This window comes from Actinomadura violacea, from assembly GCF_017573465.1.
Taxonomy (GTDB): Bacteria; Actinomycetota; Actinomycetes; order Streptosporangiales; family Streptosporangiaceae; genus Spirillospora; species Spirillospora violacea.
The window spans coordinates 171435-226939 of the sequence record NZ_JAGEPF010000008.1 but is presented as its reverse complement, the minus strand read 5'-3'; the positions used below and the strand labels follow the sequence as shown (position 1 = coordinate 226939).

The window sequence follows — 55505 nt, the reverse complement described above, 5'->3', positions numbered from 1 at the left end:
CAGCCCCTCCCACGCGACGAGCGTGAGGAGTTCGCGGTCGCGGGCCGGGAGGCCGTGGAACACCTCGGCGACGGGGGAGTCGTCGTGGACGGGCGCGGACAGTTCGGCGCGCAGCGCCGCCGTCTTGTGCTCGTGGCGCCGGACGCCGCGCCGGTGGTTGGCGAGGACGCGGCGCGCCACCCCGAACAGCCACAGCCGGGCCTCGTCGCCGGACGGGACGTCGGCGGCGCGCCGCCAGGCGATCGTGAAGGTCTCGGCGACGACGTCGGCGGCGTCCTCGGGGGTGTCGCAGCGGCGCAGCGCGTAGCCGAGCAGTGCTCTGTGGGTCGCGGCGTACACGTCCGCGAACTCCTTCTCATCCATGTGCGGGGGTCCTCCGCATGCGGCCTCCTCTGGGGCGGTCACCTGCACATGTCATGGGACCCCCGCGATCTTTCACCCGGCGAAGGATTCGATGTGCGACCACACCTGCGCCGGCTGCTCCTCCTGGGCGAAGTGGCCGGTGTCCTTGATGGTCGCGGTGGTGAGGTCGCGGACGCCGGCGTCGCGGAAGCCTTGCGCGTAGGCGTCGATGTCGCCGCCCTCGCCGTCGCCGCGCAGGTAGAGGAGCGGGGTCGGGGTGGGGTCGGTGTGGGCGGCGTTGTCCTTCGCGTCCTGGGTGAACGCGCGGTAGAGGTCGAAGCCGGCGGTGAGCGCGGCGCCGCCGTAGGCGGCGGCGTGGGCGGCGCGTGATTCGGGGGTGATGCGTGACGGGTCGGCGGACAGCACGTCGTAGAAGTAGTCGAAGTACTCGCGCTCGCGGCCCCGGACGAGCGTTTCAGGCAGTGCCGGGACGGCGTGCAGGCCGAAGTGCCAGATGTAGGGGTTGCGCAGGACGTCGTTCCACGGGGCCACGCCGGGGATCACCGTGTTCATGATGACGGCGCGGGCGACGGCGTACCGGCGGAGGTACGCGTAGGCGATCATGCCTCCGGCGTCGTGGCCGACGAGGGTGAGGTCGGCCAGGCCGAGCTCGTCCACAAGGCTGTGGACGAGCTCGGCGAGGGCGGTTTTGGAGCCGCCGGTGGCGGGCCCGGTGGACTCGCCGATGCCGGGGAGGTCGATCGCGATGAAGCGGGCGCCGGCGGGCGCGGCGGCCATGACGCCCGTCCACGTCCGCCATGACTCGGGCCAGCCGTGCAGGAACAGGAACGGCCGCCCGTGCGGGTCGCCGGACTCGGCGACGTAAAGCACGTGGCCGTCGATGGGGACGCGGGCCTCACGAATTGACATGTTCCATGTCTATCACAAAGCACATGAAGCATGTCTAGAATGCGGTTGTGAACGCCTACGAGCGGGGGACGGGATTCCTGCTGGCCCGGCTGGGGTCGCTGACGGCGCGGTCGTGGACGGCGTTCCTCGCCGCGCACGACCTGACGCAGGGGCAGTACGCGGTCCTGGTGACGCTCGACGAGCACGGCCCGCAGGGGCAGCGGCGGCTCGCGGGGCTCGTCGCCGTGGACGCCCGCAACATCGTCGCCGTGCTCGACTCCCTGGCGAAGCGGGGCCTCGTCGAGCGGCGTCCGGACGAGACGGACCGGCGCCGCCGCACCGTCGCACTCACCGGACGGGGGAGCGCGCTCGTCAAGGCGGTCGCGGACGCGGCGGCCGAGGAGCAGGACGGGTTCCTGAGCGCCCTCGACCCGGCGGAACGCGCCCGGCTGAACGCTCTGCTGAAGCGGCTCTACGAGTCGCACGTCGGCGGCACGGCATGACGACGGCCGCCCCGGACGAGCCGGGGCGGCCGGAGAGAGCAGAGGTCAGGACGGCTTCGGGAGCATCCGCTTCATGGCCTCGTGGGCGCCCGAGACGAGTTCGTCGCGGGGGAAGCCGGCGCGCTTCTGCGCGGCCCGGTAGTTGCCGCCCGCGACCCAGATCGGGCCGTCGGCGAGGTGCTCCAGGCCCTCGCGGGCGATGTCGTCGGGCTCGGCGACGTTCAGGCCCGGGATGTCCATGTTGAGGCCGGCACGTTCCATCGCCGGGGTGCGGGTGACGCCGAGGACGAGTTCCAGCACGTCCACGCCGTGCTCGCGCAGCTCCAGCCACAGCCCCTCGGCGAACACGCGGCCGAACGCCTTCACCGCCGAGTAGATGCTGATCTGCGGCTGGCCCATGTAGCCGGCGAGCGAGCCGACCAGCAGGATCCCGCCGCGCCCGCGCTCCTTCATCAGCGCGCCGAAGTGCTGCGTCAGGGACAGCTGCGCGGTGATGTTCAGGTCGATGACGCCCTGGAAGCGGTCCAGGTCGCCGGACACGAACTCGTGGCCGTAGCTGTTGGCGCCCGCGTTGAAGATCAGCAGCCCGACGTCCAGGCCGTCGGTCACCTCCCGGATCCGCTTCAGCGGGTCCGGGGCGACGAGGTCCAGCTCGATGGTGCGGACCTGCACGCCCTTGGCGCGGACCTCCTCGGCGGTGCGCTCCAGCGGCTCGGGCTTGCGGGCGATCAGCACGAGGTTCAGCCCCGCGTCGGCCAGCCGGTGGGCGAAGGCGGAGCCGACGCCCTCGGAGCCGCCGGCGATGACGGCCCACGGGCCATAGCGGTCGATCATTGTTCTCCGTCCAGGTCCGGGGTCCAGGCGACGCCGTTGATGTGCGAGCCGCCGTCCACGAACAGGGTGTTTCCGGTCAGGTAGCGGGCGCCTTCGGAGGCCAGGAACACCGCGACCGGCGCGATGTCGGTCTCGGGGTCGCCGAGGCGGCCCATCGGGTTGGCGGCGTCGGCGGCGGCCTCGATCTCGGGGTGCTCGGCCGCCATCCGGTGGAACGCGGCGCTCTTCGCGCCCGGGCAGACGGCGTTGACCACGACGCCGGTCGGCGCCCACTCGCGGGCCGCCGTGCGGGTCAGCGTGCGCAGCGCCTCCTTCGCCGAGTTGTACTCCAGGCTGCCCATGTGCGCGTTGACACCGTTCAGCGAGCACATGTTGATCACGCGCCCCCAGCCCTGCTTCTTCATGTGCGGGAACGCGGCGCGCATCGCCCAGAACGGGCCGTAGTAGCCCATCGCGAAACCGCGGGCGAGCTGCTCGTCGGTCTTGGTCTCGACACGGCTGACGGTCCCGGCGCCCCAGGCGTTGTTGACCAGGACGTCCACGCTTCCCCACAGGTCCGCGCAGAACGCGACCATGGCCTCGACCTGGTCGCGGTCGGTCACGTCGGTCGGGACGAACCGGGCGTCCGCCCCGAACTCCTCGGCCAGCTCGCGGGCGACCCGCTCGCCCGTCTCCGGGTTCAGCTCCGCGACCAGGACGCGGGCGCCCTCGGCGGCGAACCGGCGGGCGACGCCGCGCCCGATGCCGTCGCCGGCGCCCGTCACGATCGCGGACCGGCCGGCCAGCGCCTCACTCATCGATCACCTGATCGTCCACCACCGTGATCGCCCCGGTCAGCGCGGCCTCCTGGATCGCCGAGCGCAGCGCCGGGCACGTCTCGTGCGGGTCCGCGGCGAGCTCGGGGCAGGCGGCGCGGGCCTGCGCCGTCCACTGGATGCTCGTCTGCTCCCAGCTCGACTTGCGCACCAGCACCTCGGCGGCGCAGCGGCGGCAGCGGACGGGCAGCAGCGGCCCGTCCGCCAGCCGCTCGTCCTGGCGGACCGTCACGCCGAGGCCCCTTCGGAGGCCCGGCGCGCGAGGTTCTCCTCGACCTCCTTCTCCCACGACTCGACCGGCCGCGTCGTGTCGATCTCGAACTCGAACCGGTCGGTCATCTCCGGCTGCACGTCGGCGGCGTCCACGTAGAACTGCTGGTACCAGCGGCGCAGCTGGTAGACCGGGCCGTCCTCCTCGCACAGCAGCGGGTTGTCGATGCGGGCCTTGCGCTTCCAGATCGCGACGTCCTGCTCGAACCCGGTGAGGATGAAGGTGGACAGCTTCTCCGCGGTCGCCTCGGCGACCTCCGGCGGCAGCTTGTCGCTGTGCTGGACGATGATCCCCGAGTGCAGCGAGAACGAGTGCTCGTCGATCGGGTAGTGGCAGTTGATCAGCACCGACTGCAGGTCGTAGCCCTCGTAGTGGTACGTCAGCTCGTCGATCATGAACGACGGGCCGTGGTAGGACGCGACGGAGGTGTTGCCGAGCATCCGCGGCCCGCCCCTGCCGCTCGCCTCGCGGCGCGCGTCCGGCCGGCTCTTGCCCTTCATGATCTGCGTCGCGACCTGTCCCTCGAAGATGTTCTTGAAGAACGTCGGGAACGAGTTGTGGATGTAGAAGAAGTGCGCCATGTCGACGACGTTGTCGATGATCTCGCGGCAGTTGGTGTGGACGACCTGCTCCGTCCAGCGCCAGTCCGTCCAGTCGGCGCGGGCGGCGCCCTCGATCACCGGGATCGTCACGTCATCCGGCGGCTGCTTGCCCTCCGGGTCGTTCCAGACGAACAGCAGCTGGTTCTTCTCCATCGTCGGCCACGCGGCCGTGCGCGCGCGCAGCGGGACGCGGCGCGCGTACGGGATCTTTTTGCAGCGGCCGTCGCCGCCCCAGCGCCAGTCGTGGAACGGGCAGGCGATCTCGTTGCCCTTGACGGTGCCGTCGGACAGGTCGCCGCCCATGTGCCGGCAGTAGCCGTCCAGGACGTTGGTCTTGCCGTCCTCACCGGTGAACACCACGAGCTTCTGCCCGAACGCGTTGACCGTGTGGGGCTTGCCGTCCTTGAACGTCTCGGCCAGCCCGAGGCAGTGCCATCCCCGGGCGAAACGGGAGGAGATGGCCTCCGCCTCGATCTTGCGGACGGCGTCCGACTCGGTTGCGGTCACGTGGATCATCCCTTCAGCGATGGACGGGTGATTCGAACGGTAGGTCGAGCGCCGCGGTCCGGTCCCGGAAGTCCCGGTGGCCGGGACGTACGTCCCCGCGGCGGCACGGTGACATGGTGTCCTGCGAGGGCCGGAACGGAAAAGGCGGGAGCGAGGAGCGGGCATGAGCAACGAGGTCCTGGAAGCCGTGCGGGAGCTGCTGCCGGGGATCGCCGAGCGGGCCCGGTCCGTGGACGAGAAGGGCCGCATCCCGGCCGAGACGATGAAGGAGCTCACCGCCGCCGGCGTGTTCCGGATGCTGCAGCCGTCCCGGTACGGCGGCGCGGAGGACGACCCGGTCGCCTTCTACGAGGTGGTCCGGGCGGTCTCCGGGGCGTGCGGCTCGACCGGCTGGGTGACCGCGGTCCTCGGCGTCCACTCCTGGCATCTCGGGCTGTTCCCGGACGAGGCGCAGCGCGAGGTGTGGGGGCCGGGCCCGGACGTCCTCGCCGCCTCGTCGTACGCGCCGATCGGCCGGCTGACCCCGGTGGACGGCGGGTTCGAGGTGTCGGGGCGGTGGGCGTTCTCGTCCGGCTGCGAGTTCGCGGACTGGGCGCTGCTCGGCGGGCTGGTCGTCGGCGCGGAGGGCCGTCCGGTCGACTTCATGACCGTGCTGGTCCCGAAGGCGGACTACGAGGTCCGCCGGGTGTGGGACTCGATGGGGCTGCGCGGCACGGCCAGCGACGACATCGTCGTGGACCGGGCGTTCGTGCCCGCGCACCGCGCGATGCGCAACTTCGACCAGGCGCAGCTGCGCACGGCGGGCCGCAAGGTCAACACCGGGCCGCTGTACCGGCTGCCGTTCGGCACGATCTTCACCACGACCGTCGCGGCGAGCGTGATCGGGATGGCGGCGGGCTGCCACGACCTGTACGTCGCGCGGATGCGCGACCGGATCCGGCTGAGCCTCGGCGGCGGCCGGTTCGTTGAGGACCAGTTCGCGCAGGTCGCGGTCGCGCGGGCGGCGTCGGAGATCGACGCGGCGATCCTGCAGACCGACCGGAACGTCCGGGAGATCTACGACTACGCGGTCCGCAACGAGAAGATCCCGATGGAGCTGCGGCTGCGCGCGCGCCGCGACCAGGTGCGCGGCACCGAGCGGGCGATCGACGCGATCGACATCCTGTTCAAGACGGCGGGCGGCAACTCGCTGCACCGCGGGAACGTGATCGAGCGGGCGTGGCGGGACGCGCACGCGGGCAGCGTGCACGTGGCGAACGACGTGGAGCACGCGCTGTCGATGTACGGGCGCGGCGAGTTCGGCCTCGCCGTGGAGGACAACCTCGTCTGACGCGCCGGCCCGCCGGGCCGCTCGTCCCGGCCCGGCCCGGCTGAATGTGGATCTTCTTCACGATTCACCCGTCCCGCGGCCGCGGGACGGGTTACCGTGATGATCTCCGTCCTCTCCCGACGCCCGGAGCAGCGCCATGACCGACGAGCAGCCGGCCATCCCGATCCCCACGGACGTCCCGGCCTCGGCGCGCATCTACGGCTGGTCGCTCGGCGGCAAGGACAACTACGAGATCGACCGCCGGTTCGCGCTCGCCCACCTGCCCGCGTTCCCCGAGATCGTCGACATCTCGCGGGAGAACCGGCTGTTCCTCTACCGGGCGGTGCGGTACCTCACGCAGGAGGCGGGCATCCGCCAGTTCATCGACATGGGCTGCGGGCTGCCGACCAACGACAACGTCCACCAGGTCGCGCGGCGGTTCGCGCCGGACGCCCGCGTCGTCTACGTCGACATCGACCCGATCGTGCTCGCGCACGGCCGCGCGCTCCTCGCCGGCGACGGCAGCACCACGGTCATCAACGGCGACATGCGCGACACCGGCGCGGTCCTCGCCCACCCCGACACCCGGCGGCTGATCGACTTCTCCGAGCCGCTCGCCGTCCTCTACCTGTCGATCGGGCACCATCTGCTGGACGGCGACGACCCCCGCGGCGTCGTGCACGCCGTCCTGGACCGCGCCGTGCCCGGCAGCCACCTGGTGTTCACCCAGATCACCTCGTCCGACCCGGAGCGCCGCACCGAGATGGACGCCCGCGCGAACGGCGCGGGCATGCCGTGGCGGACCCGCAGCCGCGAGGAGGTCGACGCGCTCCTCGCCGGCCCGGCGCCCGTCGAGCCGGGCCTGGTCGACATCCGGGACTGGCGGCCCGACCCGGACCAGCCGCCGCTCGCGCCCGTGCCCGCCGAGCTCGTCCGGTTCTCGGGCGCGTCCAAGAGCCACCCCGACCTCTGCGAGTACGGCGGCGTCCTGGTCAAATGACGCGCGGCGCGCCGCCCCCCGGGCTGAGGGGACGGCGCGCCGGAGCCGTCAGCAGGTGCCGGCGGGCTGGCGGCCGGACTGCACGGCCTGGACGAACCTGAAGGCGTCGTCGAAGGACGCGCCGATGCTGGCGCGGTGGTCGGCGCCCTCGTACTCGCGGTAGGAGATGTCCGGGTACCGCTTGCACAGGTCGGCCACGACGCCCTTCGTCGCGGCGGGCGAGACCGACGTGTCGGCGGTTCCCTGCGCGACGAACGTCGGCACGCGCAGGTCGAGGGCGCTCGGCTCCTGCGCGTTGTAGTAGGCGTCGAACGCGGTCAGGTCGGCGTCCGGGCGGAAGACCTCCTTCGGCGGGATCGACGAACCGGCCTCCCTCAGCTGGGCGAGGCACGCGTCGCGCTGCCCGGACTCCAGCACCTTCGCGGCCGCCGAGGTCAGCAGGTCCTCCGGGTGGAACGACGGGTCCGCCGCCTTCACCCCGTTGAGCTGGACGAACAGGAACGGCACCGCCAGCTCCGCGCCCGGGTAGCCCGTCCGGACGTACTGCGCCGTCTCGGCCATGTGCGAGCCGGGCGCGATCGACACGGCGCCCTTCAGCCGGACGTCGCCGGCCTTCTTCGCGGCGGCGGTGAACAGCGTCGCCTGCCCGCCCTGGCTGTGGCCGGCGACGTAGAAGTTCCGGCCGATGTGCGGGTCGACGCGGTGCGCGGCGCGGACGATGTCGAGGACGGTGTTCGCCTCGCTCACGCCGTTCAGGTACGGGTGCCCGCCGGGCGTGCCCATGCCCTCGTAGTCGGTCTGGACGACGGCGAACCCGCGCGCCACCCACTTGTCGAGGTAGCCCTCGGTGATCGACAGGTAGTCGTGCGCGGGGCCGTCGGCGGTGTCGCGGGACGGCGCGCACGCGTCGGCGGTGCCGGTCGTGCCGTGCGCCCAGCTGAGCACGGGCCAGCCGCCGCGCGGCGCCTTGCCCTTCGGCACGGCGACGGTGCCCGTGACCGTGATGCGCTTGCCGCCGACGCCCTCCGAGACGTAGCTGATCGCGCGGGTGGACGAGGCGGACGGCAGCGCCGCCGCGGTGTGCAGCGGCCGGCTGGAGAGCAGCGTCCCCCGGTGACCCGGGTCGGCTTGGGCTGGAAGCGCGGTGGCGAGGCCGGCCGCGGTGACGGCGGCGGCCGCGATCGCGGCCGCGCGCCCCCTGGCTGAAGTCAAGTGCGGTTCCTCCTCATGTCCTGGACGGCGCGGTAGGCGAAGGCCATCGCCGATCCGATCGGGATGCCCGGCCCGGGGTAGACGGGGCCGGTGAACGAAGCGCTGGTGTTGCCCGCGGCGTAGAGGCCGGGGACGGGGCGGTCCGAGCCGTCGAGGACGCGGGCGTCGGGGTCGGTGCGCAGGCCGCCCTTCGTCCCGAGGTCGCTGAGCACGATCTCCGCCGCGTAGTACGGCGGCTCGCCGACCGGGCCGAGGCCCGGCTTACCGCCGGTGAAGAACAGGTCGTAGGGGTCCTCGCCGCGGTGGAAGTCCTCGTCGACGCCCTTCGCGGCGAAGCCGTTGAACCGTTCCACGGTCGCGGCGAGCGCGTCGGCGGGAAGGCCGGTCCTGGCGGCGAGCTCGGCGAGCGAGCCCGCCTCGATCCACCTGCCCGACGCGACCTGCTCCTCCAGCGCCACCGGCGGGACGGAGATCGCCGGCAGCCCCTTCGAGCGGGCGTCGAAGATCAGATGGAACGGTCCCTCGGCCGCCGCGAGCCGCCGCCCCATCTGGTCGTACGGCAGGGACTCGTTGGCGAACCGGCGGCCCGCGCCGTCCACGATGAGGCCGCCGCGGAAGCCGAGCGTGAACGCGGGCAGCCCGTCCGGCGTCAGCACGCCGGGGCAGAACCACGCCTGGTCGAGCAGGCCCGTCGCCGCGCCGATCGCGGTCGCCGCGGTGATCGCGTCGCCGGTGTTGGCGCCGTCCGGGGCCATCGTCCAGCCCGCGCCGCCGGGGACGGCCCGCTCGCCGCGCAACTCGGCCGACGACTCGAACCCCCCGGCCGCGAGCAGCACGCCGCGCCGGGCCCGGAGCCGGACCGGGCCGTCCGCCGTCGCCGCGACCACGCCGGTGACCCGGCCGTCCTCGACGACCAGGTCCGTCAGCGCGGTGCCGGTGCGGACGTCGCCGTTGCCCGTCTCGGTGATCGCCAGCAGCAGCCGGCCGATCAGCGCCCGGCCCTGCACCAGCGGCTTGGACGCCGAATGCCCGCGCCCCGCCCGGTCCCGGTCGACCGGCGGCCGGACGAGCCCGGCCCGCTCACCGAGCCGCTCGGCGGGCAGCGGCAGCGGGACGAACGAGCGGCCCATGTCCATGCGGCCGGGCGCGTCGTAGTAGTCGGGGAACGGCTGGAACTCGAACTCGATCGCGGGGTCCCGCTCCAGGAACTCCACCAGTTCGGGGGCCGTCTCCAGGAACGCCTCCCGGTGCGCGGCGGTGCCGTCGCCGATCAGCGCCCGCAGGTAGGTGCGCGCCGACCCGGCCGAGTCGCCGATCCCGGCCCGCTCCTGCACCCGCGTGCCGGGCAGCCAGATCGCCGAACCCGAGTACGCCGACGTCCCGCCGAGCACCCCGGTCTTCTCCAGCACCGCCGTCCGCAGCCCGCCGGAGGCCGCCGCGAGCGCCCCCGCCATCGCGCCGGCCCCCGAACCGGCCACGACCACGTCGTATTCGTCGTCCCACGATTCCCCGGCGTTTCCCACGTGACGTCCCCTTCGAGCCTCGGGTGCTGGCGCGGCCACAAGGTAAGCGGGGGCGCGGCGCACCGGGACGCCCGGTCCCACTGACCGGTATCGACGATCGCGGGACGTGCCGGGACTCCGGATATTGTTCCTTGTCGGTACGGGAAAGGACCGTGCGGGCACCGGAAGGACCATGGGGGAGACACCGTGGCGAGGATCGCGTCGGCGAGGCTGTCCGCCGAGCCGAGCTCACCCGAGCAGCACGACCGCCGCCAGCGCATCCTGCGCGCGGCGGCGCGCATCGGCGCGGAGAAGTCCCTCGAACGCGTCCAGATGCACGAGGTGGCGAAGGCCGCCGGGGTCGCGATCGGCACCCTGTACCGGTACTTCCCGTCGAAGGTGCACCTGTTCACCGGCGTCATGGCCGCGCAGGTCGACCGGCTCCGCGACCAGGTCACCGAGCCCGCCGCCGGCACCGCCCCCGAGGAGGCCGTCGCCGACCTGCTCGTGCAGGCCAGCCGGTACCTGATGGCGCAGCCGGTGCTGTCGACGTCGATGCTGCACGCGTCCAACACCGCGCACGTCGCGACGGTCGCCGACACCGTCCACATCGACAACACCTTCCGCGAGATCCTGCTGCGCGCCGTCGGCATCGAGGTGCCGACCGCGCAGGACGTCACGCTCGTCCGGCTGCTGATGCAGTGCTGGTACGGCGTGCTGCAGTCGAGCCTGAACGGGCGCGCGTCCATGGCGGACGTCGAGACCGACATCCGGCTGGCCTGCAAGCTGCTGCTCGCACCCCGCTCCAACGCCCCGCGCAAGCCCCCGGGGGACGCGGCGGAGTAGACGCTCCCGTTCATCGGGACCGTCCCGGCGGGCGCGCCGGACCGCGGTTAGCGTTCCGGCATGAATCGCTATGACGGCGTGAAAGTGCTGCTCACCGGCGCCGCGTCCGGCATCGGGCGGGCCACCGCGCACCGGCTCGCCGCCGAGGGCGCCGCGGTCTACGCGGTGGACCTGTCCGCGGACGGGCTCGCCGAGACCGCCGCCGGCGCCGCGGGGCCGGGCACCATCGCCACGCGGGTCGCCGACGTCACCGACGAGCCCGCCGTGATCGCCGCGGTCGCGGGCGCGGCGGACACGCTCGGCGGCATCGACGTCCTCGTCAACGTCGCGGGCGTGCACAAGACCACCCCGATCGAGACGCTGTCGGCCGAGGACCTCACCCGGATCTTCACCGTCAACATGGTCGGCACCGCGCTGTTCTGCCGCGAGGCGCTCAAGCACCTGCCCGACGGCACCGGCGTCATCATCAACACCTCGTCGCTGTCGGCGACGCAGGGCAACCCGTACATGACGGCGTACGCGGCGTCCAAGGGCGCCGTGCTGGCGTTCTCGCTGAGCCTCGCCGCCGAGCTGTCGGCCCGCCGCATCCGCGTCGTGCCGATCTCCCCGGGAACCGTCAACACCCCGCTGACCAGGGCGGACATGTTCCCCAAGGGGATCGACCTCAGCTACTTCGCGCGGATCGTCGCGCCGTTCGGGGTCGCCGACCCGGCGCAGATCGCGTCCGTCATCGCGTTCGCCGCGTCGTCCGACGCCGGCTACCTGACCGGCGCCGAGCTGCGCGTCGACGGCGGCTCGCACATGTAGCCCGCCCGGGCGGCCGGGCCGTCCGGACCGTCTTGGGACACTCGAAAGGAAGTCGTACATGGGACGCACCATCGCCGTGAGCGGGTCGGCCTCGGGCATCGGGAAGACGCTTGCGGAGCTGCTGCGCGAGCAGGGCGACGAGGTCGTCGGGGTCGATCTGCGCGACGCCGAGGTGTGCGCCGACCTCAGCACCGCCGAGGGCCGGATCCAGGCCGTCGCGGAGGTGCTGGAACGCTCCGGCGGCGCGCTCGACGGCGCCGTCGCCTGCGCCGGGGTCACCGGGCCGACGCCGCTGACCGTCCAGGTCAACTACTTCGGCGCGGTCGCGCTGCTGGACGGCCTGCGCCCCGCGCTCGCCGAGGCGCGGGCGCCGCGCGCCGCCGTGGTCGGGTCGATCTCCGGGACGCAGCCGCTGGACGACGCGGTGCTGCGCGCCTGCCTGGAGGGCGACGAGCCCGCCGCGCTCGCGGCGGCGGACCGGGTGCTGGAGAGCGGGAAGGGCAACAAGCTGTACCCGTCGTCGAAGTCGGCGCTGGCGCAGTGGCTGCGGCGCGTGTCGGTGTCGCCGGAGTGGGCGGGCGCGGGCATCCCGCTGAACGCGGTCGCGCCGGGCGTCGTCCGGACGCCGATGAGCGCGCCGCTGTTCGAGGACGAGAAGATGTTCAAGATCATGAACGAGGCGGTGCCGATGCCGCTGAACGGGTACGCCGACCCCATCGTGATCGCCGAGGCGCTGGCCTGGCTGGTGTCGCCGGCGAACTCGCACATGGCGGGCCAGGTCGTCTACGTGGACGGCGGGGCCGAGGCCACCCTGCGGGGCCCATCCGTATTCTGAGCTGCACCGTCTTCTGAGCCGCACCGTCTTCTGAGCGGCACCGTCTTCTGAAAGGCTGCCGAAAGCGCCGAAGGCCGCCCCTCCGCGCCGGGGGCGGCCTTCGGACGTGCCGGTCAGCGGGCGTTGGTGCCGGTGTCGTCCAGCTTGGCGACGCTGTAGGCCGCGTAGGTCCTGTGCGGGTCGCGTCCCTCGAAGTACGGGGTGACCTGCGCGCCGAACTCCTCGACGGAGAACACGCCGTTCCCGGCGGTGAACTTCTGCTCGACGACCGGCGCGGCCATCAGCGCGACCATGTCGCCGTACACGATGAACACCTGGCCGCTGATCTTCTCCGCGGCGGGCGAGGCGAGGTAGCCGACGAACGTGCCGACGCGCTCGGGCGCCATCGCGTCCAGGCCGCCGGGGGAGGTGCCCTCGCCGAAGGTCGCCTCGGTCATCGACGTGCGCGCGCGCGGGCAGATCGCGTTGGCGCGCACCCCGTACCGGCCGAGGCCCGCGGACGTGGACAGGGTCAGCGCGACGATGCCGGCCTTCGCGGCGGAGTAGTTCGGCTGGCCCGCCGACCCGAACAGGAACGCCTCGGACGCGGTGTTGACCACGCGGCCGTAGACCGGGCCGCCGGCGGCCTTGCTCGCCGCCCGCCAGTGCACGGCCGCGGCGCGCGACACCGCCGCGTGCCCCTTCAGGTGGACGTGGATGACGTCGTCCCAGTCGGACTCGGACAGGTTGAACAGCATCTTGTCGCGCAGCACGCCGGCGTTGTTGACCAGCACGTCCAGCGAGCCGTAGGTGTCGACGGCGGCGGAGACGAGGGTGTCGCCCATCGACCAGTCGCCGACGTCCCCGGTGACCGCGATCGCGTTCCCGCCCGCGCCGGTGATCTCGGCGACGACCTTCTCGGCGGCCGGGCCCACGTCGTTGACGACGACGTTGGCGCCCTGCGCGGCGAGCGCGAGGGCCTCGGCGCGGCCCAGCCCGGCGCCCGCGCCGGTGACGACGGCGGTGCGGCCCGCCAGGGAGAGGTCAGCGTTCATCGGTGCTCCCGGTGTGTCCGTACGACTGGTGTCGGTGCGACTGTGGTGTCGGTGTGACTGTGGTGTCGGTGCGATTCGCGTCGGCGGGATGGGCGCCGGTGGAATCGGCCGGACGGAGACTAGTACGTATTCTAGTTCGCTCGCGGCGGGCGTCCCGCTGAGCGGATCCGGGCTGGTCCGGAGGTCGGGGCGGACCGGTGAGTGGGACGGCGTTTGCCAGCGGTGAGAACCAATTCTAGTGTCGCCGCCATGACACTTCAGCTGGCGTCCCTGTTCGAGGCGGTGGCCGCGGCCGTTCCGGACCGCCTCGCAGTGGTCTGCGACGAGCGCAGGCTCACCTTCGCCGAGCTCGACGCGCGCGCGGACGCGGTGGCGCGCGCGCTGCGCGAGGCCGGCATCGGCCCAGGGGAGCACGTCGGCGTGCACATGCCCAACGGCATCGAGTACGTGGAGACCCTGCTCGGCTGCCTGAAGGCGCGGACCGTCCCGGTCAACATCAACTACCGGTACACCGACCGCGAGCTGCACCACCTCTACAGCGACGCCGGCCTCGCCGCCCTGGTCGTCGACGAGGAGTACGCGCCGCCCGCCGCCCGCGTCGCGCACGACTGCCCCGACCTGCGGCACGTCGAGATCGTCCGGTCGGGTGTCACGACCGGCGAGGCGCCGGAATGGCCGTCCCGGATCAACGTCGCCGACTACGCCGCCGAACCGGGCGAGCCCGACCCGTCCCTCCGCGAGGGCCGGAGCCCCGACGACCACTACGTCCTCTACACCGGCGGCACGACCGGCCTGCCGAAGGGCGTCGTCTGGCGGCACGAGGACTTCTACATGGCCGCCGTCAGCGGCGGGAACCCGTACGGCGACCCGCACCTCACCGCCGAGGACCTCGCCACCGCCGCGAAGGCCGGCACCGGGTTCGGCTACCTGCTGACGATGCCGCTGATGCACGGCGCCGCCGCGTACACCCTGCTCATCGCCCTGTACGGCGGCTCGCACGTGATCCTGGCGCGGCGCTTCGACCCGATCGCGACGCTCGGCCAGATCGAGCGCGAGAAGCCGATGATCGTCACGGTCGTCGGCGACGCGATCGCCCGCCCGCTCGCCGACGCGATCCGCGCGCACGGCGCCGGGTACGACCTGTCGTCGGTGAAGGTCGTCGGCTCGGGCGGCGCGATCTTCTCGCGCAGCGTCCAGCAGGAGTTCGCCGAGCTCATCCCCGGCATCTACATCAACAACGGGTTCGGCGCGTCCGAGTCCGGCATCGACGGCAGCATCCAGGTCGGCGCGGACGGGCTGATGCGGATCGCCCCGAACCCGCGCCTCACCGTCGTCGACTCCGGCATGAACCCGATCCCGCCGGGGTCGGACGAACTCGGCGTCGTCGCGCGGTCCGGGCACGTCCCGCTCGGCTACCACAACGACCCGGACAAGACCGCCCGCACGTTCCCGGTGGTCGGCGGGACGCGGTGGGCGATCCTCGGCGACATGGCCCGCGTCGAGGCCGACGGCACCACCGTCGTCCTCGGCCGCGGCTCCGGCTGCATCAACACCGGCGGCGAGAAGGTCTTCCCCGAGGAGGTCGAGCAGGCGCTCAAGGCGCACCCGGCGGTGATGGACGCGCTGGTCGCGGGCGTCCCCGACGACCGGTTCGGCGAGCGCGTCGCCGCCGTCGTCGAGCTGCGGCCCGGCACGTCCGCCACCACCGACGACCTGCGCGCGCACTGCCGCGAGCACCTCGCCGGCTACAAGATCCCGGCGCTCGTCGCCTTCACCGACGAGGTCGTCCGCTCGCCGAGCGGCAAGGCCGACTACCGCTGGGCCAAGCGCGTCCTCACCGACCACACCCGTTGACTTGCGGCGTGTCGGCCTTAAAAGGCCGCTCTTAAGGACGACACGCCGCAAGTCAACGAAGACCGAAGGAGAACCCATGGCTGAGGCCGTGATCGTCGACGCCGTCCGGACGCCGGTCGGCAAGCGCTACGGCGCGCTGTCCGGGCTGCACCCGGCGCAGCTGCTCGGCCTGGCGCAGAAGGGGCTGCTGGAGCGCGCGGGCGTCGACCCGGCGGCGGTCGGGCAGGTCGTCGGCGGCTGCGTGACGCAGGTCGGTGAGCAGTCCAACAACGTCACCCGCAACGCCTGGCTGTACGCGGGCCTGCCCTACACGACGGCCTGCACGACGATCGACTGCGCGTGCGGGTCGTCGCAGCAGGCGGTGCACCTGATCGCGGGACTGATCGCGTCCGGCGCCATCGACGCCGGCATCGGCTGCGGCGTCGAGGCGATGAGCCGGGTGTTCCTCGGCCAGGCCCTCGCGCCCGGCACCGGCAGCCCGGCCCCCGACGGCTGGGAGATCGACTACCCCGACCAGTTCACCGCCGCCGAGCGGATCGCGAAGAAGCGCGGCATCACCCGCGCGGACGCCGACGCGCTCGGCCTCGCGTCGCAGGCCAAGGCGCGGCGCGCGTGGGACGAGGACCGGTTCGCCGGCCAGATCGTGCAGATCGAGGCGCCCGTCATGACCAAGGAGGGGCCGACCGGCGAGACCGCCGTCGTCACCCGCGACCAGGGCCTGCGCGACACCACCGCCGAGGGCCTGGCGAAGCTGAACCCGGTCATCCCGGACGGGATCCACACCGCCGGGAACTCCTCGCAGATCAGCGACGGCGCCGCCGCCGTGCTGCTGATGTCGGCGGAGAAGGCCGCCGCGCTCGGGCTCCGGCCGCGCGCCCGGATCGTCGCGTCCGGCATGGTCGGCTCCGACCCGTACTACCACCTGGACGGCCCCGTCGAGGCGACCGCGCACGTGCTGGACCGCGCCGGGATGAAGCTCTCCGACATCGACCTCGTCGAGATCAACGAGGCGTTCGCGTCGGTCGTGCTGTCGTGGGCGTCGGTGCACGAGCCCGACATGGACAAGGTCAACGTCAACGGCGGCGCCATCGCCCTCGGCCACGCCGTCGGCTCCACCGGCGCCCGGCTGATCACCCAGGCCGTGAACGAGCTGGAGCGGGCGGACAAGTCCACCGCGCTCGTCACCATGTGTGCCGGCGGCGCGCACTCCACCGCCACCATCATCGAACGGATCTGAGGACTCACGCATATGACCATCGGGCTGACCGAGGAGCACCGCGACCTGCGGGACGCGGTGCGGGCCTTCACGTCCCGGCGGGTGACGCCGGCGGTCGTCCGCGCCGCCGTCGACGCCGGGGCCGAGGAGGCGCCCGCGTTCTGGGACGACCTCGCCGGGCAGGGGCTGCTCGGCCTGCACCTGCCGGAGGACGCGGGCGGCGCCGGGTACGGGCTGGTCGAGCTGGCCGTCGTGCTGGAGGAGCTGGGCCGCGCGATCACGCCCGGGCCGTTCCTGCCGACCGTCCTCGCGAGCGCGGTGCTGCACCGCGCCGGGCACACCGAGCACCTCTCAGGACTGGCGTCGGGCGGGGTGCTCGGCGCGGTCGGTCTCGACTCGGGCGGCCTCACGGTGGCACGTTCCAACGGCGGCGGGGTCGTGCTGGACGGCGTCTCCGCCCCGGTACTCGGCGGCCAGCTCGCCGACGTGTTCGTCCTGCCCGCCGCCGACGGCGACGCCGCGGTCTGGGCCGTGCTGCCGCGCGACGCCGTCACGGTCGAGGCCCTGCCGAGCCACGACCTCACCCGCCGCCTGGCCAGGGTCAGGTTGGAGAACGCGACCGTCCCCCCGGAGTCGGTCGTGAATGTCGACTCGCAGGACGTGCGGGACCTCGCCGCCGCCCTGTTCGCCGCCGAGGCGTCCGGCCTCGCCGACTGGGCGACCACCACCGCCGCCGAGTACGCCAAGGTCCGCGAGCAGTTCGGCCGCCCCATCGGCCAGTTCCAGGGCGTCAAGCACCGCTGCGCCCGCATGCTCGCCCACGCCGAGCAGGCCCGCGCCTGCGCCTGGGACGCCGCCCGCGCCCAGGACGACCCCGCCGCCAAGCCCGGCGAGGCGTCCCTCGCCGCCGCCACCAGCGTCCAGGCCGCCTTCCAGACCGCCAAGGACTGCATCCAGACCCTCGGCGGCATCGGCTTCACCTGGGAGCACGACGCGAGCCTCTACCTGCGCCGCACCCAGACCCTGCGCGTCCTGCTCGGCTCCACCCCCTCCTGGCGGCGCCGCGTCGCGACCCTCACCCTCGACGGCGTCCGCCGCGAACTCGGCGTCGACCTGCCGCCGGAGGCCGAGACGATCCGCGCCGAGATCCGCGCCGAACTCGCTCCCGCCAAGGCCCTCACCGGCAAGGAGCGCACCCGCTACCTCGCCGACCGCGGCTACACCGCCCCGCACTTCCCCGCCCCCTGGGGCAAGGGCGCCGACGCCGTCACCCAGCTCGTCATCTCCGAGCAGATGCGCGCCGCGGACCTGCGCGCCCACGACATGATCATCGGCAACTGGGTCGTCCCGACGCTGATCGCGCACGGCTCGCCCGCCCAGCACGAGCGGTTCCTGCCCGCCTCGCTGCGCGGCGACATCCGCTGGTGCCAGCTGTTCTCCGAACCCGGCGCCGGCTCCGACCTCGCCGCCCTGTCCACCCGCGCCGAGAAGACCGACGGCGGCTGGAAGATCACCGGGCAGAAGGTCTGGACGTCGATGGCCCGCGAGGCCGACTGGGGCATCCTGCTCGCCCGCACCGACCCGTCCGTCCCCAAGCACAAGGGCCTGTCGTACTTCCTGCTCGACATGAGATCGCCGGGCATCGACATCCGTCCCCTGCGCGAGCTGACCGGCGACGAGCTGTTCAACGAGGTTTTCCTCGACGGCGTCTTCATCCCCGACGACCTGCTCGTCGCGCGGCCCGGCGACGGCTGGAAGCTCGCCCGCACCACCCTCGCCAACGAGCGTGTCTCGCTGTCCAACGACTCCTCGCTCGGCAGCGGCGGCGAGGCCCTCCTCGAACTCGCCGCGTCCGGCGGCGGCGGTTCCCCTTCGTCGGACGGAGCCAACGGGGAGCGCCTCACCACCCTCGGCGGCATCCTCTGCGACGCCCAGTCCAGCAGCCTGTTCGGCCTGCGCACCACGCTGCGGTCCCTCGCCGGCGGCCAGCCCGGCGCCGAGTCCAGCATCGGCAAGCTCATCGGCGTCGAGCACATCCAGCAGGTCTGGGAGACCGCCGTCGACTGGATCGGCGCGGACGCGCTGACCGGCGAGGGCGCCGGGGGCATGCAGGACCCGACCTGGATGTTCCTGAACTCCCGCAACATGTCGATCGCGGGCGGCACCACCGACGTCCAGCTCAACATCATCGGCGAGCGGATCCTCGGGCTGCCCCGCGACCCGCGGCCGGCCGGGAGGGCCTCATGACGATGGACCTGCAGACCGGGCGCTGCGGCGTGGACGGTGCCGCCGCCGCGGCCCGCCGGGTGATCGACGCGCTCGTCCGCGCCGGCGACATCTCCGGCGCCGACATGGCCGGCATCGCCGACCGCCTCAACGCCGTCGCCGACGACCTCGAAGCCCAGGCCCCGCCGCTGCGCGACCGCCTGGTGAACATGTGGCGCGGCGACGGCAACACCCGCCACGACCCGGCCGCCGGCCCGGAGAACCCGATCGCCCCGCCGCTGGCCTACACCGGCCGCCCGGACGGCTCCATCGAGAGCACCGTCACGCTCGGCCTGCCCTACCAGGGCCCGCCGTCCAGCGTCCACGGCGGCGTCTCCGCCCTCCTGCTCGACCACACCCTCGGCGTCGCGAACGGCCGGGCCGGCACGTCCGGCATGACCGCCGAGCTGACCCTGCGCTACCACCGCCCGACGCCGCTGTTCGAGCCCCTGACCGTCACCGCCCGCCAGGTCTCCGTCGACGGCCGCAAGATCCGCACCACCGGCGCCATCGCCGCCGCCGGCCGCACCTGCGTCACCGCCGAGGGCCTCTTCATAGCCAAGCCGCTACCCCGCCCCCGCTGACCCTTGTGCGGTGGGCCGCCGATTCTCGCCCGAGATCACGTAGATGCGTTCGGCGTAGAACGCATCTACGGCCGATCGCGCATGTCCCGGATCAGTGCCGGTAGAGCCGCTCCCGGGCGTCGTCGCGGAGGCGGCGGGCGATCGTGCCGTAGTCGGCGGCGAGTTCGGCGCGGATGCGCTCCTCCTCACCGGGCTCCATGGCGACCGCCGGTTCGGCGGCCGGACGGCCGCGCAGCACCGCCATGCGCAGATGCGTGGGCGGGTGGCTCTCGTCCACGCGCAGGGCCCGGTGCGCGGCGGTGCGGCGGCGGCGTTCGCGCTCGGACTCGGGGACGGCGGCGAGCGCGTCGCGGTAGGCGTCCCAGTAGTCCGTCTTGCGGTCGTTGAGCATGTGCTGCTGGACGGTCGTGGCGTGCGTGTCCTCCGCGACCAGGAGGGTGCCGAGCATGTCGGCGGTGGCGGCCGGTGACGCGATCCGGGCGGCGAGGTCGTCGGCGAGGTACTCGGCCCGCTGCCCGGCGCGGAGGGTGAGCGCCCGCTGGAGGACGAACACGGCGGCGACCAGGCCGCTTGCCGCCCGCTGGATCGTCCGCACCGCGAGGTCGATGAAGTAGTTCTGCCTGTGGTCCCTAGGGCCCGGCCGGAGGAGGCCGTGCAGGCGGCCCAGCGTGGACAGGGACGTGCCGACGATCACCCCGTGCCTGGCGTCGCCGTTCACGCCGTGCGCCAATTCGTGGCCCAGCAGCGCGACCTTCTGCCCGGGCGGCATCGCCTCCCACAGCGGGAGCCCGAGGACCAGGACACGGCGCCGGCGCAGCCCGAGCGCGGCATAGCCGGCGTTGTACGCCTCGGACGGGACGACGGCGTCGATCGACCGCGCCCCCAGTTCGGACGCCACCCGGTCGAGCAGGCCGAACAAGGCGGGCGCGTCGTCGCGGCGGCGGACGTCCGGTGTCTTGCGCAGGCTGCCGAAGCGCGGCCGGATCGCCCAGGCGATCAGCGCGGCCACGATCGCCAGGACGACCGTCACGATGTTCGGGATCAGGACGATCAGGCAGACGGCGGTGGCGGCGAGGGCGACGGCCAGCGCGTGCACGCAGAGCGCGACCCCGTAGGAGGCGACCCGCGCGGCGTCCCATCCCGGGCGGTGCGCGGGGGAGCCCGCCACCTCCTCGTACAGCGACTCCACCATCCGCGCCGACCTCTGGTCGAGGCGCGCGCGGAGAAGGCCGGGCCGCGGGACCGGGGTGGCGGGCGCCGTGATCACGCCCCACCCGCAGGCCGCGCACCAGGCCGGAAAGCCCGCCACCGGCGTCAGCGGGTCGGCGCAGTCCGGGCACTGGTCGGGCGTGATCACTCCGGTCATGGCCGAGGATCTTAGGGCGATCTTCGGGGTGCCGGCCGGTTCGTCCGGTAACGAATCAGCCGAGGGTCTTCTCGACCTCGCGCCGGATGACCTTGCCGGTGGCGTTGCGGGGGAGGGGCGCGGTGGTGATCTTCCAGCGGGACGGGACCTTGAAGTAGGCGAGGCGGTCGCGGGCGAAGGCGGCCAGCTCGTCCCCGGTGGCGGGGGTGCCGCCGAAGACGACGACGGCGAGCACCTCCTGGCCGAGGTCGGGGTGCGGGACGCCGAGGACGATGCACTCGCGGACGCCCGGGTACTCGGCGAGGGCGTTCTCGATCTCGGCGGGGTAGACGTTCTCGCCGCCGCGGATGATCAGGTCGGAGCGGCGGGCGGTGAGGCGGAGCCGGCCCTGCTCGACGGTGCCGATGTCGCCGGTGCGCAGCCAGCGGTCCGGGCCGATGGCGCGGGCGGTGGCGTCCTCGTCGCGCCAGTAGCCGAGCATGTTGTAGGCGCTGCGGACGCAGACCTCGCCCTCCTCGCCCTCCGGCAGCGGCTTGCCGTCGGGGTCGCGGATCTCCAGCGCGACGCCGGCGACGGGGCGGCCGAGGGTGCCCGGGGACTCGGCGAGGTCCATGGGGGACGCGACGGCGACGCCGGTGCAGGTCTCGGTGAGGCCGTAGCTGTCGACGAGGGCGTTCGCGGCCGGCGGGAACGCGGCGCGCAGCTTCTCCTTGAACGCGGGGGAGGACGGCGCGGACGCCAGCGCGAACCCGGTGAGCGAGGACGTGTCGTAGCGGGACAGGTCGCCGTGCTCGATCATCCGGTTCGCCATCGTGGGGACGGCGCCCCAGTTCGTGACGCGCTCCTTCTCGATCAGCCGCAGCACCTTGTCGACGTCGAACGCGCCCTCGTGCATGACCACGGCGCTGCCGGTGGCGAGCCGGGGGACGGCGAGGTTGTGCAGGCTGGCGATGTGGAACAGCGGGAGCGCGAGCAGGTAGCTGCGGGTCGCCGGGTCGGTGGGGTCGCCGAACGCGCGCAGCAGCGCGTCGTTCAGCCGGTGGTACTCGATCACCGAGGCGAGGTTGCGGTGCGAGTGCACCGCCCCCTTCGGGCGGCCTGACGTGCCGCTGGTGTAGAGGATGACCGCCGGGTCGTCCTCGGCGGCGGCCGGGACGTCGAGGGCGGCGGACGGGTAGCGGGCCGCGAGGGCCGGGACGTCCTCCTCGATCGTCAGGACGCGGGTCCCGGCGGGCATCTGCGCGGCGCGCTTGGCGTCCGCGACGACGATCGCCGGTTCGGTGTGGCCGAGCGCGTACTCGATCTCGCGGGGCGCCCACCAGGCGTTGTAGCCGACGGCGATGGCGCCCGCGGCGATCGCGCCCCAGAACGCGACGATCCACTCCGGGGAGTTCGCGGCGTCGATGGCGATCCGGTCGCCCGGTTGCACGCCGTGGTCGTCGCGCAGCGCCTTCGCCAGCGACGCGGCCTGCGCGGCGTGCTCGGCGAAGCTCAGCCGGCGCGTCGCCGTGACGATGTAGTCGCGGTCGCCGTGCTCGGCGGAGCGGGCGAGCACCTCGCCGAGGCTGCGGGGCCGTCCGGCGAACACCGGCAGCCGGGCGCCGAGGACGTCCTCCTCGCGCAGTTCGAACTCGCCGCCGGGACCGGTGAGCCGCTGCATGATCTCCATCGCCGTCGTGGGCATCGGGGGCCTCCTCCTCGCGTGGCCGCAGGCTCTCACCTCGGCCGCGCTTCCCAGCGGGTCTTTCCGCTGAGCGAGACGAGCCGCAGGTTACCCGGTCGATTTGGAGCGTTCCCGGTGAGCGGGACTGCGGCGAACGGGTGGGCCGCGTCACATCACCATGACCGCACCAGGACGGATGCGGAGGGATGACATGGGAAGCCTCGACGGCAAGGTCGCGATCGTCACCGGCGCGGGCCAGGGCGTCGGCCAGGGGATCGCGCTCGCGCTGGCGTCGGAGGGCGCGGCGATCGCGGTGCTCGGCCGGACGGCGGCCAAGCTGGAGACGACGTGCGGCCTCGTCCGGGAGCGGGGCGCCGAAGCCGGGCCGTTCGCCTGCGACGTGGCCGACACCGAGGCGATCCCCGGCGTGGTGGACGAGGTCGCCGCCCGGTTCGGCGGCGTCGACATCCTCGTCAACAACGCCTACTCGGGCGCCTACGGGCCGCTGCTGACGATGAGCGACGCCAAGTTCCAGAAGGGCTTCATGACCGGGCCGTTCGCGGCGTTCGCGTTCATGAAGGCGTGCCACCCGCACATGAAGGCGCGCGGCGGCGGCAGCATCGTCAACCTCGTCACGTCCGCGATGGTCCGCTGGGACCCGGCGACGTACGGCGCGTACGCGGCGGCCAAGCAGGCGCTGCGCTCGCTCACCCGGACGGCCGCCGCCGAGTGGGGGCCGGACGGCATCCGCGCCAACTCCATCGCCCCGCATGCCCTCTCACCTGGGCTGAAGCAGTGGGCGGAGGCGAACCCGGAGGCGGCGGAGGAGTTCCGCAAGACCATCCCGCTCGGCTACATCGGCGACTGCGAGGCCGACATCGGCAACGCCGTCGTCGCCCTCGTCCAGCCGGCCATGCGCTACCTGACCGGGGCCACCGTGCCGCTGGACGGCGGCCAGGCGTACTTCGGCTGATCACCAGGCCGGCCGGAAAGACCACGCCCCCCGCCGCACCCCACCCACCCCACCGCCGCTTCGGTGCGGCCGGTGAAAGGAGAACGGCCGAATGAAGGTCGACAAGATCGGGCGCCTCGCAGCGGGCGCCCTCGCGGTGACGCTGCTGGCGTCCTGCGCCAGCTCGCGGTCCGGGACGGACGCGACGTCCGGCGGCGGCGGGACGCGCGACGGCGGCGCGGAAGGCGCCGCCGCGTCCGCCACGTCGTTCGGGACGATGCCGTCCCCCTGCGGCAAGGGCGACGCGAAGGGCTCCACGGACCAGGGCGTCACCGACAGCGAGATCCGGATCGGGTTCGGCGACGACCGCGGGTTCACCTCGGCGCCGGGCCTGTCCAAGGAGATGGGCGACGCCGTCAGCGCCATGATCGACTGGTGCAACCAGCAGGGCGGCATCAACGGGCGCAAGATCAAGGGCGACCAGTACGACGCCGCCTACACCCAGTCCGTGAAGGTCGTGCAGCAGGCATGCAAGCAGGACTTCATGCTGGTCGGGCAGGGTTTCGCGATGGACGACGCGGCCGAGCAGTACCGGGTCGGCTGCAAGCTGCCGACGGTCGCCGGCTACACCGTGGGCCCGAACGCGGCGATGGGGCCGATGAAGTACGAGGCCGTCCCGTACCCGGTGGACATGATGAACATCGGCGCGCTGCGGATCGCGGAGAAGCAGTTCCCCGACTTCAAGGGCAAGACGGACCTGCTGCACACGACCTCGCCCGCGGTGGAGACCGGCAACAGCAAGATCGCCGCCGCGATGAAGCAGATCGGCATCACGCCGCTGGACTGCGGTGTCAAGACCAACAACGCCGGTGAGAGCAGCTACACCCCGTTCGCGCTGAAGCTCAAGAAGTGCGGCGCGAAGAACCTGTGGACGTCCGGGTCGCCGACCCCGGCCGCACTCGGCCTGCTGGAGGCCGACGACAGGGCCGGCATCAAGCCGACGTACCTGTTCGAGGCGACCTGGTACAGCACGCTCGTCTCGGAGTGGAACAAGGCGGGCATCGGCAACGACATCAACATCGGCATGATCTTCCAGCCGTTCGAGAACGCCGCCAAGGTGCCCGCGGTGAAGCAGTACATGGACATCGTCAACGCCCACCACGGCAAGGTCGCGCTGCTCGGCATGCAGGCGACGTCGGCGTTCCTGCTGTGGGCGCAGTCGGCGAAGGCGTGCGGGTCGGACCTGACCCGCCAGTGCATGGTGAACGAGCTGTCGAAGGTGCACGAGTGGACGGGCGGCGGGCTGCACGCGCCGACCGACCCGGGCGCCAACAAGCCCGCGTCCTGCGCGCTGATGGTGCGGCTGAACGGGACGAAGTTCGAGCAGGTCTTCCCGAAGAACGTGGGCGAGTTCGAGTGCGGCGGCGACTTCGTCGTCAAGACCGACCCGAAGACCTGGGGCACCTCGCTGAACGGCGACCGGACGTCGACGAAGTTCCTGACCGGCGACGTGATCAAGCCCCAGTCCTCCTGATTCCGCCGGAGGCGCGAACCATGGCGGTGAATCAATGACGACGTTCCTGACCTACACGATCCTCGGCCTGGTGCTCGGCGCGGTGTACTCCATCGCGGCGTCGGGGCTGGTGCTGACCTACAACACCTCGGGCATCTTCAACTTCGCGCACGGCGCGCAGGCGATGTTCGGGACGTTCCTGTACTGGCAGTTCCAGCAGTGGGGCTGGCCGGCGTGGCTGGCGCTGGTCGCGGTGATCGGGGTGGTGGGCCCGGCGATGGGCGCGGCCCTGCACACCGTGATCATGAAGGGGCTGCGCGGCACCGCGGACGTCACGAAGATCATCGTGACGGTGGCGGTCCTGCTCGGCACGGTGTACCTCGCGCAGTGGGTGTGGGACCCCGACGAGGCGCGCACCGTGGACATGTTCTTCGGCACCGGAGCGAAGATCTCGGTCGGCGGGGTGGAGGTCCGCTACCACGAGCTGGTGTGCCTGGCCGCGGCGGTCGCCATCGCCGCCGGCCTGCGGGTGCTGTTCACCCGCACCCGCGCGGGCGTGGTGATGCGCGGCTCGGTCGACGACCCGGACCTGCTGCGGTTGAACGGGCACGACCCGGAGCGCGCCGCGATGCTGTCGTGGGCGCTCGGCTCCACCCTCGCGGTGACGGCCGGGGTGCTGATCGTGCCGATCAGCGGCGGCGCGCTGGACGCCGACCAGCTGACCCTGCTGGTGATCGACGCGTTCGCGGCCGCGATGTTCGGCCGGCTGCGCAGCATCCCCCGCACGTTCGCGGGGGCGATGGTGCTCGGTCTCGCGGCGAACTACGTGCTGGCGTACCTGCCGTCCGCCGGGACGTTCACCGGCAACCTGCGGGTCTCGCTACCGATGATCATCCTGTTCGTGGTGCTGGTGGTGCTGCCGCAGGACCGGCTGCGCGGCGCCGCCGTCCGGACCCGCGAGCGGTACCGGCCGCCGACCGTCCGCTCGGCGGCGGTGTGGGGCGCGGTGCTGATCGCCGGCGTGTACCTGTACAGCCTGCTGCTGTCGGACTCCGGGATCACGACGTTCGCGCTCGGCATGACGTTCGCGATCATCGCGCTGTCGCTGACCGTCCTCACCGGCTACGCGGGCGAGCTGAACCTCGCGCCGCTGTCGTTCGGCGCGGTCGCGACCGTCGTGGCGTTCCACTTCGGCGTGCACGGCACCGGCCTGGACGCGCGGCTGAACGTGCAGGGGATCCTGCTGGCCGTGGTGGCGGCGGCGCTGGTCGGCGGGCTCGTCGCGCTGCCCGCGCTGCGGCTGCGCGGCCTCTACCTGGCGCTCGCGACGCTGGCGTTCGGGGAGTTCCTGTCGAACATGGTGCTGCGCGACACCACCGAGCACAAGCTGTTCGGGATCAAGTTCACCCTGTTCCCGGGCGGGTCGCTGGTCGTCCCGCCGCTGAGGATCGGCCCGCTCGACCTGCGGGACGGGACGTCCTCGCTGATGACGGCGACGGTGCTGTTCGCGCTGATCGGCATCGGGCTCGCGGCCCTGCGGAGCAGCGGGTACGGGCGGCGGCTCGCGGCGATGAAGGACAGCCCGGCCGCGACGGCGATGCTCGGGCAGAACCTCGTCCGGCTGAAGCTGAGCGTCTTCATGATCTCCGCGGCGATCGCGGGCCTCGGCGGCGTGCTGATGGCGTCCGCGACGGGCACCGTCGCGCAGGAGAACTTCACCTTCGTCGGCAGCCTCGGCCTGCTGATGCTCGTCGTCGTCGCCGGGATCGGCTACATCAGCGGCGCGCTCGCCGGCGGGCTGATGGCGGGCGTCGGGTCCGCGGTGCTGGTCGCCACGTTCAACGACCTGGCCCTCGGCCACGAGAGCATGGCGAACGTCTACACCGCGCTCGGCCACCTCGTCCTGGTGATGACCGCGCTGGTCGGGATGGGCGTCGGACGCAACCCGAGCGGCTTCGTCCACGACATCGCCGACTCCTACCGGAGCCTGCGCGGCGCCAGGCCCGTCCTGTACGGGGGCGGCGCGGTGGGCGCGGTGCTGTACGTCCTGGCGGTCACCGGTGTGATCGGCGCCTGGACGTTCGCGATCGCCGCATTGTGCGTGGTCATGCTGCTGCCGGTCGTCGGCCGGATGGTCATGGAGGAGCGCGGCTCCCGCGAGACGCCGCTGGAACTGGCGGGCGTGGACGAGCCGTACACCGACGAGCTGCGCGGCAAGCTCGACCGCGCGCTCGGGCTGCCGGCCGCGCACCGCCCGGCCCGTCCCGCGCCCGCCCTGAGGGGAGAAGCGAATGCCCCTGCTTGAGACACGGGACATCACCGTCAGGTTCGGCGGCAACACCGCGGTGGACGGTGTCGGCCTCACCATGGACGAAGGGCGGATCACCGGCTTGATCGGCCCGAACGGCGCCGGCAAGACCACGATGTTCAACACCATCACCGGGCTCCAGAAGCCCGCGTCCGGGCAGGTGCTGCTGGACGGCGCCGACATCACCGGACTGTCCCCGGCCAAGCGCGCGCGCCGCGGTATGGCGCGCACCTTCCAGCGGCTGGAGCTGTTCCTGTCGCTGTCGGTGCGCGACAACGTCCGCGTCGCGGGCGACGTCCTGCGCAGCGCGGGCCGCAAGCGGTTCGACGTGGACGAGGCCACCGACAAGGTCCTCGAACGGACGGGACTGACCGACATCGCCGGCCGCGACGTGTCGGACATCCCGATCGGCCGGGCCCGCGTCGTCGAGGTGGCGCGGGCGCTGATGACCTCGCCGCGCGTCCTGCTGCTCGACGAGCCCGCGTCCGGGCAGACCGAGCGGGAGACCGAGGCGTTCGCGGAGATGCTCGCCGGCCTGGCCGGTGAGGGCCTCGCGATCTGCCTCGTCGAGCACGACCTGCCGCTGGTCATGCGGCTGTGCTCGACGATCCACGTGCTGGACTACGGCGAGCTGATCGCGTCCGGCACGCCGCAGGAGGTCCGCGAGTCGCCGAAGGTCATCGCCGCCTACATCGGCACCGAGGAGGCGGTCTCATGACCGGAACGGCGGCTGAGGCCGAGGTGGTACCGCTGCTGGAACTGGCCGGCGTCCGCGCCGGGTACGGGGCGATCGAGGTGCTGCACGGCGTCGACCTCGCGCTCAGGCCCGGCTCCCTGCTGGCGTTGCTCGGCCCGAACGGCGGCGGCAAGTCCACCGCCATGCGGGTCTGCGCGGGCCTGCACCCCGCCACGGGCGGGGAACTGCGGTTCGCCGGGCGGAAGGTGAACGGCATCTCCGCGCAGGACGCCGCGAAGCTCGGCGTCTGCTCCATCCCGGAGGGCCGGGGCGTGTTCCCGAACCTGACCGTCCGGGAGAACCTGTGGGCCGCGACCGGCACCGGCGCGCGGCTCGCCGACCTGGAGGAGAAGGCGTACGGCCGGTTCCCGATCCTCGGGAAGCGGCGCGACCAGCTCGCCGGGTCGATGTCCGGCGGCGAGCAGCAGATGCTCGCGCTGTCGCGGGCGCTCGGCACCGACCCCGCGGTGCTGCTGCTCGACGAGCTGTCCATGGGCCTCGCGCCCATGATCGTGACGCGGATGTACGACACGGTCGCCGAACTGGTCGAGGAGGGGCTGTCGGTGCTGGTCGCCGAGCAGTTCGCGCGCGCCGTGCTGCCGATCGCCGACACCGCGGCGCTGATGCTGAACGGGCGGGTCGTGGCGACCGGCGCGCCCGCCGAGATCGAGGGCCGGATGGCCGGCGACTACCTGGGAGGTTGACGATGCTCACCGAGGAACGACGCGAGCGGTTCAAGGACGACGTGGCCAAGCAGAAGCTGAAGGCCGACGGCCCGCGCTTCGACGGGGCGCTCCGCATCGCCGGCGCGCTCGCGATGGTCGTCGGGGTGGTCGGCGCGTTCGTCGCCTACAACATCTCGCTCACGCAGGACGACATGCGCGACGTCGGGTCGCTGCAGACCCTCGCCATCGGGTTCCTGGCGGTCACGGTGCTCGGCGGCGCGCTGTACCTGGCGTCCGCGGTGACCCGCGTCCTGCGCCTGTGGCTGCTCCGCCAGCTGGCGGAGTCCCAGTCCCACACCGACCAGATCACCGCGGCGCTCGAGTCGCGCTGACACGGCTGTCGCTCCCAGTCAGCGGGATGTCCGGAACGTCCGGGCATCCCGCTGATTAACGTCGAGTGGCCACCCACCTCGGGCCCGCGGCGACCCGCCAAGACTCACCCAGGGAACTCGATGACCAACGAACCCCGCGACGTGTTCGCTCCGGCCGGGCCGGGGCCGATCACGCCGCGCGACCGCACCGTCAAGGCGGCCACCTATGAGGGCCTGACCACCGAGCCTGCCTGGGGTGCGAGTGCGTGACGAGACGATCGCGGACCTGCTGCTGGCGCGGGTCGGCGACGAGCGCCCCGGGCTGCGCAGCCGCGAGCGGACGTGGACGTGGGACGAGGTCGTCAGGGAGAGCGCGGCGCGCGCGTCCCTCGCCCGGGAGCTGCGCCGGGACGGACCGTTCCACATCGGCGTGCTGCTCGACAACGTGCCCGAGTACGTCCTGTGGCTGGGCGCGGCGGCGCTGAGCGGCGCGAGCGTCGTCGGGATCAACCCGACCCGGACCGGCGCGTACCTGGAGCAGGAGGTCCGGCACACCGACCTCCAGCTGATCATCACGGACGCGGCCGGCGCGCAGCTGCTGGACGGCCTGGACGTCGGCGTCCCGCGCGACCGCTTCCTGCTGGTCGACGACCCCGGCTACGCCTCGCTGGTCGAGCGGCACGCCTGCGAGCCCGAGCGCGACGCGGCGATCACGCCGAAGACGCAGATGCTGCTGCTGTTCACCTCCGGCACGACGGGGGCGTCGAAGGCGGCGCGCTGCTCGCAGGGGCGGCTCGCCGAGCTGGGCCGCAACAACAGCGCGAAGTACGACGTGAAGCGCGACGACATCAGCTACTGCCCGATGCCGCTGTTCCACGGGAACGCGCTGATGGCGCTGTGGGCGCCGTCGCTGGCCGTGGGCGCGTGCGTCGTGCTGACGCCGAAGTTCTCCGCGTCCGGGTTCCTGCCGGACGTCCGCTTCTACGGCGCGACGTTCTTCACCTACGTCGGCAAGGCGATCGGCTACATCCTCACGACGCCGGAGCAGGCCGACGACGGCGACAACACGCTCACGCACGGGTTCGGCACCGAGGCGTCCCCCGAGGACAAGGCCGAGTTCCTGCGCCGCTTCGGCGCGCAGCTCGTCGAGGGCTACGGGTCCAGCGAGGGCGCCGGGATGATCAAGCGGGTGCCGGACGCCCCGGCCACCGCGTTCGGCGTCCCGATGCACGGCGGCGTCCGCATCGTGAACCCCGAGACCCGCGCGACGTGCGCCCGCGCCGTCCTCGACGGCCTCGGCCGCGTCACGAACCCGGAGGAGGCCGTCGGCGAGATCGTCGACGTCGACGGCGCCGAGAAGTTCGAGGGCTACTACAAGAACCCGGAGGCCGACGCCGAGCGCGTCCGGCACGGCTGGTACTGGACGGGCGACCTCGGCTACATCGACGAGGCCGGCTTCCTGTACTTCGCGGGACGCTCCGGCGACTGGATCCGCGTCGACTCCGAGAACATCTCCGCGCTGCTCACCCAGAGCGTCGTCCGCCGCCACCCGAAGATCGTGGACGCGGTCGCGTTCGGCGTCCCGGACCCGCGCTCGGGCGACCAGGTGATGGCCGCGATCGAGATCCCCGCGGACGTGGAGTTCGCCGACCTGGACCTCGCCGCGTTCCTCGCCGCGCAGGACGACCTCGGCACCAAGGGCGCGCCGCGGTTCGTCCGCGTCTCGCACGCGCTGCCGACGACCGGGTCCGGCAAGCTCAGCAAGAAGCAGCTCCAGCTCGAAGGCTGGCGTACGAGTGACCCCGTGTACCGGTGGGTCGGACGCGGTGCGCCACGGTACGAGCCGATGACCGAGGCGGACAAGGCCGCGCTGCGCGAGGAGTTCGTCGCCAGCGGCCGCGAACGCTTCCTCCCCTGACCCGACCGACCCGACCGACCTGTCCGACCTGATCGACCGACCCGACCGACCGAGAGGGCTCTTATGGATCTGCGTGAGTCCGCAGCGCACCAGGCATTGCGCGCGGAACTGAGGGCGTACTTCGCGGGCCTGCTGCCCGCGGACGTCCGCCGCCGGGCCGGTGAGGAGGGCGTCGGCGGCGGCACCTTCCGCGAGATCGTCAAGATGCTCGGCCAGGACGGCTGGCTCGGCTACGGCTGGCCCACCGAGTACGGCGGGCAGGGCAAGTCGATGGCCGAGCAGTACGTGTTCTTCGACGAGGTGCAGCGCGCGGGCCTGCCCTTCCCGTTCGTCACCGTCAACACGGTCGGCCCGACCCTGATGAGGTTCGGGACCGAGGAGCAGAAGAAGAAGTACCTGCCCGGCATCCTCGCCGGCGACATCGTCTTCGCGATCGGCTACTCCGAGCCCGACGCCGGCACCGACCTGGCCTCGCTGCGCACCAAGGCCGTCCTGGACGGCGACCAGTACGTGGTCGACGGCAACAAGGTGTTCACCAGCGGCGCCAACACCGCCGACTACGTCTGGCTCGCCGCCCGCACGAACCCGGACGTGCCCAAGCACAAGGGCATCTCGATCCTCGTCGTGCCGACCGGCGCGGACGGGTTCTCCTGGAGCCCGATCCAGACCGTCGGCGGCATGGTCGTGACCGCGACGTACTACAACGGCATCCGCGTCCCGGCGACCGAGGTCGTCGGCGAGGTCGACGGCGGCTGGCGGCTCATCACCACGCAGCTCAACCACGAGCGGGTCGGGCTCGCCGCGCTCGGCGGCCGGATGATCCGGCTGTGGGAGGATGTCCGGGACTGGGCCCGCGAGAACGGCGTCATCGACCTGCCGTGGGTGCGCGCCGACCTGGCCCGCGCCTACGCGCGGCTCGAGGCGATGCGGCTGATGAACTGGAAGATGGCGATGGCCGTGGACGAGGGCGAGCTCGCCGGCGACCAGGCCGGCGCCACCAAGGCCTACGGCACCGAGACGCACATCTTCGTGCAGCGGACGCTCACCGGGATCCTCGGCGCGGCGGGCCGGATCCGTCCCGAGTCGCCGGGCGCGGTGCTGTTCGGGCAGATCGAGCAGCTGTCGCGGCAGGGCATCGTCAACACCTTCGGCGGCGGCGTCAACGAGGTGCTGCGCGACATGGTCGCCGTCCAGGGGCTCGGGATGCCGCGGGTGAAGCGCTGATGAGCGACGACTACGAAGCCCGTTTGCAGGCGTGGGTAGGCCGCGAGCTGGTCGCGCGGCGCCCCGGCCAGGACCCGGTGAACGTGCCGATGATCCGGCACTGGGTCGAGGCGATGGAGGACGCGAACCCCGTCTACCTGGACGAGGACGCCGCGAAGGCCACCGGGCGCGACGGCGTCGTGGCGCCCGCGTCGATGATCCAGGCGTGGACGATGCGGGGCTACGCCGCGACCGTCCGCCCGTCCACCGAGCCGAGCGGGTTCGACGAGCTGGTCGCGCTGCTCGGCGAGGGCGGCTACACCTCCGTCGTCGCGACCGACTCCGAGCTGGAGTTCGAGCGGGAGCTCGTCCCCGGCGACCACGTGTCCGTCGAGGAGCACGTCGAGTCGATCTCCCCGGAGAAGAAGACCGGCCTCGGCGCCGGACGGTTCGTCAGCACGGTGAAGACGTACCGGGACGCGTCCGGCGAGGTCGTCGCGACGCAGCGGTGGCGGACGCTCCGCTTCCGTCCCGCCGACAAGCCCGCGCCGGAGAAGCCGAAGGCTCTCCGGCCCCGGCCGGCGGTCAACCCGGACAACGCGTTCTGGTTCGAGGCGGCCCGTGAGCACCGGCTCGTCATCCAGCGGTGCGCCGACTGCAAGTCGCTGCGGCACCCGCCCGGCCCCTGCTGCCCGCAGTGCGGCTCGTTCGCCTGGGACACCGTCGAGTCGTCCGGCGAGGGCCACGTCTACACCTTCACGGTCAACCACCACCCGCGGCACCCCGCGTTCGACTACCCGCTCGTCGTCGCGGTGGTCGAGCTGGCCGAGGGCACCCGGCTGATCGCGAACATGACCGGCGTCGAGCCCGCGGACGTCGAGGTCGGCATGCCCGTCGTCCTCGACTGGATCGACCCCGACCCTGACCTCTCGCTGCCGGTCTTCCGCCCGGCCGCACACAAGGAGCGCTGATGGACTTCACCCTTGGCGAGGAGCTGGAAGCGGTCAGGGACCTGGCCCGGCAGATCTTCACCGACCACGCCACGCAGGACCGGATCCGCGCCGCCGAGCGGTCCGGCACCGGCACCGACCAGGCGCTCTGGACGGAGCTGGCGTCCGCCGGCCTGCTCGGCGTCGCGCTGCCCGAGGACGCGGGCGGCGCCGGCCTCGGCGCCGAGGCGCTGTGCGTGCTGCTGGAGGAGCAGGGCCGCGCCGTCGCGCCCGTCCCGCTGTGGCCCTCGCTCGCCGCCGCGCTCACCCTCGCCGCGCACAACACCTCCGGCCTGCTGGTGACCGGCGTCGTCGACGGGACGGCCCGGCTGACGCTCGCGCTGGAGGAGTTCGCGCCCGCCGACCCGGCGCGGCCGAACTGCGAGGCCGTTCGCGACGGCGACGGATGGCGCCTCACCGGCACCAAGGCCGCCGTCCCCTACGCCAACGGCGCCGACTTCATGCTCGTCGCCGCACGCACCGCGGACGGACCCGGCCTGTTCCTGCTCGGCACCGGCGTCACCGGCACGAGCTGGGAGTACGTCGGCACCACCGCGCACGACGCGGCCGGCACCCTCGTCCTCGACGGCGCGCCCGCGCAGCAGCTCCCCGCCGGGTCGCTGGACACCGCGCTGCGGCTGGCGCGGGTCGCGCTCGCCGCCGTCCAGATCGGCGTCGCCGACGGCGCGCTGCGGCTGGCCGCCGGCTACCTGTCGACGCGCGAGCAGTTCGGCCGCCCGCTCGGCACCTTCCAGGCCGCGCAGCACCAGCTCGCCGACTGCTACATCGAGATCGACGCGCTGCGCGTCTGCGTGTGGCACGCCGCCTCGCTGATCGCCGCGGGCGAGGACGCCGAGAGCGCCGTCCTGGTCGCCAAGTGGTGGTCGGACGAGGGCGGCCTCAACGTCGTCCACCGCGTCCAGCACCTGCACGGCGGCATCGGCGTCGACGTCGACTACCCCGTCCACCGGCACTTCCTGTGGGGCAAGCAGATCTCCGGGATGCTCGGCGGCGCGTCCGCCGACCTCGAAGCCCTGGGCGCCGCCCTGTGAGCCGCGCTTTCGATGAGGTCGCCGTCGGGGAGGAGCTCCCCGAGCTGCCCATCCCGCTGACCCGCACCATGATCGTCGCGACCGCGCTGGCGAGCCGCGACTACCAGGACGTCCACCACGACCCGGCCCTCGCCGAGGACCGCGGCTCCAAGGACGTCTTCATGAACATCCTGACCACCAACGGGCTCGTCGACCGGTACGTCACCTCCTGGGCGGGACCCGCCGCCCGGGTCAAGGCGATCAGGATCCGGCTCGGCGCCCCCAACTACCCGGGCGACACCATGGTCCTCACCGGCACCGTCTCCGCCAAGCACGACGACGGCCACCGCGTCGAGATCGCCGTCCGCGGCGTCAACGCGATCGGCCCGCACGTCACCGGGACCGTCGTCGTCCAGCTTCCGGGAGGTGCCGCGTGAGCGTGCTGCCGGGCGCCGCCGCCATCGCCGGCATCGGCGCCACCGAGTTCTCCAAGGAGTCCGGCCGCAGCGAGCTGCAGCTCGCCTGCGAGGCCGTCCTCGCCGCCGTCACCGACGCCGGGCTCGAACCGTCCGACGTCGACGGCATGGTCACCTTCACCGCCGACACCAGCAGCGAGATCCACATCGCGCGCAACCTCGGCATCGGCGAGCTGACGTTCTTCTCCCGCATCGGGCACGGCGGCGGCGCCGCCTGCGGCACCGTCCAGCAGGCCGCGATGGCCGTCGCGACCGGCGTCGCCGACGTCGTCGTCTGCTACCGCGCCTTCAACGAGCGGTCCGGTGAACGCTACGGCCTCGGCCAGGCGAACCGCCCGATGGACGTCAGCGCCGACCGCGCCGCCTACTCGTGGATGACCCCGTTCGGGCTGTCCACCCCGGCGCAGTGGGTCGCCATGTTCGCCCGCCGCTACATGCACGAGTACGGCGCGACCAGCGAGGACTTCGGCCGCGTCGCCGTCGTCGACCGCGCGCACGCCGCCACCAACCCCAAGGCGTGGTTCCACGGGCGGCCGATCACCCTCGAAGAGCACCAGGCGTCCCGCTGGATCGCCGAACCGCTCCACCTCCTCGACTGCTGCCAGGAGAGCGACGGCGGCCAGGCGCTCGTCATCGTCTCCGCGCAGCGCGCCCGCGACCTCCCGCACCGCCCCGCCCTCATCTGGGGCGCCGCGCAGGGCTCGGGCAACGACCAGCACATGATGACGAGCTACTACCGGTCCGAGATCTCCGGCATCCCGGAGATGGGGCTCGTCGGACGCCAGCTCTACGCCCAGTCGAGCCTGACGCCCGCCGACATCCAGGCCGCGATCCTCTACGACCACTTCACGCCGCTCGTCCTGCCGCAGCTCGAGGAGCTCGGGTTCTGCGCCAAGGGCGAGGCCAAGGACTTCATCGCCGACGGCAACCTCGCGCTGGACGGCCGCCTCCCGTTCAACACGCACGGCGGCCAGCTCGGCGAGGCCTACATCCACGGCATGAACGGCATCGCCGAGGCCGTCCGGCTGCTGCGCGGCACCTCCGCGAACCAGCCCGGCGACGTCCACAACGTCCTGGTCACCGCCGGAACCGGCGTCCCGACCAGCGGCCTGATCCTCGGAGCCGACCAGTGAGCGAATGGAAGGGCCGCCACCTCGGCACCCGCACCGTCTCCTACGACGAGACCCGCCCCATCCTCTACGCGCTCGCCGTCGGCGCGCACGCCACCGACCTCGACCTCGTCTTCGAGGAGAGGCTGCGCGTCCTGCCGACGTTCGCGCTGACGCTCGCCCAGTGGGCCCCGGACGCCCTCGGCTCCGCCGGCGCCTTCGACGTCCGCACCGCCGTGCACGGGACGCAGCGGCTCCGCGTCCTGCGGCCCCTCCCGCGCGCCGGCGAGATCGAGATGTCGGCGCGCGTCTCCGACGTCTGGGACAAGGGCCGCGCCGCCGTCTTCGACGTCACCGTGGCCAGCACGTACTTCGAGGCGACCTGGTCGCTGTTCGCCCCCGGGTGCGGCGGCTTCGGCGGCGAGCGCGGCCCGTCCGCGCGGCCCCGCCCGTCCTCGGTGCCGGACCTGACGCTGCCCCTCCAGACAGGTCCGGACCAGGCGGCGCTCTACCGGCTGCTCGGCGACCGCCACCACATGCACATCGACCCGGCCGCGGCCGAGGCGGCGGGCATGCCGCGGCCGTTCATGCACGGCCTGTGCACCCTGGCCGCGGTGACCCTGCCGCTGGCCGCCGCGGTCGGTGCGCACCCCGCCGACCTGCGGGAACTCGAAGCGCGCTTCGCCTCCCCGGTCTTCCCCGGCGACAAGCTCGCCGTCGAGGCATGGAAGAGCGGCGACGGGACGGCGTTCGAAGCCTCGGTCGACGGCAAGACCGTCCTGTCCGCCGCCCACGCGGCGTTCGCGTAACGCACTCCGGCCCGGCCGCGACGCGGCCGGGCCGGCACCAACCGCTCGCTCGCCGACCTGCTCGTCTACGCCTCGAACGCACGCGCGCCATCGGCCTCCAGCGAGCGCGACCAGGCCCGGGCGGCGCGGGCCGAGGTGAGGTGCACGACCGTCAGGTGCGGGTTGTCGCGCAGCGTGCCCTGGATCCGCTCGCGCCGCGCCGCGTGCTGCGTCCAGGCCCAGCGGGCCGGATGCGTGGCGTCGAACCAGTTGCGGAACGTCTCGCGGTTGCCGTTCCACAGCCTGCGGGCCGTCAGTGTCCGGTACACCGACCTGCGAAGGACCCGGAACATGACGGTGCGGCGGGGAAGGTCGAGCCAGACGTAGGTGTCCGCGCGCGACGTCAGGAGATCGCCGAGCAGGGTGCGGTACTGGTCCTCGGTGACCCAGCGCGGCGCCTCCGCGATGCGCTCGACGTCGGCCCTGAACTCCTGCCGCGGCTGCCAGTTCGGGCCGTGGTGCAGGGCGTCCAGCTCGTGGCGCGGCAGGCCGAGACGCGCGCCGATCCGCGTCGCCATGGTCGTCTTCCCCGACCCGGTGATCCCCCCGACGAGCACTCTCTCCATAGCGGGGACCCTACGGCGCGGCCGTCACCGGTGCGGCGGACGATGCCGGAAGCAGGACGGCGAGGGCGGCGGCGGCTTCCAGGAGGGACCGTGAGCGGGCGTTGATGCTCGCGTCCCGCGCGGCCAGAGCCGTCCGGACCTCGTCCCAGCGGCGGGTGCTGCGGAGGTCGGGCATCAGGGCGCGGAGCGGGGCGATGCGGTGGCCGGCCAGGCGGAGCTGGTGGACGATCCGGGCGTCCCGGACGTCTGCGGGCGCGTACCTGCGGGCGCCGCGCGGGCCCGTCCGCCCGGGCACGACGAGGCCCTCCGCGTCCCAGTGCCGCAGGGTCGAGGGGCGGACGCCGAGGGCGGCGGCGAGCTCGGAGACGGTCATCGCGTCGGACGGCCGGACGTCCTCGATCGGCTCGGCGCCGATCGCCTCGGCGGCCCGCCTGGCCAGGGCGAGGTCGCGGCGCTCGGCGGCGAGGCGGGCGTGCGCGGCGTCCAGCAGCGCGAGCAGGCCGGAACCGGGCGACGCGTGCGCGGCGCGCATGATCCTCTTGGCTTCGACGGGACCGGTGCCGGCGGCGAGGGCGCGGTAGGCCACGGCGGCCTGGACGTGGGTCTCGGTGTAGAGCCTGTAGCCCGACGCGGTGCGCTCCGCCGGGGGCAGCACGCCGTCGCGTTCGAGGTTGCGGACCTGCTGGACGGAGCATCCCGCGCGGCGCGCGACGTCGACCGTGCGCAAGGCCGAGTTGCGACTTCTCACGTCCCGGCCTCGTGGTTTCCAGGCCGAAGTCTCCACAAGCACATGAATGGAACGCTAGAGCACATGAGCATCGAGGAGATCACCGAACTGGCCGGCGGGCTCGAAGGCGTGCTGGTCCTGCGGCCGCAGTCCGGCGACGGGTCGCCGGAGATCGCCTGGGGGGACGTCTTCTTCTACTACGCGCCCGACGGGGCCGTCCCGGAGGCGACCCAGCCGTTCGCGACGATCGTGACGAAGGACTACCCCGGCGACGAGGCGTCGCGGCTGGACCGGCCCGGTGCGTTCCGGTTGAACATCGCCGCGGGGAAGGACGCCTTCGCCCGCTGGGCAGAGGAAGGGGACCCGAGCGCGGCGGACGTCCTGCGGGCGCATCCCGTCTACGGCGACGCGGGCTGGCTCGCCGTGGTGAACCCGGGGCCGCGCACCGAGGAGGCGGTCCGCGAGCTGCTGGGCACGGCGCATGCCGCCGCCCGCCGGCGCCGCGAGCGCCGCTCCGCCCTCCGCCGTCCCTGACCTGTGGCGTCCCCCGATCGTGAACCCAGCGCTCAACGGTGCGTTGCCGGGATCGTCGTTGATCACCGGGCCCGCCGGGCCGGATGCTGGTTCCGGTACGGAGGAGGGGGATGAGGGTGAACGCACTGACCGGGGCGAGCGGCGCGGGCGCGGCACTGGCCTGCTGGCTCAGCCGGCCCGGTCACCGGCTGATCGTGGTGAACCGGCTGCCGGTGCCGGCGCCGCGCCGCTCGCCGGGGCTGATCGTGCTGGACGGCGCGCAGGCGATCGCGCCGCGCCGCCCGTGGGCGTGGGCGCACTCAGCGGCGGCGGGTGAGGAGCAGGTGGAGCAGGCAGACGGCGGCTAGCGCGGTGCAGGTGCCGAGGGCGGCGGTGGCGCCGCGGGGCAGGAGCGCGCCGCCGAGGACGGTGCCGAGACCGATCCCGGCGTAGAGGGCGGAGGCGTTCAGGCCGACGACGACGGCGGTCTCCTGCGGGGCGGCGTTGATGAGCCGGACCTGCTGGGCGGGGGTCTGGAACCAGGTGGTGGCACCCCAGGCGACCATCAGCACCGCGGCGACCGGGAGCCAGGACGTGTGCGCCGCGGACGCCAAAGTGAGCAGAGCAAGGGTGACGGTGAGGGCCGTGTAGCCGACGGCCTGGACGCGCAGGGGGCCGTGGCGGTCGACCCGCGTCCCCGCGACCAGGTTCCCGGCGACCGCGCCGGCGCCGTAGAGGAACAGGAGCCAGGGGACGGCGCGCTCGCCGGCGCCGAGCGCCCGCAGGACGGGGACTGCGTAGGCGTACAGGCCGTACCCGGCGGCCATGCCGAGGACGGTGAGCGGCAGGACGGCGACGACGCCGGGGCTGCGCAGCGCGGCGAGGCGCCGGCGGAGCGGGATCCGGGGAGCGCCGGGCAGGGCGGGCATCGCGGCGAGCACGCCCGCGGCGGCGACCGCGCACAGGGCCGCGACCAGCGCGAGCGCGGCGTGCCAGGTCAGCGCCCGGGCGGCCAGGCTGCCGAGCGGGACGCCGAGCGCGGTGGCGACGGTGAGGCCGCCGACGACGACGGCCAGCGCGCGGGCGCGCTGGGCGGGCGCGACGAGCGAGGCGGCGACCGCGCCGGCGTTGGGGGTGAAGGCCGCCGCGCCGGACGCGGCGACGACGCGCGAGACCATCAGGGTCGCGAAGTCGGGCGCGAGCGCGGAGCCGAGGTTGGCCGCGGCCAGCACCGCGAGCGCGCCGACGAGCAGCGCGCGGCGGGGGACGCGGGCGAGGACGGTCGCGAGGACGGGGGACAGCACGGCGTAGGTGATCGCGAACGCGGTCGCGGACTGCCCGGCGGTGCCCTCGGAGACGTGCAGCGAGGAGGCCATGCCGGGCAGGAAGCCGGCGACGACGTAGGCGTCCGTCCCGACGGCGAACGTGCCGAGCCCGAGGACCAGCGTGGATCCGAGCCCGCGCGGCGCGGGGGCGGCGGCTTCGGCGTTCGCGACGGGGCGATGTATCGGGGTATTCAATATCCCTGTTCTCCCGGAGAGAGGGCCCGGCGGGCCGGGCCGGTCGGCGTCAGTCGGTGAGGCGGCTGTAGTTGCGCCGGGTGCGGGCGGCGCCCTCGGGGGCGTCCCCCATCAGGTCGGCGATGGTGCGGCCGGCCAGCTCGCGGCGCCACGCCAGCTCGGCGCGGCGCATCATGCCGGAGATGCCGCACGGGCCGTCGAACTCGCGGCCGGCGTCACGGCCGCCGATCCCGCGCTGCCGGATCTCGGTGCAGCGGAACGCCTCGAGCGGCCCTTCGAGCGCGGTGACGACCTCCATCACGGAGATCTCGCCGGGCGGGCGGGCGAGCGACCACCCGCCCCGCACCCCCGGGCTGGAGGCCAGGATCCCGGCCCGGGCGAGCGGCTGGAGGCGCTTCTTGAGGTACTCCTGCGGCAGGTCGAACCAGGCGGCCAGCCGCCGGATCGACACCGGCGCGGCGTCGTCCAGCCAGCCGAGCGTCACGCAGCAGTGCAGTCCCCACTCGACGCCCTCACCCATCCGCATAAACCGGGACTATACACGTCCCCTTTTCAGGGCGTGAGACCCAGGGAGGCGACCAGGGCGCGGATCTCGTCCCGGTAGACGGCCGCCGGATCATGGACGAGCGGGCGCAGATGCCCGTAGATCTCCAGCGCGACGAGCCCGTGCATCCGCCCCCACACGCGCAGGGTGACCGCGACCGCTCCGGGCGGCAGCTCGGGGAAGTCCGCCCGGACGCGGCCGGTGAGACCGGGCTCGAAGTCGTCCCAGGAGTAGCGGGGACCGTCCGGCTGGAGCGGGGCGGCGGACGACCAGGCGGCGGCGACGAGGCCGACGAGTCCGGTGCAGGCGCGCATCTCGGCGGCCTTGCCGGGGCCGTCGTCCGGCGGCCGGTAGCCCGGTACCGGATCGCCATAGATCAGCCGGAAGCCCTCGGGGTTTGCCACCGCCCACTCCCGCACGGCCTGCGCCCAGGCCAGGATCCGGCCCCCCGGGTCGGACTCCGGGACGGCGTCGCGGGCGGCCTCCGCCGCGTCCACCACCGCGCCGTACACGTCGCCGATCAGCGTCGTGACCAGGTCGTCGCGGGTGGCGAAGTAGCTGTAGATGGCGCCGGCCGTCATGCCCATCTCGCGGGCGATGGCGCGCAGCGAGATCGCGTCCGGCCCGCCCTCCGCCATCAGCTTGAGCGCGATCGCCTTGATCTCGTCGCTGGTCTGCGCGCGCAGCCGGGCGCGGCGGCTCGGGGTGGCGTCGTTCACGCTTGACACTCTACAGCGTTGGGCTACTGTACGGCGTGCTTGAACTGAACGGCGTGTAGTAAATCAACGGCATGCAGGAGATGGCATGGAAGCGCATCGGCCGCGCCTTGCGCTGCTCGCATTGACGCAGCTCATCGTGGCTCTCGACTACAACATCGTGTACGTGGCGCTGCCCGGCATCGGGACGGCGCTCGGGTTCGGCCCCTCCTCGGTCCAGTGGGTGGTCAGCGCCTACTCGGTCGGGCTGGGCGGGCTCCTGCTGCTCGGCGGGCGGGCCGTGGACCGGCTCGGCGCCCGCCGGGTCTTCATGACCGGCCTGGCGCTGTACGGCGCCGCCTCGCTCGCGGGCGGCCTCGCGTCCGGCGCGGGGACGCTGGTCGCCGCCCGCGCGGTGCAGGGCGCCGGCGGCGCGCTGCTGACCCCGGCCACGCTCGCCCTCATCTACCGGGGGTTCGCCGAGGGGCCCGCGCGCAACCGGGCGCTCGGCGCCTGGGGGATGGCGGGCAGCGCGGGCCTCGCCGCCGGGTCCCTGCTGGGCGGCGTGCTCACGCACTACCTGGGCTGGGAGTGGGTGTTCTTCGTCAACGTGCCGCTGGCGCTCGGCTGCGCGCTCGCGGCGCCGCGGCTGCTGCCCGCCGACCCCGCCCGCGCGCCCGGCTCGTTCGACGTGCCGGGCGCGGTGCTCGCCACCGCGGGGTCGGCGCTGCTGGTGCTCGGGCTGGCGAGCGGGCCGGACGCCGGCTGGGCCTCCCTCCGGTCCGGCGGGGCGCTGGCCGCCGGCGCCGTCCTGTTCGCGGTGCTGCTCGCGGTGGAGGCGCGCACCCGCGACCCGCTCATCCCGCTGCGGCGGGCGCGCGGCCGCGGCCTCGCCGTCACCATGATCGTGATCGCCGTCTTCCAGGGCACGCTCGGCGGCGGCTACTACATCCTGACGTCCTACCTGCAGCCTGTCCTCGGCTACAGCTCGCTGGAGGCGGGGCTGGCGTTCCTGCCGCTGACGCTGGTCTGCATGCTCGCCGCCCTCAAGGCCACCCCGGTGCTGCTCGGCCGCTGGGGGATCCGCACCACGCTCGCCGTCTCGACGATCGGGACGGGTGCGGGCATCGCCGCGATGGTCGCCGGCACCACGGCCGGCGGCGGCTTCTGGACGCTGCTGCCCGGCAGCGTCGTCTGGGGCCTGTTCGGCGGCGTCGCGTTCGTGACGCTGTTCGCCTCCGCCGGCGCGGGCGTCCCACCGGAGGAGCAGGGCGTCGCGTCCGGGCTGGCCGGCAGCGCCAAGGAGATCGGCGGCGCCGTCGGGCTGGCGGTGTTCGTCGCGATCGCCAACGGCCCGGGCGACCTGCTGCACGGCCTGCACACCGCCGGCTGGGCCGCCGCGGCCGCCACCGCGGCGGCCGGCCTGCTCGCCCTCGCCCTCAAGCCCTCCCGTCCCGAGACCGGGGACGAGGAGTCCGCCTCTCTCGAAGGAGCCCTCCGATGACCGAGACCGACCTGATCAACGCCTACCTCGACATCTGGAACGAGCGGGACGCCGACGCCCGGGAGTCGCTCATGGGTTCCGTCCTCACCGATGACGCGCTCTACAGCGACCCCGACTATGCGGGTCTGCGCGGGCACGCGGTGCTGTCGGAGGCGATCGGGCGCGCCCAGGCGGACTTCGGCGGCCTGCGCTTCGCGCTCGGCGACGTCGTCGGCGTCCACCACGGCCGGGCGCTGTTCACCTGGCGGCTGGGCGAGGCCGCGGCCGGCTACGACGTCGTCGAGTTCGACGGCGACCGCATCCGCAGCGTCGTCGGGTTCTTCGGGTGACCGGCGAGCGCGGCCGGACCGGCGCCGTCGGCTTCGGCGTCCGGTGACGTCCGGCCGGGGGCGGTCGCGGGCGGTCCCCGGCCGGGCGCGCGGGTCAGGGGAGGGTGGACAGGTCAATGGTGGAGACGGCGGCGGCGTCGTGGTGGATCGTGTACCGACCCCCGAAGAGCGAGGGCAGGTCGGCGAGCGGGACGAGGTGGGGGAAGTCGGCGGTCGCGACGCGGACGCGGAGGCGGTGGCCTGCGGGAACGGTCGCGAACGCCGGGCGGACCTGGATGTCGTACCGGGTCAGCCTGCCGGGCGCGACCGGACGCTGGGTCGCGCGGGTGAGCGGGTGGTACGGGTACAGCCAGCCGCCGGACGCGCCCTTCCAGCTGCGCGCGCCGTCGACCGCGCGCATCGAGCCCATGAGCGCGCCGCCGCTGATGTCGGTGGACGTGCCGTCGGGCGCGACGTCCTCCAGGGTGAGCGTGAACAGCGTCTCCGGACGGGTGGACGCGGCGCGCAGCGTGACGCCGATAGGCCCGGCGAGCTTCAGCGGCTTGGCGAGCGACGGTGAGGTGTAGGTCGTCTCGCCGGGCCCCTTGGCGGGTTTGTGCTGCGATTCCGTGCAAGGCGACGGAATGCCCGCGCTGGCGAACAGTTGCGACAGCAGCCCGGCCGCGAACTGGTCGGTGGAACGGGTACACGGGTTCGACAAGCCGGTGAACGCGATGGAGTCCGCCGTTTCCTTGCCGGTGGGCTTGGCGGAGGTCAGGCGTCCTTGGGAGCGCAGGTACATCCGCGTCGGGCGCGCCTGGGCGAGGGGGTAGGCGGCGGTGTCGTAGCGCTTTCCGTCGGGCTCGATCACGTGGAGGGGAGTGCGGGTGGAAACGGTGCCGCGTCCCTTGAGCCAGTGGTCGAACCAGTTCAGCTGGATCTCGTCGAGGTTCAGGCCGCCGCCCATGTTCCCGTGCGTCCACGGGCCGTAGAGCAGCTGGTACTTGTCGGAGACGGGCTGGCCGGGCGCCATCGGAGCGGTCACCGGACGGCCCGCCGCCGCGTTCTGCAGGCCGCTGTAAAGGAGCGGCTCGCCGCGCTGGAAAACGTCGTAGAGCCCGCCGACGAGATAGATGGCGACGCCGTTGGCGACGATTTTGCGAAGGACGCTTTCGGGGGCCCGCTTCTTCCACCACGCGTTGTCGTATCTGCGCGGTCCATTGGTGAGCATGTCGCGGGCCATGGTCAGCTCGAACGGCCCGGCCTGCATCAGGTGCTGATAGGACAGGAGGAGCGCGGCGGCCGGGTCCTTGGGCAGTTCTCCGAACGGCGTGGTGACGCGCGTGACGCCGTAGCCGAACACCAGGCCGAGCGGCGATTCGACGTTCAGCGCGCCGCCGCTGACGAACAGGTCGCGGTACGGGTCGGCGGACGCGGCCATCGGGAAGATCGCCTTGAGCGGGGAGTGCGGGCCGACCGCCGCGGCGGTGAAGAGCTGGTCGATCGCCAGGTACGACAGGCCGAGCATGCCGACCTTGCCGCTGGAGTTCGGCAGGTGCGCCGCCCAGTTCACGATCTGCGCGCCGGCCTGCGCCTCGGACGGCTCGAAGAGGTCGAACTTGCCTTCCGAGCCGCCCGTCCCCGGGACGTCCACGACCAGCCCGAGGTAGCCGCGCTCGATGAGGTACGGGTTGAGCCCGCCGGTGCCGGGGGAGCCGGTCTCGGCCGACGGCGTCTTGCCGTACGGGGTGAACCCGATGATCACCGGGAACGGGCCGCGGGCCGGTTTCCCGGTGCCGCGGTCCGTGGGCATGTGCAGGTCGGCGCGCAGGAGCGTCCCGTCCTTGAGCCGCAGTGTGAGGTTGCGCTGCACGGCGCTGCCGTAGGGCGCGGCGGGCGCGGGCGCGGCCGGGGCCGGGGTGGCGAGCGCGGCGAGCGCCAGGATCAGCGAGCACACAACTGCGAGGCGGCGCATGGCGCGGCTCCTGGGGTCGGAGGTGCTTGAGCGGGACGGTAACAACCCGCGCGAGCCGCCGGAACCCCAAACGAACGAAAATGTTTATTTGATTATTAGCACTTCGCTACAGGTGCGCTAGGTCGGTGGCGATGGCGTGCAGCGTCGCGCGGTCGATGACGGCCATCTCCGCGATCTCCAGCAGCGAGAACGGCATCGCCTCGGGCAGCAGCGGGCTGTCCATGAGCGCGCCGAGGTGCCGGCGCAGCACGGCCTCGGCGGCCGGTTCGGCCATGAGCAGCCGGGTCGGCGTCGTCACCGAGAGCCGCGACGTCGGGAACTGCGCGGCGGTGAGCGGCGGCTGCTCCGACGCGAGCACCTGGTCCCACTGCTTGCGGACGAGCAGATGGGACGCGTCGACCGGGCCGGAGGGCGGCAGCCCGAGCCGCTCGTACTGCTCGGGCGGAGCGTCCTCGGCGCGCATCAGTTCGACCATGAGCCCGATCATGCGCAGTTCGAGGTCGTCGTCGATGAGCGGAGAGGTCTGCTGGGGGTCGTTCCCCAGGTCGTAGAGAAGCGTGCCGAAAGAATGCGGGTCGGTATAGGAGAAACCAGGGATGCGCAGAGGTGAGACGCCCTTGGTGAAGGTGAAAGGATCGGCCATCGTCGCCTCGCGCAGCGTTTCCACGGGAATGCGGCCCCGCATGTGCGTCGGCATGAGCGTGTATTCGGCGAGCGGACGGTTTCCTGGCTCCGCGCAGGCGCGCATGTAGACATGGCGGCCGTCGGTGACGCTGACGTGCCCGCCGAAACAGCCGAAAAGGCCGGCCTCGCGGACGGGCGAATCCCGGGCGACGACGTCGCGCAGCGGAACGCCCCGCATGTCGGGCGTGCGGTCGATCCCGAAGAACTCCAGCAGCGTCGGCCCGAAGTCGATCGTCTGGACGAGGCTCGCGCGCCGTTCCCCGGCGACGCCGTCGCGCGGGTCCCAGACGAACAGCGGCGTGTGGATCGTCTCGTCCCAGAAGGGCGGCGCGTTCTTGCCCCACCAGTCGTGCTCGCCGAGCAGCAGCCCGTGGTCGGTGCAGACGATTAGCAGCGTGTCGTCCCAGAGGCCCAGGTCGTCCATGGTGTCGAGGACGCGGCCGAGCGACCGGTCGCACATCGACAGCAGCGCCATGTACCGGTTCTTCAGGTGCTCGACCTGCTCGGGCGTCTCGGTGACGCGCTTGTAGTCGGGCCAGTCGAAATGCGGGCCGTCGTAGTCGTCCGGGTAGAGCTTCTTGTAATCGTCGTAGCTGAAGAAGGGCTCGTGCGGGTCGAACGTCTCGATCTGCAGGAACCAGTCGTCTTCGGCGTGGTTGGTCCTGATGAAGTGCAGCCCGGCGTCGAACGTCTGCGTCTGCGGATGGTCGGCCTCTTCGGTCATGTAGAGGCGGTTCACCCAGTCCTGGCGGCGCAGCGGGTTCGCGGAACGGGGAATGGCATCGGGCATCGGCGGGTCCGCGACGTGGCCCTTCCATTCGTCGCCTTCCTGCCCGCGGAAGAACTCGAACGTGTTGAAGCGCGGATGGTAGGTCGCGCCGCCGTCGCACCAGTAATGCTGGTGGTCGGTGACGAGATGGGTGTACACGCCGTTCTGCTTCAGCATCTCCGGGACGGAGTCGTCGAACGGCTCCAAGGGGCCCCAGCCGCGGTGCAGGAAGTTGTGGCGGCCGGTGTGCATCTCCCGCCGCGCCGGCATGCAGGGCATGCTGCCGCCGTAGCAGTTGTCGAACGTGGCCGCCCGCCCGGCGAGCCGGGTGAAGTTCGGCGCGTGCACGCGCTCCGCCCCGTACGGCGGCAGGAACCGCCGGTTCAGGGTGTCGAACATGACCACGATCGCCTTCATCGCACGCTCCTGATCCGGTAGACGGAGGCGGAGCCCAGCAGCATGATCACGGCGGCGACGGCGTACAGCGTCCGGTAGCCGCCGACGAAGGTGAGCACGAGCCAGGAGACCCCGAACGCCAGCGGGACGTTCTGCGCGGAGTTGATCACGCCGAGGTCGCGGGCGCGGCTGCGCTGGTCGGGCAGCACGTCGGTGACGAGGGCCTGGTCGACCGACAGGAACGCGCCGTAGCCCGCGCCGAGCAGCACCGCGCCCGCCAGCGCGGACGGCCAGGTCGGCGCGGCCGCGAGCAGCGCGGCGGCGGCCGCCTGCAGCCCGCCCGCGAGCGCCAGCAGGTCGCGGCGCCGGCCGAGCAGGTCCGACGCCCTGCCGCCGAGGTAGCCGGTCGCGGCGCAGCACACCAGGTAGACCAGCGTGAGGATGAGCAGCGAGCCGTCGGGGTCGCGGCGGTGCAGCACGTCGTCCAGGAAGTACAGCAGGTACGTCGTGCCCGCCAGGTTCCCCGCGTTGATCAGCACCCGCGACAGCAGCGCCCAGTAGTAGTCGGGGTGCTCGCGCGGTCGGGGGAGCGGCACCCGCTCCCCGTCACCCGGTGCCGCGTCACCCGGTGCCGCGCCGCCGGGCGCGGCGTCCGCGGACCGCGGCAGCGGCGCGCGGCGCCGGACGAGGAAGAACGGCAGCGGCGACGCGGCGGCCAGCACCCCGATCAGCACCCAGCTCGCCGGGATGGAGGTGACCAGCATCGTCACCAGCACCATGCCCGCGACCAGGGCGACCACCTGCGGGACGCCCATCGCGGCGGACGCGGCGCCGCGCCGGCGGGGCGGCACCCGGTCGGCGATCACGGCGCTGAGCGCGGCCAGCACGGCGGACTCCCCGACCGACGCGACGACCATCAGCGCCGCCACCGCGGGCCAGCTCGTCTGGAAGCCGATGAGCGCGAACGGGACGGCGGCGACGGCGAACCCGCCGAGCGCCCAGATCCGGCGGCGGCCGAACCGGGACCGCGTCCGGTCGCACGCCCGCCCGGCGAGCGGCACGCACACCACCACGACCAGCGAGTTCTGGATCATCAGGTAGGACAGCACGTCCACCTTGTGGTGCGGGGCGATGTGCTCGATGAGGTGCGGCGCCATGAACTGCGGCGGCAGCATGATCACCAGCCAGTAGCCGAACCAGGCGAGCGCGTAGCCCAGCAGCCAGGTGCGCCCGACGTCCCGGTCGCCGGCGAGGCCGGAGGCGTCGGGGGCGTCGGCGGCGGTCAGCTCGTTCACGAGGGGAAGAACTATCACCGATCGAACGAAAAGTGAACAACGCTCACGTTATTCGTCCGGATCGGCGCCGCTCCCGCCCGGCTCCCCGTCGCTCCCGCCACCGGGCTCGCCGGTGATGTCCGCGAAGTAGGCGCGCAGCAGCCGGGCGCCGAGCGCGATCGTCGCCGGATCGCCGTCCGCGTCGGTCTGGAACGCCAGCCGGAGCAGGCCGTCCGCCGAGGTGATCGCGACGAGCAGCACGCGCTCGGCGTCCGGCAGCGGCGGCAGCCCGATCTCGGCGGTGCCGAGCTCGTGCAGGCGGCCCGCCATCTCGGTGTCGATCCGGCGGAGCAGGCCCGCGTCGATCGGCCCGGGGTCGCGGAAGTCGGCGACGAAGAAGCCGGGCACGGTGCGGCGCAGCGCGAGGCTCTCCTCGTAGACGAGGACGGCCGCGTCCGCCCAGCTCCGCGCGGGCGCGGCGGTGAGGCGCTCGCGCAGCCGCGCCATCAGCACGGCGAGCTGGCGCATCGCCAGCTCGTGCAGCAGCCCCGACTTGCCCTCGAAGAACTGGTACAGGGTGCCGATCGGGACGCCGGCGCGGCGGGCGACCTCCCGGGTGGTCAGCGCGTGCTGGCCGGATTCGGCCAGCAGTTCCGCGCAGGCGTCGAGCAGCCGCTCGACGCGCTCGGCGCTGCGGCGCTGGGCCGGCCTGCGGCGCACCCCGTCGGCCATGGAACGGACCCCCTCCGGCGAAACATGACGCATGTTCATGTTTAATGTGACTCCCGCTCATGCTAGAGAGGAGACGCGCATGCTTCCCCGATTCCCCGAGGGCTTCGTCTGGGGCACGGCGACGTCGTCGTACCAGATCGAGGGCGCGGTGCACGAGGACGGCCGCGGCCCGAGCATCTGGGACTCCTTCTGCGCCCGCCCGGGCGCGATCAGGAACGGCGAGAACGCCGACGTGGCCTGCGACCACTACCACCGCTGGCCCGAGGACGTCGCGCTGATGGCCGGCCTCGGCGTCAATGCCTACCGGTTCTCGGTGGCGTGGCCGCGGATCCAGCCGGACGGCCGCGGCCCCGCCAACCCCAAGGGCCTGGACTTCTACGACCGCCTGGTCGACGCGCTCGCCGAGCACGGCATCGCGCCCGCGCTCACGCTGTACCACTGGGACCTCCCGCAGGCGCTCCAGGACGCCGGCGGCTGGATGAACCGCGACACCGCGCACCGCTTCGCCGAGTACGCGGGCCTCGTCGCCGACCGGCTCGGCGACCGCGTCCCGACCTGGATCACGCTCAACGAGCCGTTCGTCCACATGACCGAAGGCCACGCCCTCGGCGTCCACGCGCCCGGCGAGGCCCTGCTCCTGGACGCCCTGCCCGTCGCGCACCACCTGCTCCTCGGCCACGGCCTCGCCGTCCCCGAGCTGCGCGGACGCACGTCCGGCCAGGTGCTGATCACCAACAACTACAGCCCCGTCTGGACGGCGACGGACTCCGCGGCCGACCGCGCCGCCGCCACCGCGTTCGACGCGCTGCAGAACCGGCTGTTCACCGACCCGGTCCTGCTCGGTCGCTACCCGGACCTGTCCGCGTACGGCGTCGACGGCGCGTTCCCGTTCGTCGAGGACGGCGACATGGACGTCATCACCGCGCCGCTCGACGGGCTCGGCGTGAACTACTACAGCCCGACCCGCGTCGCCGCCCCGAACTCCGGCGTCCGGACCGGCGGGGCGTCCGTCCTCAGCGAGGTCGAAGGCCACCTCGACGGCACCGGCCTGCCGTTCGAGGACGCCCCGATCGACGGCCACCCGGTGACCGCGTTCGGCTGGCCGGTCGTCCCCGAGGGGCTCCGCGAGATGCTGCTGACGCTGCGCGACCGCTACGGCGCCGGGCTGCCGCCGATCCTCGTCACCGAGAACGGCTGCTCCGTCCGCGACGAGCCGGGGCGCCCCGACCAGGAGCGCATCGACTTCCTCGACGGCCACCTGCGCGCGCTCCACCAGGCCATCGCCGAGGACGGCGTGGACGTCCGCGGCTACTTCGTCTGGTCGCTGCTGGACAACTTCGAATGGGCCGAGGGGTACGAGCAGCGGTTCGGGCTCGTCCACGTCGACTTCGCCACCCAGCGCCGCACGCCCAAGGCGTCCTACCACTGGTTGCGCGAAAGGCTCGCCGAGTACCGGTGAGCGGGACGCCCTAGCCAGCCCGTGGTGACGGGGGCCACCATGGGCTGTCATGGGTGAACTGACGATTCCGGCGGTGTTGGCGCGGGCGGCGGAGGCGTTTCCGGACGCCGAGGCCGTGGTGGACGGGGACGTCCGGGTGACGTTCGCGCAGCTGCGGGACCGGGTGCGGGAGGCGTCCGCCGCCTTCGCCGGCGCCGGGGTCGAGCCGGGCGACCGGATCGCGATCTGGGCGCCGAACTCGCTCGGGTGGATCGTCAGCGTCCTCGGCGCGATGGGCGCGGGCGCGACGCTCGTCCCGCTCAACACCCGCTACAAGGGCGAGGAGGCGCGCTGGCCGCTGACCCGCGCGCGCGTGAAGATGCTGTTCGTCGCCGACGGGTTCCTCGGCATCGACTACCCGGGCATGCTCGGCGTCGACGAGACCGGCGCCTACCCGGGCCTGCCCGACCTGAAGGCCGTCGTCACCTTCAACGGCGACGAGCGGCCCGGCGTGATGTCGTGGGACGGGTTCGTCGGCAAGGCCGTCCCGCTCGCGGAGGCCGACGCGCGGACCGCCGCCGTCCGCCCCGGCGACGTCGCCGACATCCTGTTCACGTCCGGGACCACCGGGCGGCCCAAGGGCGTGATGTGCACGCACGAGCAGAACATCCGGACGTTCGAGGCGTGGGCGGCGCGGACCGGCGTGCACGCCGGCGACCGGTACCTGATCGTGAACCCGATGTTCCACTCGTTCGGCTACAAGGCGGGCGTGATCGCGTGCGTGCTGATGGGCGCCACGATGGTGCTCCAGCCGGTGTTCGAGGTGGCGGAGACGCTGCGGATCATCGAGGCGGAGCGGATCACGGTGCTGCCCGGCCCACCGACGATCTACACCTCGCTGCTGGACGCGCCGGGCCGCGAGGGCCGCGACCTGTCGTCGCTGCGGCTGGCGGTGACCGGCGCGGCCGACGTGCCGGTCGCGCTCGTCCGGCGCATCCGCGAGGAGCTGTTCCCGCAGGTCATCACCGCGTACGGGCTGACGGAGTGCTCCGGCACGGTGTCGGCCTGCTCGCTGGACGACGATGACGAGACGATCGCGACGACGTGCGGCCGGGCCATCGACGACGTCGAAGTGAAGATCGTCGACGACGACGGCGAGCGGGTCCCGGCGGGCACCGACGGGGAGATCCTCGTGCGCGGCTACAACGTGATGAGCGGCTACCTCGACGACCCGGAGGCGACCGCCGAGACGATCCGGGACGGCTGGCTCGACACCGGCGACCGGGGCCGCCTGGACGAGCGCGGCAACCTGTCCATCACCGGCCGGTCCAAGGAGATGTTCGTCGTCGGCGGGTTCAACGTGTACCCGGCGGAGGTCGAGGACGTCCTGGCCCGGCACGACGCGGTCGCCGAGTCCGGCGTCGTCGGCGTCCCTGACGCCCGGATGGGCGAGGTCGGCCGCGCCTACGTCCGGCTGCGCCCCGGCCGCACCGCGACCGAGGAGGAACTGGTCGCGCACTGCCGCGAGCGCCTCGCGAACTTCAAGGTCCCGCGCGAGATCCTCTTCGTCGAGGACCTTCCGAAGACCGCGTCCGGCAAGGTCCGCCGCGTCGAGCTCAAGGAGCAGGCCGACGCCTGACGCCTCGTTGACTTGCGGCGTGTCGGCCTTAAAACGGCTCTCTTAAGGCCGACACGCCGCAAGTCGACGGAGGGTCAGAGGGCGGCGACGACGCGGGCGCGGTGCTCGGCGGGGGTGCCCCAGGCGGAGTGCAGGGCGCGGGCCTTGCGGATCCACAGGGACGGGTCGTACTCGTCGGTGTAGCCGATCGCGGCGTGCACCTGCAGCGCCGTCTTCGCCGCGAGGTAGGCGGCGCCGGACGCGGCGACCTTCGCGGCCGAGGCGTCCCGCGCGAAGTCGCCCGTCCCGTAGGACAGCGCCGCGCCGTAGACGAGCGGCCGCGCGAACTCCAGCTCGACCAGCGCCGTGGCGAGGTGGTGCTTGACGGCCTGGTACTCGCCGATCGGGCGCCCGAACTGCTGCCGCGTCTTGGCGTACTCGACCGACACGTCCAGCAGGGCGCGGCCGAGGCCGATCTGCTGCGCGGCGCACAGCATCACGCCGAGGTCGATCAGGCCGGAGGGCGCGCCCTCGGCTTTGAACAGGCGGCGGGCCGGGTCCAGGGACGCGACGCGCTCGCCCGCCTGAACGGCGGTGCCGTCGGCGCCGATGACCAGGTCGGCGACGTCGGCGTCCAGCGCGTGCGGCACGGCCACCGACACCAGCGCCTCGCCCTCGGCGATCCGCTCCAGCAGACCGGCGTCGGTCAGGACCTCGGCGGCGGCGAGCGTCTCGACGTACGGGCCGGGCGCGGCGGCCCGTCCGAGCTCCTCCATCGCGACGGCCAGCTCGACCGGCAGCCGCCCGGCGCCGCCGTGCTCCTCCGGCACCGCCAGCGCGAACACGCCCGCCTCGGCGGCCTGCGCCCACAGCGCCCGGCCCGGCCCCGCGTCGCCCGCCGCCCACGCCCGGACCGCCTTCGCGGTTTCCGCGCCGGCCAGCAGCCGTCGCAGCGTCTCGCCGAACATCCGCTGCTCGGCGGAGAGAACGAACTTCACCGGGACCCCCTCGGCAGGCCGAGCAGCCGCTCGGCGATCACGTTGCGCTGGATCTCGTTGGTGCCCGCGTAGATCGGGCCGGCCAGGGAGAACACGTAGCCCTCCAGCCAGTCGGAGTCGAGCTCGCCGTCCGCGCCGAGCAGGTCGAGGGCCGTCTCGTGCAGCGCGACGTCCAGCTCCGACCAGAAGATCTTGTTCAGGCTGGACTCCGCACCGATGTCGTCGTCCCGCGAGACCGTCTCGAAGCCCTTCAGCCGGTAGGCGCGGGACCGGATCCACGCGTCCGCGACCCGGTCGCGCAGCGCCGTGTCGGACGGGTCGGCGCGCTCCTTCCACAGCTCGACGAGCCGCTCGGTCGCGGCGGTGAACCGGCCGGGGCTGCGCAGGGTGAGGCCGCGCTCGTTGCCCGCGGTGCTCATCGCGACGCGCCAGCCGTCGCCGGGCGCGCCGATGACGTCCTCGTCCGGGACGAACACCTTGTCCAGGAACAGCTCGGCGAACGCGGGCTTGCCGTCCAGGCGGCCGATCGGGCGGACCGTCACGCCCTCGGCGTCCAGCGGGAACATCAGGTACGTCAGGCCCTTGTGCCGCGACGACTCGGGGTCGGAGCGGAACAGCCCGAAGCCGCGGTCGGCGAACGCGGCGCGCGAGCTCCACGTCTTCTGGCCGTCCAGCAGCCAGCCGCCGTCGGTGCGGGTCGCGGTGGAGCGCAGCGCCGCGAGGTCGCTGCCCGCGCCGGGCTCCGACCACGCCTGCGCCCAGATCACCTCGCCCGCCGCCATCGGCGGCAGGATCCGCGCGAGCTGCTCGGGCGTGCCGTGCTTGAGCAGCGTCGGCGCGAGCAGGTTGATGCCGTTCTGGCTGACCCGGCCCGGCGCGTCCGCCGCGTAGTACTCCTCCTCGAAGACCAGCCACTGGAGGACGGACACGCCGCGCCCGCCGTACTCCTCCGGCCACGACACGACGCCGAGGCGGGCCTCGCCGAGCCGGCGCTCCCAGTCGCGGTGGAGGGCGAAGCCCTCCTCGGTCTCCAGCGACGGCAGCGGCTCGGCCGGCACGTTCGCGCGCAGCCAGTCCCGCACCTCGGCGCGGAACTCCTCGTCCGCCGCCCCGAAATCAAGATCCATCCGGTGCCTCCTCCAGGGCCTTCATCACTGCTCGGCCGCCTTCATGCTGCTGACGTCCTGCCCGCCGAGCGAGTCCTCGCCGGTCTCGGCGTTGTGCGCGTGGGCGAGGTGGTGCAGGCCGAACACCGCGTCCATGCCGGCGTGCATGCCCTGCAGGTCCTCGGCCTGGTTCACGGCCTTCTTGGTGAGCGCGAGGCCCATCCGGGGCATCGCGGCGATCCGCCCGGCCAGCGCGAAGGTCTCCTCCTCCAGCGCGTCGCGCGCGACGACCCGGTTGACCCAGCCCAGCTCGTAGGCGCGGGACGCGGGCATCCGGTCGCCGGTGTAGAGGAACTCCTTGGCGACGCGCGGCGGCATCACCCACGGGTGCGCGAAGTACTCCACGCCGGGGATGCCCATCCGCACGACCGGGTCGGCGAAGAACGCGTCGTCGGACGCGACGATCAGGTCGCAGACCCAGGCCAGCATCAGCCCGCCCGCGACGCACGCGCCCTGCACGGACGCGATCATCGGCTTCGGGAGCTCCCGCCAGCGGCGGCACATCCCGAGGTAGACCTCGGACTCGCGGGCGAACCGGCTCTCCGCGCCCGCCTTGCCGGCGTGGTCCCACCACATCCCCGCCTTGCGCGGGAACGTGCGGTCGGCGTCGCGGCCCGGGGTGCCGATGTCGTGCCCGGCGGAGAAGTGCGGTCCCGCGCCGGCCAGCACGACGACCTTGACCTCGTCGTCCTCGGCGGCGCGGTAGAACGCCTCGTCGAGGGCGTAGGTCATCGCGGAGTTCTGCGCGTTGCGGTACTCCGGCCGGTTCATCGTGACGACGGCGACGGCGCCCCGCCGCTCGTACTCGACGACCACGACGCCTCCCTTCTTTCTAACAACTGTTTGGTAGAGTAGCCGCCGCCGTCCACCGCCCCCGCCATCGCCTCCCGTCCAGCGGGACGCGCCCCCTCCGCCGCCCTTTCGCCGCCGGCCACGGCATCGGTACCGGCTCGGCACGCAATGCCTGGTTCGAGCCGGATGACGGACTTATCGTCGAGTCGCCGTTGAGGCCGGGACGGCGCCGCCGCCAGCGCGGCGGGGCGTCCCGTCGATCCGCTGTCGGCGAAGGACGGGTGCGATGGGAACGGTGCGGACCACCGAGGAGCACGGCAGGAAGATCGGGAGATGGCTGCTGCCGGCGGCCGCGGCGGCGGCCGTGGCGTTCGCCGGTCCGGCGGGCGTCGCGGTGAAGCAGGCGGCCGCCGCCCCTGGCAGAACCCCCGGCAAGGCCCCGGCCTGCGCGGACGGGACGCTGGTGCGGACCGACCGCGGCCCGGTGTGCGGCACCGTCGCGGACGGCACGCGCTCCTGGCTCGGCGTCCCGTACACGGCGCCGCCGCTCGGCGCGCACGCCGGGAACTACGCGATCCAGGACCAGCAGGCCGCGCTGCGCTGGGTCCGCGCCAACATCGCGAAGTTCGGCGGCGACCCGCGCAACGTGACGATCTACGGCGCGTCCGCCGGCGGGTCCAGCGTGTGCGCGAACACCGCGTCGCCGCTGTCGAAGGGCCTGTTCCAGAAGGGCATCTCGCAGAGCGGCGAGTACAACTCGCTGCGCGGCGCCGACACCCAGTGGCAGCCGCAGGACTGCAAGGCCAAGCTGGCGACGGAGGCCGAGGCGCAGGCCGCCGGTGCCCGCTTCGCCGCCGCGCTCGGCTGCAAGGACGCCGCGAGCGCCGCCGC

At 73.1% G+C, this 55505-nt stretch carries 54 protein-coding genes (2 of these 54 cut by a window edge); 31 read left to right on the top strand and 23 right to left on the bottom strand.

What is annotated here, in order from left to right:
• Nucleotides 1-363, bottom strand: partial view of an RNA polymerase sigma factor gene (locus J4709_RS14205; RefSeq protein WP_208240943.1) — the 5' portion only. 159 nt of this gene lie to the left of the window's left edge; 363 of the gene's 522 nt are visible here — the first part of the coding sequence; it begins with the start codon at nt 361-363; its stop codon lies off the left edge, out of view.
• Between the two features lie 72 nt (nt 364-435).
• On the bottom strand, nt 436-1272 hold the full coding sequence (locus tag J4709_RS14200) for an alpha/beta fold hydrolase (RefSeq protein ID WP_208240942.1): 837 nt from the start codon (nt 1270-1272) through the stop codon (nt 436-438).
• A 47-nt stretch (nt 1273-1319) separates the two neighbouring features.
• Here J4709_RS14200 and J4709_RS14195 point away from each other — a divergent pair, with 47 nt between their 5' ends.
• Nucleotides 1320-1754 carry a MarR family winged helix-turn-helix transcriptional regulator gene (locus tag J4709_RS14195; protein ID WP_208240941.1) on the top strand — a complete coding sequence of 145 codons (435 nt, stop codon included), beginning with the start codon at nt 1320-1322 and terminating at the stop codon, nt 1752-1754.
• Nucleotides 1755-1799: 45 nt separating this feature from the next.
• Here the strand turns inward: J4709_RS14195 and J4709_RS14190 are convergent, their stop codons facing one another.
• From J4709_RS14190 to J4709_RS14175, 4 genes are read right to left on the bottom strand one after another with little or no spacing between them, the layout of a single operon-like run.
• Nucleotides 1800-2588: an SDR family NAD(P)-dependent oxidoreductase gene (locus tag J4709_RS14190; RefSeq protein ID WP_208240940.1), complete on the bottom strand. Its 789-nt coding sequence runs from the start codon at nt 2586-2588 to the stop codon at nt 1800-1802.
• Entirely contained in the window at nt 2585-3385 is an 801-nt protein-coding gene (locus tag J4709_RS14185; protein WP_208240939.1) for an SDR family NAD(P)-dependent oxidoreductase, read from the bottom strand. The genes J4709_RS14190 and J4709_RS14185 overlap by 4 nt, the downstream gene beginning before the upstream one ends.
• A complete protein-coding gene (locus tag J4709_RS14180; protein ID WP_208240938.1) occupies nt 3378-3635 on the bottom strand; it encodes a ferredoxin in 258 nt (85 codons plus the stop codon). The genes J4709_RS14185 and J4709_RS14180 overlap by 8 nt, the downstream gene beginning before the upstream one ends.
• Nucleotides 3632-4792 carry a 3-ketosteroid-9-alpha-monooxygenase, oxygenase component gene (locus J4709_RS14175; RefSeq protein ID WP_208240937.1) on the bottom strand — a complete coding sequence of 387 codons (1161 nt, stop codon included), beginning with the start codon at nt 4790-4792 and terminating at the stop codon, nt 3632-3634. The genes J4709_RS14180 and J4709_RS14175 overlap by 4 nt, the downstream gene beginning before the upstream one ends.
• Nucleotides 4793-4946: 154 nt before the next feature.
• Between J4709_RS14175 and hsaA the strand changes: the two genes are divergently transcribed.
• Both hsaA and J4709_RS14165 read left to right on the top strand, forming a co-directional pair.
• On the top strand, nt 4947-6113 hold the full coding sequence (gene hsaA / locus J4709_RS14170; RefSeq protein WP_208240936.1) for a 3-hydroxy-9,10-secoandrosta-1,3,5(10)-triene-9,17-dione monooxygenase oxygenase subunit: 1167 nt from the start codon (nt 4947-4949) through the stop codon (nt 6111-6113).
• A gap of 136 nt (nt 6114-6249) precedes the next feature.
• Nucleotides 6250-7092: an SAM-dependent methyltransferase gene (locus J4709_RS14165; protein WP_208240935.1), complete on the top strand. Its 843-nt coding sequence runs from the start codon at nt 6250-6252 to the stop codon at nt 7090-7092.
• A gap of 48 nt (nt 7093-7140) precedes the next feature.
• Here the strand turns inward: J4709_RS14165 and J4709_RS14160 are convergent, their stop codons facing one another.
• Both J4709_RS14160 and J4709_RS14155 read right to left on the bottom strand, forming a co-directional pair.
• The gene (locus J4709_RS14160; RefSeq protein WP_208240934.1) at nt 7141-8304 is read right to left on the bottom strand and encodes an alpha/beta hydrolase family protein; all 1164 of its coding nucleotides are present in this window, start codon (nt 8302-8304) and stop codon (nt 7141-7143) included.
• Entirely contained in the window at nt 8301-9827 is a 1527-nt protein-coding gene (locus J4709_RS14155; RefSeq protein ID WP_208240933.1) for an FAD-dependent oxidoreductase, read from the bottom strand. Before J4709_RS14155 ends, J4709_RS14160 begins: the two co-directional genes overlap by 4 nt.
• A gap of 186 nt (nt 9828-10013) precedes the next feature.
• Here J4709_RS14155 and J4709_RS14150 point away from each other — a divergent pair, with 186 nt between their 5' ends.
• The 3 genes from J4709_RS14150 to J4709_RS14140 are packed head-to-tail and all read left to right on the top strand — an operon-like array spanning nt 10014 to nt 12294.
• Nucleotides 10014-10652 carry a TetR/AcrR family transcriptional regulator gene (locus J4709_RS14150; RefSeq protein ID WP_208240932.1) on the top strand — a complete coding sequence of 213 codons (639 nt, stop codon included), beginning with the start codon at nt 10014-10016 and terminating at the stop codon, nt 10650-10652.
• Between the two features lie 60 nt (nt 10653-10712).
• Entirely contained in the window at nt 10713-11459 is a 747-nt protein-coding gene (locus J4709_RS14145) for an SDR family NAD(P)-dependent oxidoreductase (RefSeq protein ID WP_208240931.1), read from the top strand.
• Between the two features lie 58 nt (nt 11460-11517).
• Nucleotides 11518-12294, top strand: a complete 777-nt coding sequence (locus tag J4709_RS14140; RefSeq protein ID WP_208240930.1) for an SDR family oxidoreductase — start codon at nt 11518-11520, stop codon at nt 12292-12294.
• A 113-nt stretch (nt 12295-12407) separates the two neighbouring features.
• Here J4709_RS14140 and J4709_RS14135 read toward each other — a convergent pair whose 3' ends face one another.
• Nucleotides 12408-13328 (bottom strand): SDR family NAD(P)-dependent oxidoreductase, encoded by a 921-nt coding sequence (locus J4709_RS14135; protein WP_208240929.1) that lies wholly within the window; start codon nt 13326-13328, stop codon nt 12408-12410.
• Between the two features lie 249 nt (nt 13329-13577).
• On the opposite strand from J4709_RS14135, the gene J4709_RS14130 reads away from it, so the two are divergent.
• From J4709_RS14130 to J4709_RS14115, 4 genes are all read left to right on the top strand, one after another.
• Nucleotides 13578-15182 (top strand): acyl-CoA synthetase, encoded by a 1605-nt coding sequence (locus J4709_RS14130; RefSeq protein WP_208240928.1) that lies wholly within the window; start codon nt 13578-13580, stop codon nt 15180-15182.
• Between the two features lie 76 nt (nt 15183-15258).
• Entirely contained in the window at nt 15259-16419 is a 1161-nt protein-coding gene (locus J4709_RS14125; protein ID WP_208240927.1) for a steroid 3-ketoacyl-CoA thiolase, read from the top strand.
• A 12-nt stretch (nt 16420-16431) separates the two neighbouring features.
• Nucleotides 16432-18645 carry an acyl-CoA dehydrogenase family protein gene (locus J4709_RS14120; RefSeq protein WP_208240926.1) on the top strand — a complete coding sequence of 738 codons (2214 nt, stop codon included), beginning with the start codon at nt 16432-16434 and terminating at the stop codon, nt 18643-18645.
• Nucleotides 18642-19247, top strand: coding sequence for a PaaI family thioesterase (locus tag J4709_RS14115; RefSeq protein WP_208240925.1), 606 nt, complete (start codon nt 18642-18644; stop codon nt 19245-19247). The genes J4709_RS14120 and J4709_RS14115 overlap by 4 nt, the downstream gene beginning before the upstream one ends.
• Before the next feature lie 91 nt (nt 19248-19338).
• Here J4709_RS14115 and J4709_RS14110 read toward each other — a convergent pair whose 3' ends face one another.
• Nucleotides 19339-20613 carry a M48 family metallopeptidase gene (locus J4709_RS14110; RefSeq protein ID WP_208240924.1) on the bottom strand — a complete coding sequence of 425 codons (1275 nt, stop codon included), beginning with the start codon at nt 20611-20613 and terminating at the stop codon, nt 19339-19341.
• Between the two features lie 55 nt (nt 20614-20668).
• Complete coding sequence (gene casG, locus J4709_RS14105; RefSeq protein WP_208240923.1) at nt 20669-22297, bottom strand: steroid-24-oyl-CoA synthetase; 1629 nt, start codon at nt 22295-22297, stop codon at nt 20669-20671.
• A 190-nt stretch (nt 22298-22487) separates the two neighbouring features.
• Here casG and J4709_RS14100 point away from each other — a divergent pair, with 190 nt between their 5' ends.
• From J4709_RS14100 to J4709_RS14040, 14 genes are all read left to right on the top strand, one after another.
• The gene (locus J4709_RS14100) at nt 22488-23249 is read left to right on the top strand and encodes an SDR family NAD(P)-dependent oxidoreductase (protein WP_208240922.1); all 762 of its coding nucleotides are present in this window, start codon (nt 22488-22490) and stop codon (nt 23247-23249) included.
• Nucleotides 23250-23340: 91 nt separating this feature from the next.
• Nucleotides 23341-24762: an ABC transporter substrate-binding protein gene (locus tag J4709_RS14095; RefSeq protein WP_208240921.1), complete on the top strand. Its 1422-nt coding sequence runs from the start codon at nt 23341-23343 to the stop codon at nt 24760-24762.
• 34 nt (nt 24763-24796) lie between these two features.
• On the top strand, nt 24797-27046 hold the full coding sequence (locus tag J4709_RS14090; protein WP_208240920.1) for a branched-chain amino acid ABC transporter permease: 2250 nt from the start codon (nt 24797-24799) through the stop codon (nt 27044-27046).
• Entirely contained in the window at nt 27033-27767 is a 735-nt protein-coding gene (locus J4709_RS14085; RefSeq protein WP_208240919.1) for an ABC transporter ATP-binding protein, read from the top strand. The genes J4709_RS14090 and J4709_RS14085 overlap by 14 nt, the downstream gene beginning before the upstream one ends.
• A complete protein-coding gene (locus J4709_RS14080; protein WP_208240918.1) occupies nt 27764-28489 on the top strand; it encodes an ABC transporter ATP-binding protein in 726 nt (241 codons plus the stop codon). The genes J4709_RS14085 and J4709_RS14080 overlap by 4 nt, the downstream gene beginning before the upstream one ends.
• Nucleotides 28490-28491: 2 nt before the next feature.
• Nucleotides 28492-28842 carry a hypothetical protein gene (locus J4709_RS14075; protein WP_208240917.1) on the top strand — a complete coding sequence of 117 codons (351 nt, stop codon included), beginning with the start codon at nt 28492-28494 and terminating at the stop codon, nt 28840-28842.
• A gap of 120 nt (nt 28843-28962) precedes the next feature.
• The gene (locus tag J4709_RS54705) at nt 28963-29091 is read left to right on the top strand and encodes a hypothetical protein (RefSeq protein ID WP_269757184.1); all 129 of its coding nucleotides are present in this window, start codon (nt 28963-28965) and stop codon (nt 29089-29091) included.
• A complete protein-coding gene (gene casI / locus J4709_RS14070; protein ID WP_307801230.1) occupies nt 29078-30739 on the top strand; it encodes a steroid-22-oyl-CoA synthetase in 1662 nt (553 codons plus the stop codon). Before J4709_RS54705 ends, casI begins: the two co-directional genes overlap by 14 nt.
• A gap of 63 nt (nt 30740-30802) precedes the next feature.
• Complete coding sequence (locus tag J4709_RS14065; RefSeq protein ID WP_208240916.1) at nt 30803-31963, top strand: acyl-CoA dehydrogenase family protein; 1161 nt, start codon at nt 30803-30805, stop codon at nt 31961-31963.
• A complete protein-coding gene (locus J4709_RS14060) occupies nt 31963-32913 on the top strand; it encodes a bifunctional MaoC family dehydratase N-terminal/OB-fold nucleic acid binding domain-containing protein (protein ID WP_232383452.1) in 951 nt (316 codons plus the stop codon). Before J4709_RS14065 ends, J4709_RS14060 begins: the two co-directional genes overlap by 1 nt.
• Nucleotides 32913-33983: an acyl-CoA dehydrogenase family protein gene (locus J4709_RS14055; protein ID WP_208240915.1), complete on the top strand. Its 1071-nt coding sequence runs from the start codon at nt 32913-32915 to the stop codon at nt 33981-33983. Before J4709_RS14060 ends, J4709_RS14055 begins: the two co-directional genes overlap by 1 nt.
• A complete protein-coding gene (locus J4709_RS14050; RefSeq protein ID WP_208240914.1) occupies nt 33980-34399 on the top strand; it encodes a MaoC family dehydratase in 420 nt (139 codons plus the stop codon). The genes J4709_RS14055 and J4709_RS14050 overlap by 4 nt, the downstream gene beginning before the upstream one ends.
• Entirely contained in the window at nt 34396-35571 is a 1176-nt protein-coding gene (locus tag J4709_RS14045) for a lipid-transfer protein (RefSeq protein WP_208240913.1), read from the top strand. Before J4709_RS14050 ends, J4709_RS14045 begins: the two co-directional genes overlap by 4 nt.
• Nucleotides 35568-36356, top strand: coding sequence for a MaoC/PaaZ C-terminal domain-containing protein (locus J4709_RS14040; protein ID WP_208240912.1), 789 nt, complete (start codon nt 35568-35570; stop codon nt 36354-36356). The genes J4709_RS14045 and J4709_RS14040 overlap by 4 nt, the downstream gene beginning before the upstream one ends.
• 65 nt (nt 36357-36421) lie before the next feature.
• On the opposite strand, the gene J4709_RS53290 is transcribed toward J4709_RS14040, so the two are convergent.
• Together J4709_RS53290 and J4709_RS14030 are read right to left on the bottom strand one after the other, a co-directional pair.
• Nucleotides 36422-36961: a P-loop NTPase family protein gene (locus J4709_RS53290; protein ID WP_232383451.1), complete on the bottom strand. Its 540-nt coding sequence runs from the start codon at nt 36959-36961 to the stop codon at nt 36422-36424.
• A gap of 10 nt (nt 36962-36971) precedes the next feature.
• Entirely contained in the window at nt 36972-37688 is a 717-nt protein-coding gene (locus J4709_RS14030) for a MerR family transcriptional regulator (RefSeq protein ID WP_232383450.1), read from the bottom strand.
• Nucleotides 37689-37772: 84 nt separating this feature from the next.
• Between J4709_RS14030 and J4709_RS14025 the strand changes: the two genes are divergently transcribed.
• Both J4709_RS14025 and J4709_RS14020 read left to right on the top strand, forming a co-directional pair.
• Nucleotides 37773-38222 (top strand): DUF6194 family protein, encoded by a 450-nt coding sequence (locus J4709_RS14025; RefSeq protein ID WP_208240910.1) that lies wholly within the window; start codon nt 37773-37775, stop codon nt 38220-38222.
• A 110-nt stretch (nt 38223-38332) separates the two neighbouring features.
• A complete protein-coding gene (locus tag J4709_RS14020) occupies nt 38333-38569 on the top strand; it encodes a hypothetical protein (RefSeq protein WP_208240909.1) in 237 nt (78 codons plus the stop codon).
• Here the strand turns inward: J4709_RS14020 and J4709_RS14015 are convergent.
• Genes J4709_RS14015 through J4709_RS14005 form a run of 3 tightly spaced genes read right to left on the bottom strand, consistent with a single transcriptional unit; the run spans nt 38522 to nt 40984 of the window.
• On the bottom strand, nt 38522-39721 hold the full coding sequence (locus tag J4709_RS14015; RefSeq protein ID WP_208240908.1) for an MFS transporter: 1200 nt from the start codon (nt 39719-39721) through the stop codon (nt 38522-38524). The two genes, J4709_RS14020 and J4709_RS14015, sit on opposite strands and share 48 nt — an antisense overlap.
• Before the next feature lie 49 nt (nt 39722-39770).
• Entirely contained in the window at nt 39771-40247 is a 477-nt protein-coding gene (locus J4709_RS14010) for an RrF2 family transcriptional regulator (RefSeq protein WP_208240907.1), read from the bottom strand.
• 26 nt (nt 40248-40273) lie between these two features.
• Complete coding sequence (locus J4709_RS14005) at nt 40274-40984, bottom strand: TetR/AcrR family transcriptional regulator (RefSeq protein ID WP_307801225.1); 711 nt, start codon at nt 40982-40984, stop codon at nt 40274-40276.
• A gap of 85 nt (nt 40985-41069) precedes the next feature.
• On the opposite strand from J4709_RS14005, the gene J4709_RS14000 reads away from it, so the two are divergent.
• Nucleotides 41070-42464 (top strand): MFS transporter, encoded by a 1395-nt coding sequence (locus tag J4709_RS14000; protein ID WP_208240906.1) that lies wholly within the window; start codon nt 41070-41072, stop codon nt 42462-42464.
• Nucleotides 42461-42793 (top strand): nuclear transport factor 2 family protein, encoded by a 333-nt coding sequence (locus J4709_RS13995; protein WP_208240905.1) that lies wholly within the window; start codon nt 42461-42463, stop codon nt 42791-42793. The genes J4709_RS14000 and J4709_RS13995 overlap by 4 nt, the downstream gene beginning before the upstream one ends.
• Before the next feature lie 94 nt (nt 42794-42887).
• Here the strand turns inward: J4709_RS13995 and J4709_RS13990 are convergent, their stop codons facing one another.
• The 4 genes from J4709_RS13990 to J4709_RS13975 form a co-directional block, all read right to left on the bottom strand.
• Nucleotides 42888-44747 (bottom strand): CocE/NonD family hydrolase, encoded by a 1860-nt coding sequence (locus J4709_RS13990; RefSeq protein WP_208240904.1) that lies wholly within the window; start codon nt 44745-44747, stop codon nt 42888-42890.
• 106 nt (nt 44748-44853) lie between these two features.
• Nucleotides 44854-46617 carry a sulfatase gene (locus J4709_RS13985; protein WP_208240903.1) on the bottom strand — a complete coding sequence of 588 codons (1764 nt, stop codon included), beginning with the start codon at nt 46615-46617 and terminating at the stop codon, nt 44854-44856.
• Nucleotides 46614-47891: an MFS transporter gene (locus J4709_RS13980; RefSeq protein WP_208240902.1), complete on the bottom strand. Its 1278-nt coding sequence runs from the start codon at nt 47889-47891 to the stop codon at nt 46614-46616. The genes J4709_RS13985 and J4709_RS13980 overlap by 4 nt, the downstream gene beginning before the upstream one ends.
• Nucleotides 47892-47939: 48 nt before the next feature.
• A complete protein-coding gene (locus tag J4709_RS13975; RefSeq protein WP_232383449.1) occupies nt 47940-48602 on the bottom strand; it encodes a TetR/AcrR family transcriptional regulator in 663 nt (220 codons plus the stop codon).
• 79 nt (nt 48603-48681) lie between these two features.
• Between J4709_RS13975 and J4709_RS13970 the strand changes: the two genes are divergently transcribed.
• Together J4709_RS13970 and J4709_RS13965 are read left to right on the top strand one after the other, a co-directional pair.
• Nucleotides 48682-50061: a GH1 family beta-glucosidase gene (locus J4709_RS13970; RefSeq protein ID WP_208240901.1), complete on the top strand. Its 1380-nt coding sequence runs from the start codon at nt 48682-48684 to the stop codon at nt 50059-50061.
• Nucleotides 50062-50110: 49 nt separating this feature from the next.
• Entirely contained in the window at nt 50111-51679 is a 1569-nt protein-coding gene (locus tag J4709_RS13965) for a FadD3 family acyl-CoA ligase (protein ID WP_208240900.1), read from the top strand.
• Nucleotides 51680-51753: 74 nt separating this feature from the next.
• Here J4709_RS13965 and J4709_RS13960 read toward each other — a convergent pair whose 3' ends face one another.
• From J4709_RS13960 to J4709_RS13950, 3 genes are read right to left on the bottom strand one after another with little or no spacing between them, the layout of a single operon-like run.
• Entirely contained in the window at nt 51754-52656 is a 903-nt protein-coding gene (locus J4709_RS13960; RefSeq protein WP_208240899.1) for an acyl-CoA dehydrogenase family protein, read from the bottom strand.
• A complete protein-coding gene (locus J4709_RS13955; protein WP_208240898.1) occupies nt 52653-53783 on the bottom strand; it encodes an acyl-CoA dehydrogenase family protein in 1131 nt (376 codons plus the stop codon). The genes J4709_RS13960 and J4709_RS13955 overlap by 4 nt, the downstream gene beginning before the upstream one ends.
• 24 nt (nt 53784-53807) lie before the next feature.
• The gene (locus tag J4709_RS13950) at nt 53808-54638 is read right to left on the bottom strand and encodes an enoyl-CoA hydratase (RefSeq protein WP_307801224.1); all 831 of its coding nucleotides are present in this window, start codon (nt 54636-54638) and stop codon (nt 53808-53810) included.
• Between the two features lie 262 nt (nt 54639-54900).
• On the opposite strand from J4709_RS13950, the gene J4709_RS13945 reads away from it, so the two are divergent.
• Nucleotides 54901-55505, top strand: the 5' end (the start) of a protein-coding gene (locus tag J4709_RS13945; RefSeq protein ID WP_208240897.1) for a carboxylesterase family protein. Its footprint extends 745 nt past the window's final position; only the first 605 of its 1350 coding nucleotides appear in the window; the start codon lies at nt 54901-54903; the stop codon falls past the right edge of the window.

Excerpts from the sequence above, each read along its gene's own strand:
- J4709_RS14140 (WP_208240930.1), top strand. The coding sequence starts at position 11,518 with ATGGGACGCACCATCGCCGTGAGCGGGTCGGCCTCGGGCATCGGGAAG.
- J4709_RS14000 (WP_208240906.1), top strand. The coding sequence starts at position 41,070 with ATGGAAGCGCATCGGCCGCGCCTTGCGCTGCTCGCATTGACGCAGCTC.
- J4709_RS14130 (WP_208240928.1), top strand. The coding sequence starts at position 13,578 with ATGACACTTCAGCTGGCGTCCCTGTTCGAGGCGGTGGCCGCGGCCGTT.
- J4709_RS13965 (WP_208240900.1), top strand. The coding sequence starts at position 50,111 with ATGGGTGAACTGACGATTCCGGCGGTGTTGGCGCGGGCGGCGGAGGCG.
- J4709_RS13985 (WP_208240903.1), bottom strand. The coding sequence starts at position 46,617 with ATGAAGGCGATCGTGGTCATGTTCGACACCCTGAACCGGCGGTTCCTG.
- J4709_RS14190 (WP_208240940.1), bottom strand. The coding sequence starts at position 2,588 with ATGATCGACCGCTATGGCCCGTGGGCCGTCATCGCCGGCGGCTCCGAG.
- J4709_RS14065 (WP_208240916.1), top strand. The coding sequence starts at position 30,803 with ATGGATCTGCGTGAGTCCGCAGCGCACCAGGCATTGCGCGCGGAACTG.
- J4709_RS14060 (WP_232383452.1), top strand. The coding sequence starts at position 31,963 with ATGAGCGACGACTACGAAGCCCGTTTGCAGGCGTGGGTAGGCCGCGAG.
- J4709_RS54705 (WP_269757184.1), top strand. The coding sequence starts at position 28,963 with ATGACCAACGAACCCCGCGACGTGTTCGCTCCGGCCGGGCCGGGGCCG.
- J4709_RS14080 (WP_208240918.1), top strand. The coding sequence starts at position 27,764 with ATGACCGGAACGGCGGCTGAGGCCGAGGTGGTACCGCTGCTGGAACTG.
- J4709_RS14135 (WP_208240929.1), bottom strand. The coding sequence starts at position 13,328 with ATGAACGCTGACCTCTCCCTGGCGGGCCGCACCGCCGTCGTCACCGGC.
- hsaA (WP_208240936.1), top strand. The coding sequence starts at position 4,947 with ATGAGCAACGAGGTCCTGGAAGCCGTGCGGGAGCTGCTGCCGGGGATC.
- J4709_RS14200 (WP_208240942.1), bottom strand. The coding sequence starts at position 1,272 with ATGTCAATTCGTGAGGCCCGCGTCCCCATCGACGGCCACGTGCTTTAC.
- J4709_RS14175 (WP_208240937.1), bottom strand. The coding sequence starts at position 4,792 with ATGATCCACGTGACCGCAACCGAGTCGGACGCCGTCCGCAAGATCGAG.
- J4709_RS14010 (WP_208240907.1), bottom strand. The coding sequence starts at position 40,247 with ATGCGGATGGGTGAGGGCGTCGAGTGGGGACTGCACTGCTGCGTGACG.
- J4709_RS13975 (WP_232383449.1), bottom strand. The coding sequence starts at position 48,602 with ATGGCCGACGGGGTGCGCCGCAGGCCGGCCCAGCGCCGCAGCGCCGAG.
- J4709_RS13990 (WP_208240904.1), bottom strand. The coding sequence starts at position 44,747 with ATGCGCCGCCTCGCAGTTGTGTGCTCGCTGATCCTGGCGCTCGCCGCG.
- J4709_RS14020 (WP_208240909.1), top strand. The coding sequence starts at position 38,333 with ATGAGGGTGAACGCACTGACCGGGGCGAGCGGCGCGGGCGCGGCACTG.
- J4709_RS14115 (WP_208240925.1), top strand. The coding sequence starts at position 18,642 with ATGACGATGGACCTGCAGACCGGGCGCTGCGGCGTGGACGGTGCCGCC.
- J4709_RS53290 (WP_232383451.1), bottom strand. The coding sequence starts at position 36,961 with ATGGAGAGAGTGCTCGTCGGGGGGATCACCGGGTCGGGGAAGACGACC.
- J4709_RS14025 (WP_208240910.1), top strand. The coding sequence starts at position 37,773 with ATGAGCATCGAGGAGATCACCGAACTGGCCGGCGGGCTCGAAGGCGTG.
- J4709_RS14075 (WP_208240917.1), top strand. The coding sequence starts at position 28,492 with ATGCTCACCGAGGAACGACGCGAGCGGTTCAAGGACGACGTGGCCAAG.
- J4709_RS13955 (WP_208240898.1), bottom strand. The coding sequence starts at position 53,783 with ATGGATCTTGATTTCGGGGCGGCGGACGAGGAGTTCCGCGCCGAGGTG.
- J4709_RS14100 (WP_208240922.1), top strand. The coding sequence starts at position 22,488 with ATGGGAAGCCTCGACGGCAAGGTCGCGATCGTCACCGGCGCGGGCCAG.
- J4709_RS14110 (WP_208240924.1), bottom strand. The coding sequence starts at position 20,613 with ATGACCGGAGTGATCACGCCCGACCAGTGCCCGGACTGCGCCGACCCG.
- casG (WP_208240923.1), bottom strand. The coding sequence starts at position 22,297 with ATGCCCACGACGGCGATGGAGATCATGCAGCGGCTCACCGGTCCCGGC.
- J4709_RS14055 (WP_208240915.1), top strand. The coding sequence starts at position 32,913 with ATGGACTTCACCCTTGGCGAGGAGCTGGAAGCGGTCAGGGACCTGGCC.
- J4709_RS14165 (WP_208240935.1), top strand. The coding sequence starts at position 6,250 with ATGACCGACGAGCAGCCGGCCATCCCGATCCCCACGGACGTCCCGGCC.
- J4709_RS14085 (WP_208240919.1), top strand. The coding sequence starts at position 27,033 with ATGCCCCTGCTTGAGACACGGGACATCACCGTCAGGTTCGGCGGCAAC.
- J4709_RS13995 (WP_208240905.1), top strand. The coding sequence starts at position 42,461 with ATGACCGAGACCGACCTGATCAACGCCTACCTCGACATCTGGAACGAG.
- J4709_RS14120 (WP_208240926.1), top strand. The coding sequence starts at position 16,432 with ATGACCATCGGGCTGACCGAGGAGCACCGCGACCTGCGGGACGCGGTG.
- J4709_RS14125 (WP_208240927.1), top strand. The coding sequence starts at position 15,259 with ATGGCTGAGGCCGTGATCGTCGACGCCGTCCGGACGCCGGTCGGCAAG.
- J4709_RS14095 (WP_208240921.1), top strand. The coding sequence starts at position 23,341 with ATGAAGGTCGACAAGATCGGGCGCCTCGCAGCGGGCGCCCTCGCGGTG.
- J4709_RS14185 (WP_208240939.1), bottom strand. The coding sequence starts at position 3,385 with ATGAGTGAGGCGCTGGCCGGCCGGTCCGCGATCGTGACGGGCGCCGGC.
- J4709_RS13970 (WP_208240901.1), top strand. The coding sequence starts at position 48,682 with ATGCTTCCCCGATTCCCCGAGGGCTTCGTCTGGGGCACGGCGACGTCG.
- J4709_RS14145 (WP_208240931.1), top strand. The coding sequence starts at position 10,713 with ATGAATCGCTATGACGGCGTGAAAGTGCTGCTCACCGGCGCCGCGTCC.
- J4709_RS14090 (WP_208240920.1), top strand. The coding sequence starts at position 24,797 with ATGACGACGTTCCTGACCTACACGATCCTCGGCCTGGTGCTCGGCGCG.